Annotated in this window: 61 protein-coding genes (2 of these 61 only partly in view); 25 read left to right on the top strand and 36 right to left on the bottom strand. The window is 69.5% G+C overall.

The genetic code is table 11. The features are described 5' to 3' along the window. A protein-coding gene (locus tag MYK68_RS03135) for an acyltransferase (protein WP_247866273.1) crosses the window boundary here: on the top strand, positions 1–416 show its 3' portion. It extends 976 nt beyond the left edge of the window; the window shows 416 of its 1392 coding nt (coding positions 977–1392); the start codon falls outside the window, past its left edge; it ends in the stop codon at positions 414–416. Positions 417–522: 106 nt separating this feature from the next. Here MYK68_RS03135 and MYK68_RS03130 read toward each other — a convergent pair whose 3' ends face one another. The 5 genes from MYK68_RS03130 to MYK68_RS03110 all read right to left on the bottom strand — a co-directional run bounded on the left by MYK68_RS03130 (position 523) and on the right by MYK68_RS03110 (position 6023). Beyond that, positions 523–690 (bottom strand): hypothetical protein, encoded by a 168-nt coding sequence (locus tag MYK68_RS03130; RefSeq protein WP_247866272.1) that lies wholly within the window; start codon positions 688–690, stop codon positions 523–525. A 122-nt stretch (positions 691–812) separates the two neighbouring features. Next, positions 813–1718 carry an SGNH/GDSL hydrolase family protein gene (locus tag MYK68_RS03125; protein ID WP_247866271.1) on the bottom strand — a complete coding sequence of 302 codons (906 nt, stop codon included), beginning with the start codon at positions 1716–1718 and terminating at the stop codon, positions 813–815. Positions 1719–1757: 39 nt separating this feature from the next. Next, on the bottom strand, positions 1758–2246 hold the full coding sequence (locus tag MYK68_RS03120; RefSeq protein WP_247866270.1) for a hypothetical protein: 489 nt from the start codon (positions 2244–2246) through the stop codon (positions 1758–1760). Between the two features lie 26 nt (positions 2247–2272). Then, complete coding sequence (locus MYK68_RS03115; RefSeq protein ID WP_247866269.1) at positions 2273–3322, bottom strand: alpha/beta hydrolase; 1050 nt, start codon at positions 3320–3322, stop codon at positions 2273–2275. Between the two features lie 160 nt (positions 3323–3482). Next, entirely contained in the window at positions 3483–6023 is a 2541-nt protein-coding gene (locus tag MYK68_RS03110) for an ATP-dependent Clp protease ATP-binding subunit (RefSeq protein ID WP_247866268.1), read from the bottom strand. 166 nt (positions 6024–6189) lie between these two features. Here MYK68_RS03110 and MYK68_RS03105 point away from each other — a divergent pair, with 166 nt between their 5' ends. Next, positions 6190–7476, top strand: a complete 1287-nt coding sequence (locus tag MYK68_RS03105; protein WP_247866267.1) for an outer membrane protein assembly factor BamB family protein — start codon at positions 6190–6192, stop codon at positions 7474–7476. Positions 7477–7777: 301 nt separating this feature from the next. On the opposite strand, the gene MYK68_RS03100 is transcribed toward MYK68_RS03105, so the two are convergent. Genes MYK68_RS03100 through MYK68_RS03085 form a run of 4 tightly spaced genes read right to left on the bottom strand, consistent with a single transcriptional unit; the run spans position 7778 to position 10475 of the window. Next, complete coding sequence (locus MYK68_RS03100; protein ID WP_247866266.1) at positions 7778–9046, bottom strand: M18 family aminopeptidase; 1269 nt, start codon at positions 9044–9046, stop codon at positions 7778–7780. A gap of 4 nt (positions 9047–9050) precedes the next feature. Then, the gene (gene purQ, locus MYK68_RS03095) at positions 9051–9731 is read right to left on the bottom strand and encodes a phosphoribosylformylglycinamidine synthase subunit PurQ (protein WP_247866265.1); all 681 of its coding nucleotides are present in this window, start codon (positions 9729–9731) and stop codon (positions 9051–9053) included. Position 9732: 1 nt separating this feature from the next. After that, entirely contained in the window at positions 9733–9972 is a 240-nt protein-coding gene (purS, locus tag MYK68_RS03090; protein WP_024332555.1) for a phosphoribosylformylglycinamidine synthase subunit PurS, read from the bottom strand. Positions 9973–9977: 5 nt separating this feature from the next. Then, entirely contained in the window at positions 9978–10475 is a 498-nt protein-coding gene (locus MYK68_RS03085; RefSeq protein WP_247866264.1) for a glutathione peroxidase, read from the bottom strand. Between the two features lie 83 nt (positions 10476–10558). Between MYK68_RS03085 and MYK68_RS03080 the strand changes: the two genes are divergently transcribed. Both MYK68_RS03080 and MYK68_RS03075 read left to right on the top strand, forming a co-directional pair. Then, complete coding sequence (locus MYK68_RS03080; RefSeq protein WP_247866263.1) at positions 10559–11038, top strand: MarR family winged helix-turn-helix transcriptional regulator; 480 nt, start codon at positions 10559–10561, stop codon at positions 11036–11038. A gap of 40 nt (positions 11039–11078) precedes the next feature. Beyond that, entirely contained in the window at positions 11079–12623 is a 1545-nt protein-coding gene (locus tag MYK68_RS03075) for a DHA2 family efflux MFS transporter permease subunit (protein ID WP_247866262.1), read from the top strand. A gap of 13 nt (positions 12624–12636) precedes the next feature. Here the strand turns inward: MYK68_RS03075 and MYK68_RS03070 are convergent, their stop codons facing one another. Next, complete coding sequence (locus tag MYK68_RS03070) at positions 12637–13461, bottom strand: alpha/beta fold hydrolase (protein ID WP_502798297.1); 825 nt, start codon at positions 13459–13461, stop codon at positions 12637–12639. Positions 13462–13589: 128 nt separating this feature from the next. Here MYK68_RS03070 and MYK68_RS03065 point away from each other — a divergent pair, with 128 nt between their 5' ends. Then, positions 13590–13895 (top strand): antibiotic biosynthesis monooxygenase family protein, encoded by a 306-nt coding sequence (locus tag MYK68_RS03065; RefSeq protein ID WP_247866260.1) that lies wholly within the window; start codon positions 13590–13592, stop codon positions 13893–13895. 55 nt (positions 13896–13950) lie between these two features. Next, positions 13951–15411, top strand: coding sequence for an aldehyde dehydrogenase (locus MYK68_RS03060; protein WP_247866259.1), 1461 nt, complete (start codon positions 13951–13953; stop codon positions 15409–15411). Positions 15412–15567: 156 nt separating this feature from the next. Here MYK68_RS03060 and MYK68_RS03055 read toward each other — a convergent pair whose 3' ends face one another. From MYK68_RS03055 to MYK68_RS03000, 12 genes are all read right to left on the bottom strand, one after another. Further along, positions 15568–16215, bottom strand: coding sequence for a hypothetical protein (locus MYK68_RS03055; RefSeq protein ID WP_247866258.1), 648 nt, complete (start codon positions 16213–16215; stop codon positions 15568–15570). Continuing rightward, positions 16212–17180, bottom strand: a complete 969-nt coding sequence (locus MYK68_RS03050) for an Rv1363c family protein (protein ID WP_247866257.1) — start codon at positions 17178–17180, stop codon at positions 16212–16214. Before MYK68_RS03050 ends, MYK68_RS03055 begins: the two co-directional genes overlap by 4 nt. Then, a complete protein-coding gene (locus MYK68_RS03045; protein WP_247866256.1) occupies positions 17144–18571 on the bottom strand; it encodes an MCE family protein in 1428 nt (475 codons plus the stop codon). Before MYK68_RS03045 ends, MYK68_RS03050 begins: the two co-directional genes overlap by 37 nt. Then, positions 18568–19806, bottom strand: coding sequence for an MlaD family protein (locus tag MYK68_RS03040; protein WP_247866255.1), 1239 nt, complete (start codon positions 19804–19806; stop codon positions 18568–18570). The genes MYK68_RS03045 and MYK68_RS03040 overlap by 4 nt, the downstream gene beginning before the upstream one ends. Then, on the bottom strand, positions 19806–21107 hold the full coding sequence (locus MYK68_RS03035; RefSeq protein ID WP_247866254.1) for an MCE family protein: 1302 nt from the start codon (positions 21105–21107) through the stop codon (positions 19806–19808). Before MYK68_RS03035 ends, MYK68_RS03040 begins: the two co-directional genes overlap by 1 nt. Before the next feature lies 1 nt (position 21108). Further along, positions 21109–22350, bottom strand: a complete 1242-nt coding sequence (locus tag MYK68_RS03030; RefSeq protein WP_502798296.1) for an MCE family protein — start codon at positions 22348–22350, stop codon at positions 21109–21111. Continuing rightward, positions 22347–23405 carry an MCE family protein gene (locus MYK68_RS03025; RefSeq protein WP_247867908.1) on the bottom strand — a complete coding sequence of 353 codons (1059 nt, stop codon included), beginning with the start codon at positions 23403–23405 and terminating at the stop codon, positions 22347–22349. Before MYK68_RS03025 ends, MYK68_RS03030 begins: the two co-directional genes overlap by 4 nt. Positions 23406–23436: 31 nt before the next feature. Beyond that, a complete protein-coding gene (locus tag MYK68_RS03020; protein ID WP_247866253.1) occupies positions 23437–24609 on the bottom strand; it encodes an MCE family protein in 1173 nt (390 codons plus the stop codon). Between the two features lie 4 nt (positions 24610–24613). After that, entirely contained in the window at positions 24614–25465 is an 852-nt protein-coding gene (locus MYK68_RS03015) for an MlaE family ABC transporter permease (RefSeq protein WP_247866252.1), read from the bottom strand. Between the two features lies 1 nt (position 25466). Continuing rightward, positions 25467–26231, bottom strand: a complete 765-nt coding sequence (locus tag MYK68_RS03010; RefSeq protein ID WP_247866251.1) for an MlaE family ABC transporter permease — start codon at positions 26229–26231, stop codon at positions 25467–25469. A 77-nt stretch (positions 26232–26308) separates the two neighbouring features. Beyond that, positions 26309–27193 (bottom strand): 3-oxoacyl-ACP reductase, encoded by an 885-nt coding sequence (locus MYK68_RS03005; RefSeq protein ID WP_247866250.1) that lies wholly within the window; start codon positions 27191–27193, stop codon positions 26309–26311. 86 nt (positions 27194–27279) lie between these two features. Further along, on the bottom strand, positions 27280–27468 hold the full coding sequence (locus tag MYK68_RS03000; RefSeq protein ID WP_247866249.1) for a ferredoxin: 189 nt from the start codon (positions 27466–27468) through the stop codon (positions 27280–27282). A 92-nt stretch (positions 27469–27560) separates the two neighbouring features. Between MYK68_RS03000 and MYK68_RS02995 the strand changes: the two genes are divergently transcribed. Then, the gene (locus MYK68_RS02995; RefSeq protein WP_247866248.1) at positions 27561–28730 is read left to right on the top strand and encodes an acyl-CoA dehydrogenase family protein; all 1170 of its coding nucleotides are present in this window, start codon (positions 27561–27563) and stop codon (positions 28728–28730) included. 26 nt (positions 28731–28756) lie between these two features. Continuing rightward, positions 28757–29851, top strand: coding sequence for an acyl-CoA dehydrogenase family protein (locus MYK68_RS02990; RefSeq protein WP_247866247.1), 1095 nt, complete (start codon positions 28757–28759; stop codon positions 29849–29851). A 143-nt stretch (positions 29852–29994) separates the two neighbouring features. Here MYK68_RS02990 and rpsR read toward each other — a convergent pair whose 3' ends face one another. Genes rpsR through rpmB form a run of 4 tightly spaced genes read right to left on the bottom strand, consistent with a single transcriptional unit; the run spans position 29995 to position 30956 of the window. Continuing rightward, positions 29995–30234, bottom strand: coding sequence for a 30S ribosomal protein S18 (rpsR, locus tag MYK68_RS02985; RefSeq protein ID WP_247866246.1), 240 nt, complete (start codon positions 30232–30234; stop codon positions 29995–29997). Continuing rightward, the gene (gene rpsN, locus MYK68_RS02980) at positions 30234–30539 is read right to left on the bottom strand and encodes a 30S ribosomal protein S14 (RefSeq protein ID WP_247866245.1); all 306 of its coding nucleotides are present in this window, start codon (positions 30537–30539) and stop codon (positions 30234–30236) included. Before rpsN ends, rpsR begins: the two co-directional genes overlap by 1 nt. A gap of 10 nt (positions 30540–30549) precedes the next feature. After that, entirely contained in the window at positions 30550–30720 is a 171-nt protein-coding gene (gene rpmG, locus MYK68_RS02975) for a 50S ribosomal protein L33 (RefSeq protein ID WP_247866244.1), read from the bottom strand. Further along, positions 30720–30956: a 50S ribosomal protein L28 gene (gene rpmB, locus MYK68_RS02970; protein WP_247866243.1), complete on the bottom strand. Its 237-nt coding sequence runs from the start codon at positions 30954–30956 to the stop codon at positions 30720–30722. The genes rpmG and rpmB overlap by 1 nt, the downstream gene beginning before the upstream one ends. Positions 30957–31051: 95 nt before the next feature. Between rpmB and mrf the strand changes: the two genes are divergently transcribed. The 3 genes from mrf to MYK68_RS02955 all read left to right on the top strand — a co-directional run bounded on the left by mrf (position 31052) and on the right by MYK68_RS02955 (position 33976). Beyond that, the gene (gene mrf, locus MYK68_RS02965) at positions 31052–32329 is read left to right on the top strand and encodes a ribosome hibernation factor-recruiting GTPase MRF (protein WP_247866242.1); all 1278 of its coding nucleotides are present in this window, start codon (positions 31052–31054) and stop codon (positions 32327–32329) included. Then, positions 32326–32577: a type B 50S ribosomal protein L31 gene (locus MYK68_RS02960; RefSeq protein WP_247866241.1), complete on the top strand. Its 252-nt coding sequence runs from the start codon at positions 32326–32328 to the stop codon at positions 32575–32577. The genes mrf and MYK68_RS02960 overlap by 4 nt, the downstream gene beginning before the upstream one ends. Positions 32578–32641: 64 nt before the next feature. Next, positions 32642–33976: a hypothetical protein gene (locus MYK68_RS02955; RefSeq protein WP_247866240.1), complete on the top strand. Its 1335-nt coding sequence runs from the start codon at positions 32642–32644 to the stop codon at positions 33974–33976. A 14-nt stretch (positions 33977–33990) separates the two neighbouring features. On the opposite strand, the gene MYK68_RS02950 is transcribed toward MYK68_RS02955, so the two are convergent. Next, complete coding sequence (locus MYK68_RS02950; protein ID WP_247867907.1) at positions 33991–35124, bottom strand: NAD(P)H-dependent flavin oxidoreductase; 1134 nt, start codon at positions 35122–35124, stop codon at positions 33991–33993. Between the two features lie 73 nt (positions 35125–35197). Between MYK68_RS02950 and MYK68_RS02945 the strand changes: the two genes are divergently transcribed. From MYK68_RS02945 to MYK68_RS02935, 3 genes are all read left to right on the top strand, one after another. Further along, complete coding sequence (locus MYK68_RS02945) at positions 35198–35986, top strand: crotonase/enoyl-CoA hydratase family protein (protein WP_247866239.1); 789 nt, start codon at positions 35198–35200, stop codon at positions 35984–35986. 402 nt (positions 35987–36388) lie between these two features. Continuing rightward, on the top strand, positions 36389–36877 hold the full coding sequence (locus MYK68_RS02940; protein WP_247866238.1) for a hypothetical protein: 489 nt from the start codon (positions 36389–36391) through the stop codon (positions 36875–36877). 38 nt (positions 36878–36915) lie between these two features. After that, positions 36916–37365, top strand: a complete 450-nt coding sequence (locus MYK68_RS02935) for a nitroreductase/quinone reductase family protein (RefSeq protein WP_247866237.1) — start codon at positions 36916–36918, stop codon at positions 37363–37365. A gap of 4 nt (positions 37366–37369) precedes the next feature. On the opposite strand, the gene MYK68_RS02930 is transcribed toward MYK68_RS02935, so the two are convergent. Further along, positions 37370–38302 (bottom strand): LLM class flavin-dependent oxidoreductase, encoded by a 933-nt coding sequence (locus MYK68_RS02930; protein ID WP_247866236.1) that lies wholly within the window; start codon positions 38300–38302, stop codon positions 37370–37372. 59 nt (positions 38303–38361) lie between these two features. On the opposite strand from MYK68_RS02930, the gene MYK68_RS02925 reads away from it, so the two are divergent. The 3 genes from MYK68_RS02925 to MYK68_RS02915 are packed head-to-tail and all read left to right on the top strand — an operon-like array spanning position 38362 to position 41618. Then, the gene (locus MYK68_RS02925) at positions 38362–39396 is read left to right on the top strand and encodes a Zn-ribbon domain-containing OB-fold protein (RefSeq protein ID WP_247866235.1); all 1035 of its coding nucleotides are present in this window, start codon (positions 38362–38364) and stop codon (positions 39394–39396) included. Between the two features lie 12 nt (positions 39397–39408). After that, a complete protein-coding gene (locus MYK68_RS02920; RefSeq protein ID WP_247866234.1) occupies positions 39409–40449 on the top strand; it encodes a thiolase family protein in 1041 nt (346 codons plus the stop codon). Further along, on the top strand, positions 40449–41618 hold the full coding sequence (locus MYK68_RS02915; protein ID WP_247866233.1) for a thiolase family protein: 1170 nt from the start codon (positions 40449–40451) through the stop codon (positions 41616–41618). The genes MYK68_RS02920 and MYK68_RS02915 overlap by 1 nt, the downstream gene beginning before the upstream one ends. Positions 41619–41992: 374 nt before the next feature. Here MYK68_RS02915 and MYK68_RS02910 read toward each other — a convergent pair whose 3' ends face one another. Next, positions 41993–42628 (bottom strand): hypothetical protein, encoded by a 636-nt coding sequence (locus MYK68_RS02910; RefSeq protein ID WP_247866232.1) that lies wholly within the window; start codon positions 42626–42628, stop codon positions 41993–41995. A 155-nt stretch (positions 42629–42783) separates the two neighbouring features. On the opposite strand from MYK68_RS02910, the gene MYK68_RS02905 reads away from it, so the two are divergent. Beyond that, a complete protein-coding gene (locus MYK68_RS02905; protein ID WP_247866231.1) occupies positions 42784–43203 on the top strand; it encodes a DoxX family protein in 420 nt (139 codons plus the stop codon). Positions 43204–43305: 102 nt separating this feature from the next. Here the strand turns inward: MYK68_RS02905 and MYK68_RS02900 are convergent, their stop codons facing one another. Beyond that, positions 43306–43746 (bottom strand): nuclear transport factor 2 family protein, encoded by a 441-nt coding sequence (locus MYK68_RS02900; protein ID WP_247866230.1) that lies wholly within the window; start codon positions 43744–43746, stop codon positions 43306–43308. Then, positions 43746–45017, bottom strand: a complete 1272-nt coding sequence (locus tag MYK68_RS02895) for a cytochrome P450 (protein WP_247867906.1) — start codon at positions 45015–45017, stop codon at positions 43746–43748. Before MYK68_RS02895 ends, MYK68_RS02900 begins: the two co-directional genes overlap by 1 nt. Before the next feature lie 157 nt (positions 45018–45174). Between MYK68_RS02895 and MYK68_RS02890 the strand changes: the two genes are divergently transcribed. Beyond that, complete coding sequence (locus tag MYK68_RS02890) at positions 45175–46338, top strand: steroid 3-ketoacyl-CoA thiolase (RefSeq protein ID WP_247867905.1); 1164 nt, start codon at positions 45175–45177, stop codon at positions 46336–46338. 9 nt (positions 46339–46347) lie between these two features. Here the strand turns inward: MYK68_RS02890 and MYK68_RS02885 are convergent, their stop codons facing one another. Further along, positions 46348–46812 (bottom strand): SRPBCC family protein, encoded by a 465-nt coding sequence (locus MYK68_RS02885; protein WP_247866229.1) that lies wholly within the window; start codon positions 46810–46812, stop codon positions 46348–46350. Between the two features lie 96 nt (positions 46813–46908). Here MYK68_RS02885 and MYK68_RS02880 point away from each other — a divergent pair, with 96 nt between their 5' ends. Then, complete coding sequence (locus tag MYK68_RS02880; protein WP_247866228.1) at positions 46909–47373, top strand: group III truncated hemoglobin; 465 nt, start codon at positions 46909–46911, stop codon at positions 47371–47373. A 78-nt stretch (positions 47374–47451) separates the two neighbouring features. Here the strand turns inward: MYK68_RS02880 and fadD8 are convergent, their stop codons facing one another. After that, positions 47452–49041 carry a fatty-acid--CoA ligase FadD8 gene (gene fadD8, locus MYK68_RS02875; protein ID WP_247866227.1) on the bottom strand — a complete coding sequence of 530 codons (1590 nt, stop codon included), beginning with the start codon at positions 49039–49041 and terminating at the stop codon, positions 47452–47454. Positions 49042–49141: 100 nt separating this feature from the next. Here fadD8 and MYK68_RS02870 point away from each other — a divergent pair, with 100 nt between their 5' ends. Beyond that, the gene (locus MYK68_RS02870) at positions 49142–49798 is read left to right on the top strand and encodes a GNAT family N-acetyltransferase (RefSeq protein WP_247866226.1); all 657 of its coding nucleotides are present in this window, start codon (positions 49142–49144) and stop codon (positions 49796–49798) included. Positions 49799–49884: 86 nt separating this feature from the next. Here MYK68_RS02870 and MYK68_RS02865 read toward each other — a convergent pair whose 3' ends face one another. The 3 genes from MYK68_RS02865 to MYK68_RS02855 are packed head-to-tail and all read right to left on the bottom strand — an operon-like array spanning position 49885 to position 51941. Beyond that, the gene (locus MYK68_RS02865) at positions 49885–50250 is read right to left on the bottom strand and encodes a DUF8021 domain-containing protein (RefSeq protein WP_247866225.1); all 366 of its coding nucleotides are present in this window, start codon (positions 50248–50250) and stop codon (positions 49885–49887) included. Then, a complete protein-coding gene (locus MYK68_RS02860; protein ID WP_247866224.1) occupies positions 50237–51133 on the bottom strand; it encodes an SDR family oxidoreductase in 897 nt (298 codons plus the stop codon). The genes MYK68_RS02865 and MYK68_RS02860 overlap by 14 nt, the downstream gene beginning before the upstream one ends. Before the next feature lie 25 nt (positions 51134–51158). Further along, positions 51159–51941, bottom strand: coding sequence for an SDR family oxidoreductase (locus MYK68_RS02855; protein WP_247866223.1), 783 nt, complete (start codon positions 51939–51941; stop codon positions 51159–51161). A gap of 70 nt (positions 51942–52011) precedes the next feature. Between MYK68_RS02855 and MYK68_RS02850 the strand changes: the two genes are divergently transcribed. The 4 genes in view from MYK68_RS02850 to MYK68_RS02835 are tightly spaced (at most 2 nt apart) and all read left to right on the top strand, a layout consistent with a single transcriptional unit that may run on beyond the window. Then, positions 52012–52773 carry an enoyl-CoA hydratase family protein gene (locus MYK68_RS02850; RefSeq protein ID WP_247866222.1) on the top strand — a complete coding sequence of 254 codons (762 nt, stop codon included), beginning with the start codon at positions 52012–52014 and terminating at the stop codon, positions 52771–52773. A gap of 2 nt (positions 52774–52775) precedes the next feature. Next, entirely contained in the window at positions 52776–53657 is an 882-nt protein-coding gene (locus tag MYK68_RS02845) for a CoA transferase subunit A (RefSeq protein WP_247866221.1), read from the top strand. Continuing rightward, complete coding sequence (locus MYK68_RS02840) at positions 53654–54436, top strand: CoA-transferase subunit beta (protein WP_247866220.1); 783 nt, start codon at positions 53654–53656, stop codon at positions 54434–54436. Before MYK68_RS02845 ends, MYK68_RS02840 begins: the two co-directional genes overlap by 4 nt. Beyond that, positions 54433–54919: the 5' end (the start) of an NAD(P)H-dependent flavin oxidoreductase gene (locus tag MYK68_RS02835; protein ID WP_247866219.1), read on the top strand. Its footprint extends 629 nt past the window's final position; only the first 487 of its 1116 coding nucleotides appear in the window; the start codon lies at positions 54433–54435; the stop codon falls past the right edge of the window. The genes MYK68_RS02840 and MYK68_RS02835 overlap by 4 nt, the downstream gene beginning before the upstream one ends.

The following is a 54919-nucleotide window of genomic DNA, read 5'->3' as shown; positions in this document are numbered from 1 at the left end:
CCGCCGACAGCCTGATGGCCAAGGCCGCCGACCGTTCGTTCGCGATCTACCTGGCCCACGTGGTGGCGATCTTCGCGGTCACCCCGCAGTTCCTGAGCGCCAAGGTGGGGATCGGCTGGATGATCGTGCCGATGTACCTGGTGGTCTGTGCCCTGACGCTCTTCCTCGTCGAGGTGCTGCGTCTGAGCCCGATCAGCCTCATCACCACCGGCCGCAACCGGCTCGACTGGCGCAAGCAGAATCCGGGCAAGCAGCTGGTCGTGGCCTGCGCGTCGATCATCATCGGCGTCGTGATTCAGCAGACCCTCGGTTACGGCATCGGCACCTACCTCGCCGGGACCGGCATCCTGCTGCTGATCGGCGCTTCCGCGGTGCTCTACAAGCAGCGCACCTCGGGCATGGTCGACGCCGCCTGACCCGACCACGCTGGCGTCTCTCCACCGTCCCGCCGGAACGGGACGGCGCGGGCGATACCTGACCAGCACGGTCCAGGTCCGCCAGCCGGATGGAGGAACGCCCGCGTCATCCGGCCGCGACCGGGCGGGGCGACGCGCCGCGGAGGCCGAGCGCGTCGAGCCAGCCGATCAGCAGCGACACCACCTCGCCCCGTTCGAGCATGCCCCAGTTCCAGCGCACCACCGTCAGGCCCAGGCGCCGCAGCGCCAGTTCCCGGCGCTTTTCGGCGGCCATCGTCGTCTCGGCCGACTCGCCGGGCCGCAGCAGCTCGTCGTCCCGCCGAATCTGGACTCAGCTGGCCATACCTGACCAGCGGCGTCCAAGTCCGCCAGCGGGAGGGAAGAACACCAGCGCGTTCAGCGCAGGGCGCGGATCACTTCGTCGGCCATCGCCCGCTTGCCCGCGGCGTTCGGGTGGAACGGCATGGGCTGGCCGTAGCCGCGGACCCACGGGTCCGCGGAGCAGATCGTGTGCTTGGCCCCGTCGGCCTCGGTGCGGACCACCTGGGCGCCGGAGGCCTGCGCGGCCCGGGCGGTCGCGTCGGCCAGCCGGGTGCCGACGTCAGCGGTCTCGGCCACCTGCCACGGCTCCATCGGCAGCCGGTCGCACCAGCCCTCGTTCACCGAGACCACCGGCAGGTAGTCGACCAGCACCACGCGGGCCTCGGGGGCGCGGGTGTGAACCGCGCGCACCACATCGATCAGCGACCGCTCCACCGACTGGTACCGGTCGGGCATCGGGAAGGCCGACGGCCAGTTGATCGAGTTGCAGTACTTGCCGAGCGGCGGGAGGTACAGGCCGACCGCGAGGTTGGCGCACACCATGTTCGCGATCCGCCCGATGTAGCCGACGTCGTTCCCGCCGACGGTGACCGTCACCAGCGAGGTGTCCGGGGTCACCGCGTCGATCTGCGGGGCCCGATCGTGATGTTTGGGCGACGGCCGAAGAATGTCCTCGGTCACCGCGCCCGAGCAGGTCGCGTCGACCAGCTTCATGTTCAGTGCGCGCGCCACCTGCCGCGGGTAGTTGTCGGAGGTCTGCCCGCAGCGCCCGACCGGGTGCCCTTCACCGGGGCCGGCGGCGAACGAACTGCCGAGCGCGACGTACTTGGCCTTGACGTGCTTGGCCTTCGGCACCACCGGACCGGCCTCGGCGGACCCGGAATTGGATTCGGCCAGCATCACCCCGGCGATCACCACCGCGACCACTGCCAGAGCAGCGATCAGGGCGGCCGCCAGGCGGCCCGAGGGGATTGCACGCATGGGATCTAGTTTTCCACACTCAACCTGAGAATCACCGTTTCAGACGCTGGCGTGCTCCGCCGCTGTGGGCAGGTCCACACGCCGCGACGCGACGACCGCGGTCAGCGTCGCGATGACGCCCAGCAGCGCGAAGCCGAAGATGCACCAGAGCCCCCAGGCCGCCATCTCGAAGGCGTGCGGATACGGGAAGTCCGGCGCCGGATCGAAGGCGATCCTCGGGTTGGACAGGAAGAAGCAGACGCCGGCCAGCGCGATCACCGCCGCGGCCGCGCTGATCCCGGCGAACGGCTGCTCCATCACACCGAAGAACAGGGCGAGCCCGCTCACGACCAGCACTCCGCCGAGCACGATCGTCCACACCGAGAGATCGACACCGCTGTCGCGCAGACCCCAGCCGCTCTCGACCACCTGCGCCAGGCCCGGGGAGGTCGACGGCGGCAGGAACCGCAGCCACGGCAAGAAGGTGAAGACCACCATTCCCGCACCCGCGAGCACGGTCACGGCGGCAGCGAATCGGCGTTCAGACATGGTGTACAGAATAGGACAAACGCGCGTCAGCGCCGATTCAGGTCCCGCTCGATGGACGGCCACGTGGTGTACAGATCCTGCTCCCAGTACTGCCACGAGTGCGTGCCCGTCGGCCGGAGGATCACCGTGTCGTCGACCTTGGCGCGCGCCAGCGCGTCCGCCATCTGCACCGTGCAGCTGTGCACGCTCGCCTCGATGGCGCCGCCGGTCACGAGCTGATCGGCCAGCACCGCCGCGTCGCCGTTGATGAGCCGCGCACCGAGGGTGTCGAACTCGCCGGGCAGACCGGTTCCGCTGGCCAGATACACCTTGGTGCCGCGGAGCTTCGCCGCGTTCAGGTACGGGTCGTTGGCCTTCCAGCCGGGGCCGTCGAGCGGGCCCCACATGTTGGTGACGTCGCCGCGCCCGCGATCCTCGACGACCGTCCTGATGTACGCCTGCCCCAGCCCGTCGCTGGTCCGGCCGCAGCCGCTGTACGACGCCGCCGCGCGGTACAGCTTCGGCGCGGCGATCGCGAGGTTCAGCACCGAGGTGCCCGCCATCGAGATGCCGGCGATCGCGTTGGTCCCGGTGCTGCCCAGCTGCTTGTCGAGCAGCGGCGGCAACTCCTTGGTCAGGAAGGTCTGCCACTTGTTACGGCCGAGCACCGGATCGTCCTTGACCCAGTCGGTGTAGTAGCTGAACGCGCCGCCGATCGGGGTCACCACGTTGACGTGCTTGTCGGCGAAGAATTTGACGTAGTCGGTCTTGACCTGCCAGGTCGCGTCGTCCTCGCCGCCGCCGGCACCGTTCAGCAGATACAGGATCGGCGCCGGCTTCGATACGTCGCGCGGTCGCAGGACGGTCAGCGGGATGTTCCGGTCCATCGCCGCCGAGTAGACGACGATCGTCTCCTGCTGCGGGCCGGCCGGGCTCACCGCGACGATGTGCGACGACGCCGCGGAATCCTGCGGCGGGACGCTCGGAGCCGGGGCGGCCGGGGACGGCGCGGGCTGCGGATCCGCCGACGCGACACCCGGGGCCGCGAGCATCGCCGCCGCCGCTATCGCCAACGCCGTTCGGGTTGCCGCGCGCATAGAAGACTCCTGTCACACTAGTAACAACAATCACAAGCGTAACAGGAGCGAGGCCCCGACAGACATGCTGTCGGGGCCTCGCACTGGGGCTTCGACGGGCTCAGCCGTCGTCAGGACGGCTCAGCCGTCGTGGGACGACCTCAGCCGTCGTCGGGACGGCTCAGCCGGCTTCGCCCTCCACGGCCTTGGCCAGCTCGACCGGGTTGTCCGGCACCTCGCGCGGACGCTCGGTTCCGGTGAAGGTGAACTTGGCGTCCTCGCCGTCGTCCTCGCCGTCCCAGCCTTCGACGTCGACCAGGATGATCTGACCGGCGCCGATCTCGTTGAACAGGATCTTCTCGGACAGCTGGTCCTCGATCTCCCGCTGGATGGTGCGACGCAGCGGGCGCGCACCGAGCACCGGATCGAAACCGCGCTTGGCGAGGAGGTTCTTGGCCTTCTCGGTCAGCTCCAGCTCCATGTCCTTGGTCCGCAGCTGCTGCTCCACGCGGCCGATCATCAGGTCGACCATCGCGATGATCTCGTCCTGCGTCAGCTGGTGGAAGACGATGACGTCGTCGATGCGGTTCAGGAACTCCGGACGGAAGTGCTTCTTCAGCTCGTCGTTGACCTTCAGCTTCATCCGCTCGTAGTTGGAGCCGCTGCCGTCGTCCTTGCTGAAGCCCATGCCCACGGCCTTGGAGATGTCCCTGGTGCCGAGGTTCGAGGTGAAGATCAGCACGGTGTTCTTGAAGTCGACCGTGCGGCCCTGGCCGTCGGTGAGACGGCCGTCCTCGAGCACCTGCAACAGGGTGTTATAGATCTCCGGGTGGGCCTTCTCGATCTCGTCGAACAGGACCACCGAGAACGGCTTGCGGCGCACCTTCTCGGTTAGCTGACCGCCCTCGTCGTAGCCGACGTACCCGGGAGGGGCACCGAACAGCCGCGACGCGGTGAAGCGGTCGTGGAACTCGCCCATGTCGATCTGGATGAGCGCGTCGTCCTCGCCGAACAGGAAGTTCGCCAGGGCCTTGGACAGCTCGGTCTTACCCACACCGGACGGGCCGGCGAAGATGAATGAGCCGGACGGGCGCTTGGGGTCCTTCAGACCGGCGCGGGTGCGACGGATCGCCCGCGAGACCGCCTTGACGGCGTCCTCCTGGCCGATGATCCGCTTGTGCAGCTCGTCCTCCATGCGGAGCAGACGGGTGGTCTCCTCCTCGGTGAGCTTGAACACCGGGATGCCGGTCCAGTTGCCCAGCACCTCGGCGATCTCCTCGTCGTCCACCTCGGCGACGACGTCGAGGTCACCGGCACGCCACTGCTTCTCGCGCTCGGAGCGCTCGGAGATGAGCTGCTTCTCCTTGTCGCGGAGGCTGGCGGCCTTCTCGAAGTCCTGCGCGTCGATCGCGGACTCCTTCTCCTTGCGGGCGTCGGCGATCCGGTCGTCGAACTCGCGCAGGTCCGGCGGCGCGGTCATCCGGCGGATGCGCATGCGCGCGCCCGCCTCGTCGATGAGGTCGATCGCCTTGTCCGGCAGGAAGCGGTCGTTGATGTAACGGTCGGCCAGGGTGGCCGCGGCAACCAGGGCCGCGTCGCTGATCGACACCTTGTGGTGCTGCTCGTAACGATCGCGCAGGCCCTTGAGGATCTCGATGGTGTGCTCCACCGAGGGCTCGCCCACCTGGACCGGCTGGAAACGACGCTCCAGCGCGGCGTCCTTCTCGATGTACTTGCGGTACTCGTCGAGCGTGGTGGCGCCGATGGTCTGCAGCTCACCGCGGGCCAACTTCGGCTTCAGGATCGACGCGGCGTCGATCGCACCCTCCGCGGCACCGGCCCCGACCAGCTGGTGCAGCTCGTCGATGAACAGGATGATGTCGCCGCGGGTGTTGATCTCCTTGAGCACCTTCTTCAGGCGCTCCTCGAAGTCACCGCGGTAGCGGCTGCCGGCCACCAGCGAACCGAGGTCCAGGGTGTACAGCTGCTTGTCCTTGAGCGTCTCCGGGACGTTGCCGGAGACGATCGCCTGCGCCAGGCCCTCGACGACGGCGGTCTTGCCGACGCCGGGCTCGCCGATCAGCACGGGGTTGTTCTTGGTGCGGCGGCTCAGCACCTGCATGACCCGCTCGATCTCTTTCTCGCGCCCGATGACCGGGTCGAGTTTGCCCTCACCGGCGGCCGCGGTCAGGTTGCGGCCGAACTGGTCGAGGACGAGCGAGGTCGACGGGGTGCCCGAATCGGACGACCGCCCGCCGGTGCCCGCGGCCTCCGGCTCCTTGCCCTGGTAGCCGGACAGCAGCTGGATCACCTGCTGGCGCACGCTGTTGAGGTCGGCGCCCAGCTTCACCAGAACCTGGGCGGCGACGCCCTCGCCCTCGCGGATCAGGCCGAGCAGGATGTGCTCGGTGCCGATGTAGTTGTGGCCGAGCTGCAGCGCCTCGCGGAGGCTCAGCTCGAGCACCTTCTTGGCGCGCGGGGTGAAGGGGATGTGCCCGGACGGCGCCTGCTGCCCCTGGCCGATGATCTCCTCGACCTGGCTGCGGACGGCCTCCAGCGAGATGCCCAGCGACTCCAGCGCCTTGGCGGCGACACCCTCACCCTCGTGGATCAGGCCCAGGAGGATGTGCTCGGTGCCGATGTAGTTGTGATTGAGCATCCGCGCTTCTTCCTGCGCCAGGACGACAACCCGGCGTGCGCGGTCGGTGAACCGTTCGAACATTGTTCTCCCTATGTATTGCTGGCTCCGGTGTTGCATGCCCCGGATGAGAAAGCACGGCAGCGAGCCCTTGCTTCCACTGTAGTGTCTGCTGGACTCAACGCCTCGTGCCGGAGCGATGTTCCCGGGCGGGTACGCCACAAGCGAACGCCGTGACAGACTGTTCGCCATGTCACGCGCGGAACTCAACCGGGGCCGGTTCGGCGGGATGGCGGCGCTCGGCGTCGTCGGCGCGTTCGCGCTGGTGGCCGCCGCCGGGGTGGTCATGTCCGGTTCCCCGCCCCCCGGATACACCGGTGGCGACGGCGTGCTCCGCGCTTACCCGCACGCCCCGGCCGCGTCGTGGACCATCGACGACTCCGGGATGCCCGGGTACGGCGGCACCGGCCAGGTCGCCGTCGCCGGAACCGCCGGGGACGACTGGCTGATCTCCTATCCGTCCGATCTCGGCCGGTCGTTCCTGCTGGTCGACGCCACCACCGGGAAGCCGCGCTGGCCCGGCCCGGTGAACGCCGGTCTCGGCGACTGCGCCGTCAACGACGCGCAGCAGGTCGGCTGCGCCGTCCGCCTCGGCGGGGTTCCCGACGGCTTCTATCTGGTCGACGACGACGGCCACCCGCAGCGGACCGGCCCCCTCGACGGGACCGCGACGGTCACCGCCGTCGGCGACGACTTCCTCCGCGTCGACCAGCTCGGCTACCGCGCGAGCCTGCGCACCGCCGACGGCACCCTTCGCTGGCGCCGCGACTTCAGCGGCACGCCCAAGCCGCGGATGGCCGACGGTCTGCTGGTGGTGGACACCACCGACGGCCGGTCGGCGGTGCTCGACGCCACGACCGGCGCCGTCGAACTCGACTGCGCCGACTGCTCGTTCGACGTCTACCCGCGGGGCGTGCTCGCCGAGGTCACCGCGCCCGGCCACGAATCGGTGTCGGTGTACCCGCGCGACGAGAACGGGCCGGCCCGCACGCCGGTGCGCACGGCGCAGGGCATGCGGGTGGTGCCCGGACCGTCGACGCTGCCGGTACTCACTGGGGCCGGATCGAGTCAGGTACTCGCCTCGTCGGGCTACTACGAGGTGATCGACCCGCACACCGGCACGGGCTGGCACATCGCCGACCCGGAGCTGTCCAAGACCACCCAGCCGTGCGGACCGCTGGTCGCCATGCGCAAGAAGGACCACTCGCGGGTCTTCTACACGCTCGCCGACGGCGACGCCCTGGGCGTCGTGCCGCCGCCGGACTACCTGGACCCGTCCCGCAACCTCGACTACCTGTCGTGCGTGGGCGCCGACCACGCCACCGCGGTGTTCGCCGCCCCGGACGCCCTCACCGCGTACGACGCCGCCACCGGCCGGGTCGCCTGGCAGCGCGACATCAACGGCCAGGCGAGCGTGGTCGACGGCTACCTGGTGCTGGTCGAGGGCACCGAGATCACCAAGCTCGCCCCGAACTGATTCCGGAGTACGAGAGTCATCCCTGGTCAAGGGGGTCGTTTCGACACGGACTCGGCTAGCGCCTCGCCCGGCTCAACGGGCTGTCATGGGGGCCGCGCCGGCAGGGCGGCCTGTCATGGGTGCCGCGCCGGCAGGGCGGGCTGTCGTGAGTGCCGCGCCGGCAGGGCGGGCTGTCGTGAGTGCCGCGCCGGCAGGGCGGGCTGTCGTGAGTGCCGCGCCGGCAGGGCGGGTTGTCGTGGGTGCCGCGCCGGGGGCGGGCTGTTACAGCCGGCTGCCGTGGGTTCGGCGCCGGAAGGAGTCCCTAGCGCGCGAGGAAGGCCTGCAGCGCCGCGGAGTACATCGGGACGTCGGCGGCGGCCATCAGTTCACGACACGAATGCATCGCCAGTTGCGGGGCGCCGACGTCGACGGTGCGCAGACCCGTGCGGGTGGCGGTGAGCGGGCCGATCGTGGAGCCGCACGGCAGGTCGGCGCGGTGCACATACCGCTGCAGCGGCACGCCCGCGGTACGACACGCCAGCGCGAACTCGGCCTCGCCGATCGCGTCGGAGGCGTAGCGGAGGTTCTGGTTCACCTTGAGCACCGGGCCGCCGCCGAGGTCGATCCGGTGGCCGGGTTCGTGCCGCTCGGGATAGTTGGGGTGGGTGCCGTGCGCCATGTCGCCAGAGACGTGCAGGCTCGACGCCATCACCCGCAGGAAGTCGTCGCGGGTGCCGCCCAGCGCGCCGACCAGCCGCTCGCACACGGTCACCAGGAAGTCCGAGGCCGCACCGCGTTCGGAACCCGAACCGACCTCCTCATGGTCGAACAGCGCCAGCATCGGGATGCCCGAGCCCGGCGCCGCGGCGAGCAGCGCCCGCAGACCCGCGTAGCAGGTGGTCTGATTGTCCAGCCGCGGTGCGCTGAGCAGTTCGCGGTCGGTGCCGATCAGCCGCGAGGGCGTCACGTCGTGCGTCATCAGTTCCCAGCCCAGGACGCTGCCGGGCACCAGGCCGGCACGCTCGGCCACCCACTCGACGATCGGCCGCGAGTCGGCGATGCCGCGCACCGCGTCGACGTGCCGCTGCGGGTCGAGCTGCACGCCCTTGCGGTCCTCGGACAGGTGGATCGCCAGTTGCGGCACCCGCAGGATCGGCTCGTCGATGGTCACCAGGGCGTGTCTCACCGCGCCGCCGTCGTCGTAGGCGAGACGGCCGGAGAGTCCGAGGTCGCGGTCGAGCCACGAATTCAGCCACGCGCCGCCGTACGGTTCGAGCGCGACGGTCGCAAGAGACTCGCTGCGCCGGTCCGGGTGCTGCTTGAGCCGCAGGTTCGGGCTGTCGGTGTGGCCGCCGACGATCCACAGCGGCGCGTCGTGCCCGGCAACGCCGTCGGCGTTCCACGCGATCAGCGACCCGCCGCGGATCACGTACCGGCGTCCCGCCGCTTCGTCGAACGCCTCCGTCTCGTACAACCGGCGGTATCCGGCGGTCTCCAGTTCCGCGGCGACGCTCGCGCAGACCGCGAACGGGGAGGGCGAGGCGTCGATGAAGGCGCCCAGCCCCTCGGCGGTGGCGGAGGTGGCGATCATCGCGTCAGACCGCGGCGAGCACCGAATCGATGGCCGAGTAGAACAGGCCGAGGCCGTCGTCGCTGGGGCCGGTCAGCGCCTCGACGGAGTGCTCCGGGTGCGGCATGAGACCCACCACGCGGCCGTTCTCGCTGGCCACGCCCGCGATGTCGAGCTGGCTGCCGTTCGGATTGTCCCCGGCGTAGGTGAAGACGATGCGACCCTCGCCTTTGAGTTCTTCGAGCTTGCGCTCGGAGGCGACGTAACGGCCCTCCCCCGACTTGAGCGGGATCAGGATCTCCGCGCCCTCGTCGTAGCGGGTGGTCCACGCGGTCTGGTTGTTCTCCACGCGCAGCCACTGGTCGCGGCAGATGAAGTGCAGGCCCTCGTTGCGGGTCAGCGCGCCCGGGAGCAGCCCGGCCTCGCAGAGGATCTGGAAGCCGTTGCAGATGCCGAGTACCGGCAGGCCGCGCTGCGCCGCCGCGATCACCTCGCCCATCACCGGGGCGAACTTGGCGATCGCGCCGCAGCGCAGGTAGTCGCCGTAGGAGAAGCCGCCGGGGACGACCACGGCGTCGACGCCCTTCAGGTCGGCGTCGCCGTGCCAGAGGCTGACCGCTTCGGCACCGGCCAGCTTCGCGGCGCGAGCCGCGTCGACGTCGTCGAGCGTGCCCGGGAAGGTGATGACTCCGATACGCGCGCTCATGTCAGTCCGCCACGCGGTGAACGGCGAAGTTCTCGATCACCGTGTTGGTGAGCAGTTCCTCGGCGATGCGCTCCAGAGCGGCGTCGTCGACGGTGTCGTCGACCTCCAGCTCGAACCGCTTGCCCTGCCGGACATCGGCGACCCCGGCGAAGCCGAGGCGCCCGAGCGCTCCGACGATCGCCTGCCCCTGCGGGTCCAGGATCTCGGCCTTGGGCATCACATCGACAACTACACGCGCCATGCCGCCTACTTTAGGGCATCCTCGATGGCCGCGATCACCTCGGGCGCCTCCGGCTCGGTCCGCGGGCGGAACCGCGCGAGCACCTCGCCGTCGGCACCGACCAGGAACTTCTCGAAGTTCCATTGAATGTCGCCCGCCTCGCCTTCCGCGTCGGTCGCCTGGGTCAGCGCCGCGTACAGCGGATGGCGGCCGTCGCCGTTCACCTCGGTCTTGGCGAGCAGCGGGAAGGTGACGCCGTAGGTGACCGAGCAGAAGGTCGCGATCTCCTCCGGCGAACCGGGCTCCTGCCCCATGAACTGGTTGCATGGCACGCCGACGACGGTCAGGCCACGATCGCCGTAGTTCTTCGCGAGCGTCTCCAGTCCCTCGTACTGCGGGGTGAGACCGCACTTGGACGCCACGTTCACGATCAGCAGCGGACCGGGCAGATCCGCGAGCGAGAAGGGCGATCCGTCGAGCGCCTCCACCGAGATGTCCTTGATACCGCCGGGATTCTGAGCCATGCCTCTCAGCCTAATCAGCCCGGTGAGGAAGGTCACCCTTTATTGTGTTGCAGCAATAGTTGCGTCTGCGTAACCATTGTCGGGTGCCTTCCCCCGTGCCTGCCCTGGATACGACCGTCGCCTGCGTCGGCGACTTCGTCGGCCGCATGCTGGCGTGTTCCCGGGCGAGCACGGCGGAGACCCTCGCGACCACCGATCTGACCCTGTCGCAGGTGCGCACCCTGTTCGTGCTGATGCACGCCGACGGGGCCGTACCGATCCACGAGGTCGCCGAGCGGCTCGGGCTGTCGCTCGCGGCCACCGGCCGCGCGGCCGACCGCCTGGTCGCCGCGAATCTCATCGACCGTCGCGAGGATCCCCGCGACCGGCGCGTCAAGCGTCTGTCACTGACCAGCGCCGGCACCGATCTGCTCGCGGAGCACTTCGCACTGCGCGACGCGGATGTGCGCGACATCCTGGCACCGATGCCCGACGACCTGCGCGGTCGGCTGACCGCCGTGCTGTCCGAGGCCGTTCGGTATCTGCCCGCCCCGACGTGCACGCGGGATCCCGCGGCGCGCTGACCATCGACCATCACCGACCCTCCCACCGGTAAGGAACCTCATGTCCCAGGCCACTCCGGCCGCCGCGGCCCCCGACAAACTCGGACGCGACGTCTTCGTCGTCGCCGGTGTCGTGGTCCTCGGCGCCATCATGTCCATCCTGGACGTCACCGTCGTCTCGGTGGCCCAGCCGACCTTCATCAAGGATTTCCACACCACGCCGGCCGGCGCCGCGTGGTCGATGACCGGATACACCCTGGCGCTGGCCGCGGTGATCCCGATCGCCAGCTGGGCGGTCGGCCGGTTCGGCGCCAAACGGGTCTACATGACCTCGCTGGTGCTGTTCGTGCTCGGCTCCATCCTGTGCGCGACCGCGGTCGGGATCGGCCAGCTCGTCGCCTACCGGATGATTCAGGGCCTCGGCGGCGGTCTGCTGATGCCTGTCGGCATGATGATCATGACCAAGGCCGCCGGCCCGGCGCGCGTCGGTTCGGTGATGGCCGTGCTCGGTATCCCGATGCTGCTCGGCCCGATCGCCGGCCCGATCCTCGGCGGCTGGCTGATCGAGGTCGCCAGCTGGCACTGGGTCTTCCTGATCAACATCCCGATCGGCGTCGTCGCCCTGGTCTACGCCTTCTTCGCTCTCAAGGACGACGACGAGAAGTCGAAGTCGAGCATCGACTTCCTCGGCCTGATCCTGCTCTCGCCCGGCCTGGCGCTGTTCCTGTACGGCGTCTCGTCCAGCGCCGAGCACCACACGTTCAACAACCCCGGCGTCTACCTCCCGATGATCATCGGCGGCCTGCTCATCATCGGGTTCATCGCCCACGCACTGCGCAGCAAGAACCCGCTGCTCGACCTGCGGCTGTTCAAGAACCGGACCCTGACGATCTCCATCCTCACGATGGTGACCTTCATGATCGCGTTCTTCGGCGCCTCGCTGCTCTACCCGCAGTACTTCATCACCGTGCGCGGCGAGTCGACCCTGGTCGCCGGCCTGCTGCTGGCCCCGCAGGGCGTCGGCGCCATGCTGACCATGCCGATCGCCGGCCGGATGACCGACAAGATCGGCCCCGGCAAGTTCGTCCTCGGCGGCCTGGTGCTGATCCTGATCGGCGTCACCACCTTCACGCAGATCGGCACCGACACCTCCTACTGGCTGCTCTGCGGCGCGCTGTTCGTCCAGGGTCTGGGCATGGGTATGACGATGATGCCGATCATGTCGTCGGCGCTGGCGTCGCTGCGCGGCCCGCAGGTCCCGGACGGCTCGACGCTGGTGAACGTGATCCAGCAGACGTCGTCGTCGATCGGCACCGCGGTGATCACCGTGATCTACACCGGCCTGCTGTCCGCGACCACCCTGCAGATCGTCAACTCCGGCGGCTCCCCCGAGGTGCTGAAGAAGCTCGGTCCGGAGGGCATCGCCCACGCGCTGACCGATTCGGCGAACGCCTACGGCACCACGTTCATCGTGGCCGCGGTGCTGGTGGCCGTCACCTTCATCCCGGCGTTCTTCCTGCCGCGCAAGAAGATCGCCGCGTCGATCCCGGAAGAGGTCATGCTGGAGGGCACCGACAGCCCGGCCCCGCCGACGCTGATGCACTGATCGGTCGGACGATCTAGCGATTCCTCGACAGGAACGCCTCGACGGCGCCCCGGAACACTTCCGGGGCGTCGTCGTGTATCAGGTGCCCGGCGCCGGGCACCCGCAGACGGGTCGACGCCGGATTCCGCCGCGCCATCTCCGCCATCTGCCCGGGCGGGGTCACCGAGTATTCGGCTTCCAGCAGCAACGACGGCGCCCGGACCGCCTCCCACTGCGCCCAGAAGTCGCGGCCGCCCCACTCCTCGGCGAGCGCCGCCCAGACCGGGATGCTGCCGTGCAGCCGGCCGTCGTCGAAGGCCTCGTAGAAGTAGCGACCGGCGACCGGCCCGAAAAGGGCGACGGCCTCGTCCAGGCTCGCGAACCGCTCCGGCCAGGACTCGAACCACGGCGCCCAGGTGCCGGTGGTCTGCCCGCGGAAGTCCGGCGCCATGTCCTCGACCACCAGCCCGGAGACCAGTTCGGGGTAGGCCGCGGCGGTGCACCACGCGTGCAGGCCGCCCATCGAGTGCCCGATCAGCACCACCGGCCCCCGGTCGATCCAGGTCAGGATCTCGGCGACGTCGGCGACGAAGCGCTCGGTGGACAGATCGGCGGCCGACGGCTCACCCACCAGCGCGGCCCCCTGGTGGAACGCCGCGTCGAAGGTGAAGACCCGCCCGTACCGGCGCAGCCACGGGATCTGCCTGCGCCAGGTGCGTCCGCGCCCCATCAGTCCGTGCAGCAGCACGATCGGCGGACGCCCGGCGGAGTCGTCGCCCCCGTAGTCGAGCAGCCCCACCGTCGCCTCCACGGCTACCGACCTTAGCGGTCGCGGCGTACGGCGAGTGCGAGTCACCATCCGAACCGACGAAGGAGGTTCGACATCCGAAGCGACGAAGGAGCTTCGGATGTGGCCGAAGGCCGGCCTGAAGACAAGGACAGCCTTCAGTCCTTCTTCGTCGCGCTTGCGCGACTAGGCTGAAAGCCATGGCTGTCGTCAAGATCAATGCGATTCACGTTCCCGAGGGACAGGGTCCCGAGCTGGAGAAGCGGTTCGCGGCGCGCGCCGGCGTCGTCGAACAGGCCCCCGGTTTCCTCGGATTTCAGCTGCTGCGTCCCACCAAGGGCGACGACCGCTACTTCGTGGTGACCCAGTGGGAAGACGAGGCGAGCTTCGATGCGTGGGCGGGCGGCGACGCCCGCGCGGCCAACAAGAGCGACCGCAAGCCGGTGGCCACCGGGGCGGACCTGCTGGAGTTCGACGTCGTTCTCGACGTCAAGCCCTCGGCGTAAGACTAGAACGTGTTCTAGTATCGGTGGGAGACCTTCCCCGATACCAGGAGCACGCATGTCCGTCACCACCCCTATCGCGACCGATCAGCTGTACCTCGGCGGACGCTGGACGGCGCCGCACTCCACCACGCGCCTCGACGTCCACTCCCCCGCCACCGGCGAGCTGATCGGTTCAGTACCCGAAGCGGACGCCGACGACGTCGACGCCGCCGTGCGTGCGGCCCGCGCCGCCTTCGACGCCGGTGTCTGGCGGCTGACGCCGCCGTCCGAGCGCGCCGCGGTGCTGCGCCGGGCCGCCGCCCTCATCAACGAGCGTTCCGCCGACATCTGCGCGCTGGTCTCAGCGGAGATGGGCGCCACGCCGGCCGATGTCGCCACCCTGCAACAGCTCGCCGGCACCGGCGTGCTGGCCGGGTACGCCGACGCCGCCGAGGCGTACGAGTGGTCGGAGAAGCGCACCGGCATGTTCGGCGAGACGCTGGTGGTGCGCGAGCCGGTCGGCGTGGTCGGCGCGATCATCGCCTGGAACGTGCCGCTGTTCCTGCTGTGCAACAAGTTCGGTCCGGCACTCGCGGCCGGCTGCTCGATCGTCCTCAAACCCGCCCCGGAGACGCCGCTCAACGCCAACCTGCTGGCCGAACTGTTCACCGAGGCCGGCGTCCCCGAGGGCGTGATCTCGGTGGTTCCGGGCGGCGTGGCGACCGGCCGGGCCCTCGTCGACCATCCCGGCGTCGACAAAATCACCTTCACCGGGTCCACCGCGGCCGGCCGGTCGATCGCCGCGCGCTGCGGCGAGACGCTCAAGCGCTGCTCGCTCGAACTCGGCGGCAAGTCGGCGGCCATCGTGCTCGACGACGTGGACCTCCCGGCGGCCGCGCCGATGCTGGTGTTCTCCGGCATCCTCAACGCGGGCCAGGCGTGCGTTGCGCAGACCCGCGTCCTGGTGCCGCGCTCCCGGCACGACGAGATCGTGGCGGCCATGGTCGACGTCGCCGCCGGCTTCACCCCCGGCCTGCCGGACGATCCGGAGACCAAGATCGGCCCGCTCATCAACGACAAGCAGTTCGAGAAGGTCACCGGCTACATCGCACGAGGCAAGGCCGACGGCGCCACCGCCGTGCTCGAGGTCCCCGGCCCGGCGATCGGCACCGAGAACTGGGTCGGCCCCACCATCTTCACCGGTGTCACCAACGACATGGCGATCGCCCGCGAAGAGATCTTCGGCCCGGTGATCAGCGTGATCGCCTACGACGACGTCGACGAGGCCGTCGCCATCGCCAACGACTCCGACTACGGTCTGGCCGGTTCGGTGTGGAGCGCCGACATCGACCGCGCCGTCGAGATCGCCAAGCGCGTGCGCACCGGCACACTGGGGATCAACTGGTACGCGATCGACCCGGCGTCGCCCTTCGGCGGCTACAAGAGCTCCGGGATCGGCCGGGAGAACGGGCGCGAGGGCCTGGAGTCGTACCTGGAGCACAAGTCGATCCTCATGCCGCTGGGCTACACCTCGTAGTCCCGGCTATCCGGGCGCGCCACCGGCCGAGTCACCCCTTCCCCTCCGTGTCGCGGGTCCATCTTCGTGTCGCGGGTCCTGCACGACCCGCGACACGCAAGTAGACCCGCGACACGCGCTGCGGGCGGGCGGCCGCGTGGGCGACGCGGTCGCAGATCAGCCGGCGGGGACCGGCTCCGACGACGGCGCGGGGGTCACCTCGCTCGGCGCGGGAGCGCCGGACGACGGCGCACCCGGGCTCGGCGCGGGCACCGAGATGGCACCGCTCGGCGGGGTGGTGCCGCCCTGCTTGTCCACCATGTCTTCCAGCGTCTGATCGGTGATCAGCTGCGCGTCGTTGATCAGCCAGCGCCCGCCCCGCCGCTCCATCGTGTAGACCACGCGCGCCGGGTTGGTCTGCACTTCCTCGTTCGCGGCACGACTGGCCGACTGGTTGATGAACAGCAGCACGGTGGCCGTGTTCCGGGTGTTCTCGACGACGCCGGAGCCCTGGTCGGTGACCTGCGCGACCACCTGCTGCTGCTTCACCTGCTCGGCGATCCGGTTGCCGACGACGTGGCTCTCGTAGTCCTTCTTCGCCGGGCCGATCAACACGCCCATCATGAAGTTGATGTGGTCGGAGATGTTCTGCGGCGTCCAGGCGTACATCTTCTGGACGTACTCCCGCGCGGCGGTGAGGGCGCTGTTGCGGGCGTTCTCCTCAGCCCGGGCCCGCCCGTACTGCACGCCGAAGAACACGGTGCACACCACGGCCGCGACCGTCAGCAGGCCGATGACGACGGTGACGATTCTGCGCGCGCTCACCAGACGAACTCCAGGTCGGTCACTTTCAGGTCGCCGTTGATCCGGGTCATGCCGACCTGATAGCGGAAGGTCTGGAACAGCGGCTGCGTCTTGCCGTCCTTGGTCTTGCTGGTCCAGCCGACGACCATCAGCACCGTGCCCTCCTTGTCGGTGGCCTCGCTGACCGCCTCGCTGAGCACGTTCGTCTGGGTCACCGCGTCCGCTTTGCGGATCATGTCGGTGACCTGCTTCATGTTGTCCCGGAACACCTGCTGCGCGCGGCCGCTGGTCTTGTTCATCGCGAGCTTGTACATCGCGTCGGCGTTGTCGGAGTTGAGGGTGGTCATGTCGACCACCACCTGCCGCGCGAACGTCGCGTACTGGGCGCGCAGTTCACGCTGGTGGGCGATGGTCTGGTAGCGCATCCCGAACACGATCGACAGCACCGTGCCGGTGACGATGATGATCACCGCGAGGATCAGGGCCACCGCCCGCCGGGCCGCGCCGCCGGAGACCCGGCTCGTCCGCGATGCACCCGCCGCCTCCCGCGCGGAACGACGACGCTGCGCCGCGACCCGCCGGTCGCGGTATCCGACGCGGTCGGCCGCGGCGATCCCGCTCGCTCCGGTCTCGATCTCCGCCGTGTCCGGCGTCTCGGTCGTGTCCGGCGTCTCGGCAGTGTCCGGCGTCTCGGCCGTGTCCGTCGTCTCGGCGGTCTCGGCGGTGTCCGTCGTCTCGGCCGCGGAGGTCAGAACCTCCGCGGTCTCCTCCCCGTCGGCCGCGGTCTCGGCATCGTCGGCGCCGGACGTCGCGGCACCCGGGATCGGGGCGGCCTTGCCCACCTCGTACCCGGGGATCGCCGAGGCGGCCGGTTTCTTCGTTTTGCGCCCGAGCGGGCTGGTCTTGCGAACGACCGGGCCGGCCGGCTTCGGGATCTCGTCGTCGGAACTCAGGACTCCACCGTCTTCGTGATCAGGTCGTACCATTGCGTCTTCGCGCCCGGCTGCTCACCGAGCCCGGCGTTATAGATCTTGCCATCCGGTCCGATGAACTGCCCCGTCACCGGATCGTAGGTGGTCGCGTAGGTGGCCGGCGTCGGGTCGTAGCTCTGCGGCGTGCCGGGCACCAGATAGCCGGCCGGCTGCTTCGGGAGGTTGGTGAACGGCAGCCCGTTGGGGAAGGCGACGTTGTCGCGGGCCGACGGCTTGTAGCCGGTGCGGCATTCGGCGGGGGTCGGGGCGCGACGGCCCGGGAACTCCGCGCACGGGAAGTTGCGGGCGCCGCGCACCGCGGCCTGTGCGTTCTGCGGCAGCCGGCAGAGGGTGCCGGCGGGCACCTGCTGCGGGGTCTGCGCACTCGGGAAGCGCCAGTCGGCCGGCGGAATGAAGCCGACCGTGCAGGTCGGCGGATCCTGGAAGCCGAGCGTGAAGTTCACGTTCGGGCCGCGGTCGCTGTTGCCGGTGTTGATCGCGGTGATCAGCGCCGAGAGGACGCGCGGATACAGCACGATCGTCTGCCGCAGATTCGGCAGGTAGATCGCCATGGTGCGCGCATCGACCGACAGATTCGAGATGGCCGTCGGGAACGACTGGCTGATGTCGCCGAACAGTTTCTGCGCGGCGGTGGCCGTACCGGGGCCCTTCTGCAGAATCCCGGTGATGTCGGTCTTGTGGGCGCGCAGGGTGTCGGTCACCGTCGTCATGTCGCGGGTCCACGACCGGATGTCGTCGGCGGTCCGGTTCTGGGTCGCCAGGATCGGCCCGGCCTGATCGATCAGGTCGTTGACGGCGTCGACGTTCTTGTTCGCCGCCCCGACGAACAGGATCATCGAGTCGAGCAGCCGTTGCAGCGCCGGGCCGGTGCCGTTGAAGGCGAGGAAGGCCTCGTCGAGCACTTGACGCAGCTGGGTGTTCCCGACCGCGACCAGCAGGGCATCGGCCTGGTCGAGCATGGACGAGATCTGCACGGGCAGCTGCTCGTCGGTCATCGTCACCTTGGCGCCGTCGCCGAGGGTGCCGTCGGCCGGCCGCGTCGGCGGCAGGAACTCGACGAACTGCTCGCCGACCGCGGACACGCTGCGCACGGTGGCGCTCGAGTTCGCCGGGATCTTGGTGCCCGAGTCGATGCTCAGCTCGGCCTGCACCCGGTTCTCGGTGAGCCACATCTTGGTGACCTTCCCGACGTCGACGCCGCGGAAGCTCACATTCGCGTTCTGATACAGGCCGCCGGACGACGGCATGTCGAGCGTCACCCGGTACGCGCCGATCCCGACCATCTGCGGGATACGGATGTAGAACACCGCCATCGAGACGACGGCGACCACGGTCACCAGTGCGAAGATGATGAGCTGGCCGCGGACGAAGGACGTGATCTTCATCGGTGACCGCCCTTCTGCTTCGGCTTAGGGCTGGGGTCGGGCTGCGCCGGGCGCTGGGCCCACGGCCCGGTGAACGGTTCCGTCAGCGGATCGGCCGACTTGCGCGCGTTGGCGCCGGCCGCGCCCAGCAGCCCCTCCGGACCGGTCAGCCCGATCGATGCGCCCATCGACTCGCTGAGCCGGCCCACCGTCAGGTCGAGGACCAGGTCGGAGTTGACGTAGTCGCCCTTGACGACGGTGTCGATCTTGTCCTCGATGAACGGGAACGTGAGCAGCATCCGCAGCGAGTTGGTCAGCGCCGGCCCGGTGGTCGCGAGCTGCGACAGCAGGGCGCGCATGTTCGGCAAGATCACCTTGATGTCGTCGCCGTTCTTGGCGAGGATCTCGTTGGCCGTCTTCGACAGGTCGCCGACCGCACCGAGCGCGGTGATCAGGTTCTGCCGCTGGTCCACCAGCAGTTGCAGGATCCGCGGCCCCGACGCCAGCGCCCGCTGCACGGTGGCTTCCTGCCCGTTGATCTCCGCGGTCAGCCGATCCAGGCCCTCGGTCGCCGCGATGATGTTCGTGGTCTGCGAGTCTAGGTCACTGACCAGGGTGTTCAGCCTGGGAATCAGATTCTGCAGGGTCTCGCCGCGCCCGCCGAAGGCATCCGACAGCTCGTGCACGATCTCGCCCATCTGCGACAGACCACCGCCGTTGAGCACCACCGACAGTGAACTGAGCACCTGCTCGGTGGTCGGATACCGGCACGGGTCGACGGTCTGCGCCTCGGTGATGTCCGGGATCTTCCTGCCCGACGCCGGGGCGACGTTCGACGGCGGCGGACAGTTCGGCAGCGAGAGGCTGCCGCCGGCCGGCACGTACTTCCCGTTCGGCTGGTCCGGCGGCACGATCGCCAGGTGCGAGGACCCGAGCACGCTGGTCATACCGATCATCGCGTGCGAGCCGTCGGGCACCTTGACTCCCGGGTCCAGCCGCAGCGTGATCTTGGCGTTCCAGTGGTCCACCTCGATGTTGCCGATACTGCCGACGGTGCTGTCGGTCATCATCACCGGGGCGTTGCGGACCAGGCCGGCGGCCGACGGAATCATCGCGGTGATCTGGTACGACCCCTTGCCGGTCCCCTGGGCGCCGATCGACGACACCCCCGAGCCCAGGTCGGTGCCGCACGCGGTGAGCGGCACCAGCAGTGCGGCGGCCGCGGCGACGGCGACGATTCGGCGGGCGGTGCGCATCAGTTACCCCCGAACGGCAGGAGCATCTTGAGCATGGGATCGGCCGGTTGCGGCTTGGTGCTGGCGACATCGCGGTCGGCCACCCCGGCCTGTGCCCGGGCCTTCACGCTCGGATTCTGGTACTGGATCTGGTCCTGCGTCGCCGCGCGGCCGATCAGCGGATTGGCGACGAACGGCGGGAAGTTGACGGCGACATCCTTGAGGATCGGTGCCAGCAGGTCGACGCACTTCTCCACGCCGGCCTCGTCGTCCATCGGGCGGGCGGTCGATGCCATCGAGCCGCACAGCAGCGTGATGAGGTTGTTGCCCATGCCGAGACCGAATACGCCGTCCAGCGACCCGGTCAGCGGGTTGTACATGTTCATGAAGTTGGCCAGCTGGTTGGGCGCCGAGTGCAGCAGCCCGCGCAGTCCCTCGTCGTTCCGCTTGAGGGTGTCGGTGAACGGCACCATCTTCTGCATGGTCGCGGCCACCGCCGCGGTGTTGTGGTCGAGGAATCCGCGGAGTTCGCCGAGCGCCTCGTCGAGGTTGTCCATCGCGTCGCCGAGCGACTCGTTCGAATCGGCCAGCACGCTGCTCACCGAGGCCATCCGGCCGTTGAACTGGACCAGTTCCTGGTGATTCTGCGACAGCAGGTCGGTCAGCTTCTGCAGGCTCTTCACCGTCGCGAACAGGTCGTCGCGGTTCTCGGCGAGGGTGCCCATCACGGTGGACATCTCCTTGAGCGACGTCGCCATGGCCGCGCCGTTCCCGTCGAGGTTCGCCGCCAGGGTGTCGATCGTCTTGACCGCGGTGCCGTGGTCGACGGTCCCGTTCTCGCCCGACTTCGGGCCGAGGACCTCGCTCAGCTCGTTGAGCTGCTTCTTGACGTCGTCCCACTCCATCGGCACGGCCGTCCGGTCCATCGGGATGTCGTTGGCGTCGCCGCCGAGCTTGGGCCCGGTCGTGTACGACGGCGTCAGCTGGACGAACCGGCCGGAGACCAGTGACTGCGCGACGATCACCGCGCGCACGTCGGTGGGGATCGGCACGTCCTTGTCGATGCGCATCACGACCTTGACGTCGCCCTTGCGCGGCGTGATCGACGAGACCTTGCCGACCGGCACCCCGATCACCCGGACCGGGTCTCCGCTGTACAGCCCGGTGACCGACGGGAAGTAGGCGGTGATGGTCCGCGTGGTGACCCGCTGGTAGCCGAACCACGACAGCATCACGACCAGCACGGCGATCAGCAGCACGGCGATGATCGCGATCACCCGCTTGGGGAAGGAGAGCCCGGCGATCCGGTCGGTGGCGCCCATGTCAGCGTCCTCCCGTCGGGGTCGTCGTCTTCTTCGTGGTGGTCGGCGGCACCGTCGGCGGCTTGCTGCTCGGCACCGGCCGCTTGGGGCCGGGGGCACCGAGCTTGGGCCCCTCGGACCAGTTGTTCGGCAGCAGCGGGAAGCCGGAGTACTTGGCGAAGTACTGGGCGGCCTCCGGGTACTTGCCCGCGAGGATGCGCAGGAAGGTGCCCATGTAGTCGCCCCAGGTCGGCAGGCCGACGAGCGAGGAGAAGTACGGGCCGGAACTGACCGCCTCACCCATGATGTTGGCGTACGGCCCGAGATTGTCGATGGCGGCGGAGAAGTTGTCGGCGTTGTCGTTCAGGATGTCGAGCACCCGGTTGAACTTCTCCAGGACCGGCGTCAGCTGCGCCTCGTTGTCCTTCACGAATCCGGTGAGCTGCGCGGACAGGTTCTCGGTGCCGGAGATGATCTGCCGGATCGCATCGCGCCGCATGTTCAGCTCGCCGAGCAGGGCGTTGGCGTCGATCAGCAGCTGCTGGATCTGGTCGCTGCGCTTGCCGATGATGTCGGTGACGCCGCGGGCGCGGCCGAGCAGTTCGTTGAGGGCGTTGTCCCGGTCGGCGATGGTCTTGGACAGGCGTCCGACGCCCTCGACCGCACCCTTCATCTCGGCCGGGGTGTCGGCGAAGGCCTCGTTCATGGTGTTCAGGGCGCGGTTGAGCTGATCGGTGTCGGTCTCGGTCAGGGTCGACACCGAATCGTCCAGCGCGTCGGTCAGCGAGTACGGGGCGACGGTGGCCTCGACCGGGATGGTCTGGCCGGGTCGCAGGCGGCCGTCGCCGAGCGAGTCGATGGTGAGGTTGCGGCGGCCGAGCACCGTCTCGGTCTTGATGGCCGCCCGCGTCCGGTCGCCGAGCACGATGGTGTCGTCGAGCCGGAAGGTGACCTTGGCCAGCATGTGACCGCCGGTGCGGTCCAGCGAGATGTCCTTGACGGTGCCGACGTTCACCCCGGCGACGGTGACGGTGTCACCGGTCACCAGTCCGCCGGAGTCCTCGAAGAGCGCGCTGTAGGTGCTGATCTGGCTCAGGAACGGCAGCTTGTCCAGTTGCAGGGCGCTCAGCACCACGGCCGCGGTCAGCGCTACGCCGATGATGCCCATCGACACGCGGGACCGGCGTCCCTCGCGGCGCGGCGGCGCCGGAGCCGGAAGGTCGTCGGCGGTCGTCTCGTTCTCCGCCGTGGCGTCGTCGTTCATCGGGTCGAGCACCTCCCCCCGTCTTTGGTCTTGTCGCCCATCGCGTCGATCGCGGTGAAGAAGTACTGGGTGTCGCCCGGACCGGGCAGCAGCAGCCGGATGCGGCAGAAGTAGATCTGCAGCCAGGCGCCGTAGCTGCCGAGATTGGAGAGGGTCTTGAAGTCGCCGGGCAGTTTGGCCAGCAGATTCCTCAGGAACGGCTCGGCGGCCAGGGCGTTGTCGGAGATCTGGCCGAGCGAGGTCAGCGAGCCCTTGATGTCCGGCCGGGTCACGGCCAGCAGGTCACCCATGTCGGTCGACGCGTCCGCGGCCTGGCTGAGGAAGTTCCCGATCACGTCGCGGTCGCCGGAGAGCCCGGTGATCAGCTGCTGGAGCCGGTCGACGCTCTGGTCCAGCCCCCGGTGATCGGCTTCGAGGATGCCGAGCGTGGTGTTCAGGTTGTCGATCACCGAGCCGATCAGCTTGTCCCGGTCGGCGAGGGTGTTGGTGAACGAATCGGTGGCCGCCAGCAGTTGCTGCAGCGCCGGGCCCTGGCCCTGGAACACCGCGATCAGCGCCGCCGACAGCTGGTTCACCTGCTCGCCGTTGAGCGTGCGGAACAGCGGCTTGAAACCGCCGAGCAGATTGTCCAGGTCGAGCGCGGGCTCGGTCTGATCGATCGGGATCTGCGCCCCGGACTTGAGGTACTCACCCGGCGCGGCGGTCCCGGGCTGCAGTTCCAGGTACCGGTCGCCGGTGAGGTTCTGGTACCGGATCAGCGCACGCACGGTGGTCGGCAGCTTGTAGTCGGAGTTGACCGAGAAGCTGACCTTCGCGTCGTTCCCGCGGGTCACCTGGATCTTGTTCACCACGCCGACGTCGACGCCGGCGATCTGCACGTCGCTGCCGGGCTTGATCTGCGAGGCGCTGGTGAACAGCGCCGTGTAGCTGTCGGTGCTGCCGGGCTGGTAGCGGCTGAACACCATCACCAGGCCGGCCATGACCAGCACCATCACCACCACGAAGGTGGTGAGCTTGATGACCGTCGCCCGGAAGGCGCGGGCCCGCTTGTCGATGTGCTTCTCGCCGCTCGTCACGAGTTCTCCGTCAGCCAACTGCCGGCCCTCCGAACAGCAGGTTGAACAGCTTGAACGGCTGCACCTTCGGCGTGGTCCGCGGCTGGTAGGGCTGCGGGGCGTTGTCGCTCACGTAGAACGGCACGTGCTCTTTCGTGGTGATGTCGCTCAGGCCGCCCTGGCAGGTGGGCGGGCCGTCGCCGTGCACCTCGGGGAGGTCCTGCGGCCAGCGGTACGGGTCCTGCCCGGGGATCAGGCCGGCGTCGAGCAGCAGCATGCCGTTCTTCCCGCCGAGCAGCGGTGTGGCGACGTCGACCGCGTTCGACGATCCGATGATGAAGCACCGCAGGCCGGGGGCCTGCCTGCCCAGCAGCGTCATCAGCGGGTTGAGGTCGGTGAGGGTGGCCATCAGGTCCTTCTTGGACGTGGTGAGCACCCCGTTCGCGGTGTTCGCCATGCCGGTCACGTTGATCAGCAGGGCGTCGAGGTTGGCCGTGTTGTCCACCAGGATGTTGCCGAGGACCGTCGCGTTGTCGACGGTGCGCAGCAGGTCCGGCGCCGCGTCGGCGTACACGCCGGTGAAGCCTGCGGTCTGCTCGATGAGGTCGTTCAGCTCGGGCAGGTGCTTGTTGGTCTTGCCGAGGACGTCGGTGAGCTCCTGCAGGGCGACGCCGAGCTGCTCGCCCTTACCGGACAGGGCACCGTCGATCGCCCCCATGGTGACGTTGATCTTGTCGGGCTCGATCTGTGCCAGCACGTTCACCAGCTGCTGGTACAGCGTGTTCAGTTCGACGACGACGTGGTCGGCGGCGATCACGTCGCCGCCGCGGAGCCGGCCCTTACCACCCGAGTCCGGGATCACCAGGTTGACGTCCTTGGCACCGAAGATGGTGTTCGACTTGATGTCGGCCGTCACGTTCGCCGGGACCAGGTGCAGCTGCGAGCTGTCCATGTCGAGGGTGAGCCGGGCCCGGTTGCCGTCGTTGTTCACGGTGGCCACCCGGCCGACCTCGACGCCGCGCAGTTTCACCTTGGCGGCCGGATTCATCACCAGTCCGGCGCGCGGGGCGTACAGCGTGACCGTCTGCGTGCTGGTGAACCAGCCGAGGAACTGTCCGGCGGCCAGGGCGATGATCGCGGCCAGCCCGCCGACCAGGATGACGGCGGCGAGCTTGCGGACGCGGTCCGAGCGACGTGTGTGCATCCGCTCAGCCCGCCAGGTTGAAGTTGCCGTCGGTGCCGTAGATCGCGAGCGAGGTCAGCAGGGTGATCACGACCACCACGACCAGCGAGGCACGCACCGCGTTGCCGACCGCCACCCCCACGCCCACCGGACCTCCGGAGGCGTTGAAACCGTAGTAGGTGTGGATCAGCATCACCGCGATGGCCATGCAGATGGCCTGGACGAACGACCACAGGATGTCGGACGGGATCAGAAAGGTGGAGAAGTAGTGGTCGTAGACGCCGGACGACTGCCCGTACAGGACCACCGTCGCGAACCGGCTGGCCAGGAACGACGCGAGCGCGGCGAGCGAATACAGCGGGATGATCGCGATCATCCCGGCGACGATGCGCGTGCTGACCAGGAAGGGTACCGAGGCGATAGCCATCACCTCGAGCGCGTCGATCTCCTCACTCACCCGCATCGAACCCAGCTGCGCCGTCGCGCCGGCGCCGATGGTCGCGGCCAGGGCGATGCCTGCGATCACCGGAACCGCGATGCGCACGTTGATGAAGGCGGAGAAGAAGCCGGTCAGGGCCTCGACGCCGATGTTCGCGAGGGAACTGTAACCCTGGACGGCGATGGTGCCGCCGGTGAAGAGCGTCAGGAAGCCGACCACGACCACGGTGCCGCCGATCATCGCCAGCGCGCCGGTGCCCATGGAGATCTCCGCGATCAGCCGCAGCGTCTCCTTCTTATACAGCCGCAGCGCACGCGGGATCGAGATGATCGAGTCCCAGTAGAAGAGGGCCTGGTCGCCGATCTTGTTCCAGTCCTCGCCGGCCCGCTTCAGCGCGACGCGGGCGGTCAGGAATCTGGTTGCCTCGGGAATCACCATGTCAGTTCATCGTCGCTCTCAGGCCGACCGCGGTGACCACCACGTTCACCACGAACAGCGCCATGAAGGAGTACACGACGGTCTCGTTCACCGCGTCGCCGACACCCTTGGCGCCGCCCTTGACGTGCAGCCCGCGATAACAGGCGACGAGTCCGGCGAACAGTCCAAAGAGGGCCGCCTTCACCATCGAGATGATCAGTTCCGGCAGGCCGGTGAGCAGGGTCAGGTTGGCGATGAACGCGCCCGGATTCACGTCTTGCAGATAGACGGAGAAGACGAAGCCGCCCGCGATGCCGATCGTGCAGACCAGGCTGTTGAGCAGCAGCGCCACCCCGGTCGATGCGATCACGCGGGGCACCACCAGCCGGTGGATCGGATTGATGCCGAGCACCCGCATGGCGTCGATCTCTTCGCGGATGGTGCGGGCGCCCAGGTCAGCGCAGATCGCCGTCGCGCCGGCACCGGCGACGATCAGCACCGTGACGATGGGACCGATCTGGGTGATGGTGCCCAGCGCCGCACCGGCACCGGAGAGGTCTTGCGCGCCGATCTCCCGCAGCAGGATGTTGAGGGTGAAGCTCACCAGCACGGTGAAGGGGATCGCCACGAGGAGGGTGGGTACCAGCGAGACGCGGGCGATCGCCCACGACTGTTCGACGGTTTCCCGCGCCTGGAACGGCCGGCGGAACAGTTCACGGGATGTCTCGACCGCGAGTGCTACGAAGTCCCCCACCCCGGCCATCGGGGCAGCAAGCCGGTTCGGCAAGTCCCCTCCTTGTGCCTGCGTGGACGTGAACCTATCACGCGCCTGTTCGCGGCTCGTGATCCGCGAGGTCCTGAGAATCAAATGAGATTTTGCGCGGAAAATGTCGCACTGTCAGCGTGTTCGAAGAACGACGACAGCCGGTCACTCAGCGCCGCGGGGTCCCATTCGTCGCCGTCGGCGGTGAAGGTCTCCCGGATCGTGGGCGCCGCCATGAGCATCACGGTCGGGCCGTAGACGACGAAGACCTGCCCGCTCACCTGCCCCGCGGCCGGCCCGGCGAGGTAGCGGACCAGGGTCACCACGTGGTCGGGAGACAGCGGATCCACCCGACCGGCCGGCGCCTCGCCGAAGACCTGCGCGGTCATCGCGGTCCGGGCGCGCGGGCAGATCGCATTCGCGGTGATCCCGTAGTTCGCGAGCGCCCGGGACGCCGACAGGGTCAGCGCGGTGATCCCGGCCTTCGCCGCACCGTAGTTGGCCTGACCGGCCGGACCCAGCAGTCCCGCCTCCGAGGCGGTGTTGATCAGGCGCCCGTAGACCGGGCCGCCGGCCTGCTTGGACTGCGCCCGCCAATACGCGGCGGCGTTCCGGTTGAGCAGGAAGTGGCCGCGCAGGTGGACGCGCACCACCGCATCCCACTGGTCGTCGGTCATGTTGAACAGCATCGCGTCGCGAGTGATGCCCGCATTGCTGACGACGATGTGCAGGCCGCCGAGTTCCTCGGTCGCCACCCGCATGATCTCCGCGGCGGTGGCCGCGTCAGCGATGTCGCCGGTCACCGGGACCGCGCGGCCGCCGGCGGCGGCGATCTCGTCGACCACGTCGCTCGCCTCGAGGGCGGCGGCCAGGTCGTTGACGATCACGGTGGCGCCATCGGCGGCCAGGCCCAGGGCCTCGGCCCGGCCGAGGCCGGCACCGGCTCCGGTGACGACGGCGATACGACCGCTCAGCGGCTCACTCATGCAGACTCCCCTTCGAGGTAAGTAGAACCTGTTCTAACACATGACCCCGTCGTTCGGGCGAATCGGGCGTCACCGACGACCGTCGCTCACCCCAGACTCAGCGCCGAGCGCGGACAGCTCGCCACCACCTGACGCAACTCCTCCTCGCGCTCCGGCGGCACCTCGTCCTCCAGAATCACCAGGTAGTCATTGTCGTCGAGCTCGAAGACGTCCGGGGCCATGCCGACGCAGACGGCATTGGACTCGCACAGGTCGAAATCGCACGTGACGCGCATCAGTTCCTCATCTCCTCGATCGGCCGGATGTTGACGGACCGATGATTACACGTTAGAACGTGTTTCAGAACTAGCCAAGCAGGAGAGCGTAGATGCGCATCGCGTACACCCCCGAGCAGGACGAACTCCGCCGCGAATTGCGCGCCTATTTCGCCGCGCTGATGACGCCGGAACGTCGTGCGGCACTGACCGGCGGCGACGGCGAACTCGGCGCGGGCGATGCCTACCGCGACGTCGTGAAGCAGATGGGCGCCGACGGCTGGCTCGCCCTGGGCTGGCCCACCGAGTACGGCGGTGCCGACCGCTCGATGATGGATCAGCTGATCTTCACCGACGAGGCCGCGATCGCCGGTGCACCGGTCCCGTTCCTGACCATCAACTCGGTGGCGCCGACGCTCATGGCCTACGGTACCGACGAGCAGAGGTCGTTCTTCCTGCCCCGTATCGCGGCCGGTGACCTGCACTTCTCCATCGGCTACTCCGAACCGGGCGCCGGTACCGATCTGGCCGCGCTGCGCACCAGCGCGGTGCGCGACGGCGACGACTACGTGATCAACGGCCAGAAGATGTGGACCAGTCTCATCCCCTACGCCGACTACGTGTGGCTGGCCTGCCGGACCGATCCGGACGCGGCCAAGCACAAGGGCATCTCGATGCTGATCGTGCCGACCACCGCGGAGGGCTTCTCGTACACGCCGGTGCACACCATGTCCGGCGTCGACACCTCGGCGACCTACTACTCAGACGTGCGGGTGCCGACGACGGCGCTGGTGGGCACCGAGGGCGGCGGCTGGCCGCTGGTGACCAACCAGCTCAACCACGAGCGGGTCGCGCTGTGCAGCGCCGCACCCATCATGACCGCGCTGCGCGAGACCGTCGAGTTCGCCGAGGCCACCTCGCGGCTGGAGATCGGCTGGGTGCGCGCCAATCTGGCGCGGGTGCGGGCGAAGGTCGAGTTCCTGAAGCTGATCAACTGGAAGATCGCCTCGATCGCGGCGCAGGGCGGCTCGCCGTCGCCCGCGGATGCGTCGGCCACCAAGGTCTTCGGCACCGAGTTCGCCACCGAGGCGTACCGGCTGCTGATGGAGGTGGTGGGCCCGGCCGCGACACTGCGGGCCGGCAGCCCCGGCGCGCACCTGGCGGGCCGACTCGAACGGTTCGCGCGCACCTCGCTGATCCTGACCTTCGGCGGCGGCACCAACGAGATCCAGCGCGACATCATCGGGATGCTCGCGCTGCAACTGCCGCCCGCCCGGCGCTGACCATCCCCGCAGGCAGGAGAGATCCCATGGACTTCACCCCCACCGAGGCCGCCGCCGAACTCGGCGCCCTGGCCGGCGAGATCGCCGCGGCGATCAGCACCCCCGAGCGCGTCGCGGAATTGGAGAGCGCCGCCGCCCCGATCGACGCGCGGCTGTGGCGCGAGCTGGGCGGCGCCGGCCTGCTGGGCGACGTGTCGTTCGGGCCGCAAGAGACCACCGCGGTCGCGACGGCCCTGGGCCGCCGTCTCGCGCGGGTCCCGTTCGGGCCGCACGCAGTGGCCGCGCTGCCGCTGGTGCGCGCGTACGGGTCGGCGTCACTGACCGACGAGCTGGTGGCACCCGCGTACACCGGATCGACGGTGCTGAGCGCCGCCGTCGAGGAGGATCTGGCCCGGCCCGCACCGGAACCGCGGACCCGCCTGACCGACGGCCGGCTCACCGGCGCGAAGGTCAACGTCCCCTACGCCGGGGCGGCGGATGCGCTGCTGGTCAGCGCCACCGGCGACGACGGTCCGGTGGTGGCGGTCGTGCGCACCGGCGCCCCCGGGGTCACGGTGACCACCGCCCCCGCCACCGGCCTGGTCCCCGTCTACACGGTCGAGTTCGACGGCGTCGTCGTGTCCGGCGCCGAGGTGCTGACCGGCGGAGTGGCGACGGTCACGCGGCTGTCCGACCTGCTCCGGCTGGCCGTGTGCGCCGAGCAGGCCGGCGTGCTGGCCGCGGCCCTCGACGCGACGGCGGCCTATGCCCGCGAACGCGAACAGTTCGGGCGGCCGATCGGGTCGTTCCAGGCCGTCGCCCAGCGTCTGGCCGACGCGTACATCGACGTGCAGGGACTCGCCCTGACCACGGCGCAGGCCGCGTGGCTGCTCTCCCCCGAGGCGGACGCCGGCGCCGCCGAGATCACCGCCGCGACCCTGACCGCCAAGTTCTGGGCCGACGACGCCGGACACCGGGTGGCCCACACCGCGGTGCACGTGCACGGCGGCGTCGGGCTGGACACCTCGTATCCGGCCCACCGCTACTTCCTGCGCGCCAAGCAGAACGAGTTCACCCTGGGCACCGCCCCCGCGGTCCTCGACGAACTGGGCGGTCTGATCGGCACCGGCGCACTCGAGTAGCCGTGCGACGCCGTCTCGCGCCACGTCCTGCGCCATCGGCGATCACGACGAACGCGGCAGCCGCACACATCCGAGTCGATCGCGACCGACTCGGACGTGCACGACTGCCGCGGAACTGTTGCCGCTTGCCGCGGATCCGCGCGCTACGACGGCCCATACGGCAGCAGCGCCATCTCCCGCGCGTTGCGCACCGCGGTCGCCAGCTGCCGCTGCTGCTGCGGCGACAGGCCGGTGACCTGCCGGGATCGGATGCGGCCCTTATCGCTGAGGAATCGCCGCAGCGAGGCGGTGTCCTTGTAGTCGAAGACCAGCGCGGGATCGGCCTTCTTCGGGGGCCGCTTGCGCGCGGCCGACTTGCTCCCCGCCGGTTTGCGCCGCGCCATCACCAGCTCGCTTTCGAGATGCCGGGCAGTTCGCCGCGGTGCGCCATCTCCCGGAACCGGATTCGCGAGACGCCCGCCTTTCGCAGGTAGCCGCGCGGGCGGCCGTCGACGGCATCGCGATTGCGCAGCCGCACCGGGCTGGCATCCCGCGGCTGCCGCGCCAGCTCTCGCTGTGCCGCATCGCGCTCGGCGACCGAGCGCGCCGGGTCGACGATGATCTTCTTCAGTTCGCGGCGTCGTTCCGCGTAGCGCGCGACGGTCTCGCGCCGTCGCGCGTCGGCGACGATCTTCGATTTCTTGGCCATGCCTTCTTCCTCAGCGTTCTTCGCGGAACTCGACGTGCTTGCGCACGATCGGGTCGTATTTCCGCAGCGTCATGCGGTCCGGATCGTTGCGCCGGTTCTTGCGCGTCACGTACGTGTATCCGGTTCCGGCGGTCGATTTCAGTTTCACGATCGGCCGCACATCGGTGCCCTTGCCGGCCATCAGACCTTCTCTCCCGCGGCGCGCAGTCGTGCGATCACCGCGTCGATTCCGTCGCGGTCGATGATCTTGATCCCGTCGGTCGAGACCCGCAGGGTCACCCGGCGGCCCTCACTGGGCACCCAGTAGTGGCGGCGCTGCAGGTTCGGCCGCCACTGCCGGTTGGTGCGGCGGTGCGAATGGGAGACCTGCTTGCCGAAGCCGGGAACCTTGCCGGTCACTTGGCAGCGAGCGGACATCATTCCTCCTTATTGATAGCGATTGGCATTAAGACGGAGGCGACGGTACCGTACGTCTCAACAAGATGGCAATCGTTACCAACAAGGAGGCACGTGTGCCCACCGCATCCGGCAAGACCCCGGTCACCCTGGTCACCGGCCTGAACCGCGAGGCCACCGCCCGCATCGCCAACACCCTCGCCGTCTCCGGCACCGCGCTCATCTCGCACGACCTGCGCGCCTTGCCCCTCGGCTACGTGGTCCGGCAGACCCGCAACGTGATCGGCGACGCCGACCTGTTCGCCATCGAGGGCGTCCAGCTGGAACACGGCTGCGCCACCTGCACCCTCCGGCACGACCTGCTGCCGATGCTGCGCACCCTGCACCGGACGCCCGGTGTCGAGCGGATCGTCGTCGTGCTCGACCCGGCGTTCGAACCCGAGCCGGTGGTCGACGAGATCGCGCACACGCTGGTCGAGTCCGAAGACCTTCCCGAGGGCACGGCCGGCGACGACGTCGAGGTGATCAGCTGCGTCACCGCGGTCGCCGCGGACAGCTGGCTGAACGACGCGACCGGCGACCTCACCGTCTGCGAGGCCGGGATCTCCGAGGTCGAGGACGAGCGCACCCTCGCCCAGATCGCGATCGCCCAGGTGCGGTTCGGCGACGTGCTGGTGATCACCGGAGCCCCGTCGCCCGATCACTACGAGGAGGCGCGGCTCTCCGCCGCGCTGCGCCGGATCAACCCCGCCGCGATCCAGCATCCGGTCGCCCACGGCGGCGCCTTCGGCATCGCGGACATGCTGATCTCGCTCGCCGCCGTCCGGCCGGAATCCCGGCGGGGCCGCGTCTCGACCATCTTCGACCCACTGCTCGACGGCTGCCCACCGCTCGACGCGGACTGCGGGATCGAGATCGTCGTCTTCGAGGCCGCCCGCCCGTTCCATCCCGGGCGCCTGCACGACGCTCTCGACGTGCTGCTCGACGGCGTGATCTGTTCCCGCGGCCGCGTCTGGCTCACGTCGAGCAACGACGACGTCCTCTGGCTGGAGAGCGCGGGCGAGTCCCTCGGCATCGCCAAGGCCGGCCGCTGGCTGGCGGCGCGGGACGAGACCGAGCTCGACGACATCGCGCCTCAGGTACGGGCGATGGCCGCCCTCCGGTGGGACGCCCGGCACGGCGATCGGCACTCGTCGATCGTCGCCGTGACCCACCGCGCCGACGCCGCCGAGATCGAGCGCGCGCTCACCGGTGCCCTCGTCACCGACGACGAGCTCGCCCGGGGCAGCGACTACCTCGCCGCCCTGGAATCACCCTTCGGCGACGACCACCACGACCCGTGCGATCCCGACCGCACCCCGACCCCCATCGACTCCGAGGAGACCACCCGATGAAATCCGGCATCCACCCCGCCTACGCCCCCGTCGTGTTCCGCGATGCGACCACGGGAACGCAGTTCCTCACCCGCTCCACCGCCACCTCCGAGACGACGATCGAGTGGGCGGACGGCAACGTCTATCCGCTGATCACCGTCGAGGTCAGCAGTGATTCGCACCCGTTCTGGACGGGCAATCAGCGCGTTATGGACACCGCTGGGCGAGTTGAGAAGTTCCACCGCAAGTACGGCCGGCGTTCTGTTTAAGTACCCCTGCGTGTAATCGCCGGTCCGGTCCGGCGCCCCAGTAGTGTGCAGGCCGGAGGTCGTCGTGACAAAGCTGAACAACTACATCGAACGCATCCGCCGGATGGACCTGAGCATCGGGGACATCAAGCGCGAGCTCCGGGAATTCCGGGACGAGACCGCACGATCGCTGGATCACACGGAGACCGCTGCCGCGATCGCCGCCCGTCGCGCGAGCCTGCGCCGGGCCGCCGCCCGCGTCGTCGTGCTGGTGCACAACCCGACCGTGTGGTCGAGTCTCGACGAGTTGGTCCGGCTGATGGACGACGCACCCGATTTCGAGCCGATCGTCGTGTCGATCCCGCATCACTACTCCGGCCTCGGGCCCAATCACGGCGAAGCCGAGGTGCACGACGTGCTCGAGGCCGCCGGCGTGGAGCACGTCCGGCTGCCCGACGCGGCCATCGGCTCCGCGACGGCGCTGCTGCGGGCGCTCGATCCCGACATCGTCATCCGGCAGAGTCAATGGGATCAGGACGTCGACGACGCGTTCAGCACCGATGCGCTCGCCTGGGCCCGCACCATCCTGGTGCCCTACGGCACGCTGAACGTGATCCAGAACGTGCCGTGGGGCGACCCGCCGGTCAACAGCGCCGTCGACACCGCCTGGCATCGCGCGTGCTGGCTGGTGTTCGTCGCGAACGAGACCGTCCTGCGGATCGCCCGCCGCGACAGCCTGACCGGCGGCCGGCAGTTCCGCGCGCTCGGCCACCCGAAGGCCGATGCGGTCCGCGAGGTGGAGCCCGTGTGGCCGGTCCCCGAACGTGACGGTGCACGACGGCCCCGGGTGGCGTGGTCGGCCCACCATTCCATCCTCAGCGGCTGGAACGACTTCGGCGTGTTCCCTGAGATGCGGGAGGGGATGCTCGAGTGGGCGGCGGACACCCCGGACGTCGAGTTCGCGTTCTTCCATCACCCGCTGCTCATCGACACCATCGAGCGGCCGAAGAGCCCGGTCAGTCCCGCCGAGTTCCAGGACTGGCTGGCCCGGTGGAACGCGCTGCCGAACACCGCGTACTGGACGGGCCTCTACGCCTCGGCGGCCGCCGCCGCGGACGTCGTGGTCACCGACGGTCCGAGCATGCTGTCCGAGAGCCAGATCCTCGGCAAGCCGGTCCTCTTCGTCGAGCGGCCGGGCCACGTGCCCTTCAACGAGATCGGCGAGATCCTCGCCCAGGGGGTGCACCTGGTGTCGTCGGCGGAGGAGGCCCGGGCGCGGTTCGGCGACATCCTCGACGACGACCCGCTCGCCGAGGTGCAGCGGCGCAATGTGCGGCAGTTGTTCGGCGAGCCGGGTGCGGCCGGGCGGATCCTGGACGAGATCCGCGCGCAGATCGCCGTCGAGCGCGGCGAGGCCTAGTTCCGAGTCCAGGTTCAGCTCAGCGTCGCCCCGAGCCGTGCGACGGCCGATTCGTACTCGGCGATCAGGCCGTCGATCAGCTGCGCCACCGGCACGATCTCGTTGCAGCGGCCGACGATCTGACCGGCCGGCATCGCGACCACCTCGGCGTCGTCGCTGGCCGAGATCCGGGCGTGCGCCTCGCCGACCAGGAGATTCTGCAGCGGCATCGGGAGCGGTTCGGGCGCCCCGGGCGCGTCCCACGCGTCGGTCCATCGGGTCTTGAGCAGACGCGCGGGTTTCCCCGAGTAGATACGACGGCGGACCGTGTCGCGCGAGGTGGCTTTGAGCAGGGCGCGCTGCACGGTCGACGGGCCGTCGCCGGTGCTGCCGAGCCGGTACTCCGCGGCGGTGAGCCAGGCGGTGCCCATCCAGACGCCCTGGGCGCCGAGCGCGATCGCGGCCGCCATCTGCCTGCCGCTGCCGACACCTCCGGCCGCGAGGACCGGCGCGCGGTCGCCGACGGCGTCGACGATCTCCGGCCACAGCACCATGGAGGTCACCTCGCCGGTGTGCCCGCCGCCCTCGTAGCCCTGGGCGATGACGATGTCGACGCCCGCGTCGAGGTGATGCAGCGCGTGTTCGGCGGTGCCGGCCAGTGCCGCCACGGCGAGCCCGCTGTCGTGCGCCTGCGCGATCACGTCGTCCGGCGGCGAGCCGAGCGCGTTCGCGATGAGCTTGATCTGCCCGTACTTGCGGGTGTGCTCGATCGCGACGTCGACGTGCGACCGCGCCACCGAGTGCAGCCAGCCCAGGACACCGGTGTTGACCCGGTCCTGGCCGGCGGGCAGCGGCGGGACCCCGAGGTCGTCGAGCGTGCGTTCCACGAAGGCCCGGTGCTCGGGCGGGATCAGCGAGTCGAGGTCGGTCTTGGAGCCCTCGGTCGGGATCTTCGCCGGCATCACGACGTCGACGCCGAACGGCTTGCCGTCGGTGTTCTCGTGCATCCATTCGAGGACCTCGTCGAGTTCGCCGGGGTCGTTGAACCGGACACAGCCGAGGACGCCGAGGCCGCCGGCCCGGCTGATCGCCGCCGCCACGTCCTGACTCGGTGTGAAGCCGAAGATCGGATAGTCGATGCCGAAGCGCTCGGCGAGGCCGGTGTGAATTCCCGTCATGCATCAAAACTAGAACGTGTTACTGTTCTGCGGCAAGACCCGGCTGTGTTCTAGGAGGATCGCCATGTCCGAGCCCGAGTGCCTCGTCGAGCAGCGCGGCCACGTCCTGATCGTGACCATGAACCGGCCGGAGGCACGAAACGCCCTGTCCGGGGACATGATGGCGATCATGGAGGAGGCGTGGGACCGGGTCGACGACGACCCCGAGATCCGCGTCGCGATCCTCACCGGAGCCGGCGGCTATTTCTGCGCCGGGGCCGACCTGAAGGCGATGAACCGCTCCGCCCCCGGCGATGCCTTCGCCAAGGGCGGCTGGGACCTCACGCGTCTGCCCGCCCTGCTGAAGGGGCGGCGGCTGACCAAACCGCTGATCGCCGCGGTCGAGGGCCCGGCCATCGCGGGCGGCACGGAGATTCTGCAAGGTACGGATATCCGCGTGGCCGGCGAGAGTGCGAGGTTCGGGGTGTCCGAGGCGAGGTGGGGTCTGTTCCCGCTCGGTGGCAGCGCGGTCCGCCTGGTCCGGCAGATCCCTTACACCGTCGCCTGCGACGTCCTCCTGACCGGCCGCCACATCACCGCGGCCGAGGCGAAGGAGTACGGGCTGATCGGGCATGTCGTGCCCGACGGCGCCGCGCTGGACAAGGCCCTGGCGATCGCCGACCAGATCGCCGCCAACGGCCCCCTCGCCGTCCAGGCCATCTTGAAGACGATCCGCGATTCGGAGGGCCTGCACGAGGAGGAGGCTTTCAAGATCGACGCCGAACTGGGCGCGAAGGTCTTCCAGTCCGCCGACGCGAAGATCGGCCCCCGGGCCTTCGCGAACAAGGAGAAGCCGGTCTTCACGGGCGAGTGAGTGAGCCTCCGACCCGGCCCGCTCACCGGCGGCGCAGATCCTCCAAGAGCCGCCGTTCAACGGTGGACCTGCTCACCATTGAGCGACGCCGAAGCACCTGAGCGGCCATCCGCCGAACGAGCCCACCATAGTCCGAGCAACTCCACATCGCTCGGCCGGAAAGTGCCGGATCGGGGTTCGCAGTGAGCACTGAATCGGCATTCTGGCGACCGGCACGACCAGCACCCGAGCACAAGCAACCACGCACGCGTTGGCGCAACCGGAGGACCGCTCGTCAAGAAGCCGCGCCTGAGACGCATCCCCGAGTACGTCCCATTCCTCCGATCCGACTAACACCGACCACGACCAAACCGACATACGAGACAGGACGCACCCGCAACACCGCACTCAAGGAGGAGTCTCATGTCGGACCGATCAACTCGCCTGCCCGTTCGGACCCGGATCGCGGCAGCCGCGGTAACAGCGGCCACAGCTGCGGTAGCAGTCGTCGCCGGGACCGGGACGGCCGAGGCGGCCACCAAGGAGTATCCGCTCCACGACTGCATCAACGTCAGCCCGAACATCGTCGACATGCCGTACATGCCCTCGCGCGTGATCATCTCCGAGTACGCGGGCACCACCTACATGCAGGTCGACTACAGCAGCCTCTGGATCGGCGCCGGGTACGACTCCGTCGCCCGACTCGACTGGCACAACCTCAAGACCAACAAGCGCGGCACCCTGGTCGACCACAGCGTGGTCCGCCCGCCCAACACCGGCGTCCACAACTTCACCATCAAGCGCAGCACGTTCGGCCCGGGCAAGGTCAACGTCACGCTGAGCACCGTGAACCGCAATGCTCTCTGGGCGATCCCCGCGCGCAGTTGCAGCGGCACCGTCGTCGCGCCGTGAGACTGGACCCCGGGGCGGCCCACCGATAGCGTCGGGGCATGCGTAAGCCCGACCGACTCGTCGCCGCCGGTGCCTGGCTATTGGAGAACGGACACCGCACTCTCCTGGCCCTCACCGGCGGCCGCTTCCCGAAAACCGTCGCCGGAATGCTCCCGATCGAGTTGCACACGGTCGGCCGCAAGTCGGGCAAGCCGTACTCCACCCTGCTGACGTCGCCGGTACAGGACGCCGACCGGATCGTGGTCGTCGCCTCCAAGGGCGGGCACAGCGACCACCCCGACTGGTACAAGAACGCGATCGCGACGCCGGACATCACGGTGACGGTCGACGGCACGACCCAGGCGGTGCGCGCCCACACCGCCACCGCGGCCGAACGCGCCGAGCTGTGGCCCCGCGCCGTCAAGGTGTACCGCGGATACGAGGGCTATCAGCGCAACACCGACCGCGAGATCCCGCTGCTGATCCTGGAGCCGCGACCCGCGGACTGACGCCTCACAGCAGAGCCCCCAGTTCAGCGATCGTGCCGGCGTCGCGCGCGGTGACCATCAGAGTCGTCACCCCCGCCGACGACCAGTCCGCCAACTGCGCTCGCACCTCCTCGGCCGCGCCCACCAGCATCGTCTCGCGCACCATCTCGTCGGGTACCGCCGCGATGGCCTCCGCCTTGCGGCCGGACAGGAACAGCCGCGTCACGTCGTCGACGACGGCGCCGTACCCCATCCGCCGGTACAGATCGGCGTGGAAGTTGCGCTCCTTCGTACCCATGCCGCCCACGTACAGCGCCGTCGACGGCCGATAGCGATCGAGGGCGGCGGGCACATCGTCGGTGACGACGCACTGCGCGGTCGCCGCGATCTCGAAATCGTCCCGCCCACGGCGCGCCCCCGGCCGCGCAAAGCCCTCGTCGAGCCACTCGCCGAACATCGGCGCCATCCGCGGCGAAAAGAAGATCGCGAGCCAGCCGTCGGCGATCTCCGCGGTCTGCGCGACGTTCCGCGGCCCCTCCGCCCCGAGCCAGATCGGGATGTCCGCCCCCTCCCGGGCCAGCACCTCGCGCACGACCCGTACGTACTCCCGAGTCCGCGCCAACGGCCGCGCGAACGACTGCCCGTACCACCCCTCGACCACCTGCGGCCCGGAGACGCCGAGGCCGATGATGTGCCGTCCGCCGGTCAGCCGGTCGAGGGTCAGCGCGGCCGTCGCCAACGACTCCGCCGGTCGCGCCGACAACTGGGCGACGGCGGTGCCCAGCCGCACGGTCGACGTCGCCGCACCCCACCACGCCAGCGGCGTGTAGGCGTCGCTCCCCCACGACTCGGCGGTGAACACCGCATCGAAACCGGCCTCCTCGGCCGCACGGATCAGCTCCGGTGCACCGGCGATCGGTCCCGCGCCCCAATAGCCCAGTTGCAGACCCAGTTTCATCGACATCCTCCACCGCACAATGGTTGCGCCCAATACTAGAACCTGTTCTACTTTTCAGTGTGACCATCAGCCCAGAAGTCGAGGTTCCCGTACCGGAGACGGCGATCCTGGAAGCCGATCTCGCCATCTCGTTCGACTACACGCGCTCACTCGGACCCGTACTCTCGCCGTTCGCGCTGGCCCTGCGCGACGGCCGGATCCTCGGCGGCCGCACCAGCGACGGACGCGTCCTGGTGCCGCCCGTCGAGTTCGACCCGGTGACCGGCGCACCGACCACCGAACTGATCGAGGTGTCCACCGACGGCATCGTGACGACCTGGTCGTGGCAGCCCGAACCCCTTGCCGGACAACCACTCTCACAGCCCTTCGCCTGGGCCCTGATCCGGCTCGACGGTGCCGATAGCGCGCTGTTGCACGCCGTCGCGGTCGACGGCCCGGAGCAGATGTCGACCGGCATGCGGGTACGCGCCACTTGGCGAGCCGCCCAGACCGGGCGCATCGACGACATCGAGTGCTTCGTCCCCTTCGACGGAGCTCAGGGGGCGGACGACGGAGCTCAGGGGCCGGACGACGAGACCCGCACCACCGAGATCATCCATCCCGCCGCGGACGACGGCGAGTTCGTCACCCTCACCACCCCGGTCGCCCTGAACATCCGGCACTGCGCCACCGAGGAGGAGTCCTGGTACCTCGACGGACTCAAGAACGGCCGGCTCATCGGCGGCCGAGTCGCCACCGGCGAGGTGTACTTCCCACCCCGCCAGGCCAGCCCCGCGGACGGGTCACGCACGGCGTCGCGCGTGGAACTCCCGGACACCGGCATCATCACGACCTTCTGCATCGTCAACGTCCCGTTCCTCGGTCAGCAGATCGCCCCGCCCTACGTGGCGGCCTACGTGCTGCTCGACGGCGCCGACATCCCGTTCCTGCACCTGATCCTCGACTGCCCGGCCGATGAGGTCCGCATGGGCATGCGCGTGCGGGCCGTCTGGCGGCCCGAAAGCGAGTGGGGCCACACGCTCCGCAACATCAGCCACTTCGCGCCGACCGGCGAGCCGGACGCCCCGTTCGAGTCGTACCGGAACCACCTGTAGAGAGAACGCACCATGACACAGTCGCCACCGCGCGTCGCCATCGTGGGCTTCGCCCACAGCCGCAACGTCCCGGCCACCACCGGCACCACCAACGGCGTCGAGATGCTGATCCCCTGCTTCGACCGCCTCTACAACCAACTCGGCATCACGCGCTCCGACATCGGGTTCTGGTGCAGCGGATCGTCGGATTACCTTGCCGGACGGGCCTTTTCCTTCATCTCCGCGATCGACGCGATCGGCGCCGTGCCACCGATCAACGAGTCGCACGTCGAGATGGACGGGGCCTGGGCGCTCTACGAGGCCTGGGTCAAGATCCTCACCGGCGAGGTCGACATGGCCCTCGCCTACGGGTTCGGCAAGGCCTCCGCGGGCAACGCCGACGCCACTCTCGCCCTGCAGACCGACCCGTACACCGTCGCCCCGCTCCTGCCCGACGCCCGTTCCCTCGCCGGGCTGCAGGCCCGCGCCGGACTCGACGCCGGCGCATGGACCGAGCGCGACATGGCCGAGGTCGCCGCACGTACCACGGGCGACGACCCCGACGACCTGCTCGCCGCCGACTACGTCGCCGATCCCCTGCGCGCGCACGACATCGCCCCATACGCCGACGCCGCCGCCGCGGTCGTGATCGCCACCGAGGAACGCGCCCGGGAACTCACCGAGAACCCGGCCTTCGTCACCGGGTGGGATCACCGGATCGACTCGCCGAATTTCGGCGCCCGCGATCTGACCGAATCCCCGTCGACCGTCCTCGCCGGCGACACCGCGTTCGGGTCGCGAAGCCGCATGGTCGACGTCGCCGAGCTCCAGGCGCCGTACACGCACCAGGAACTGATCCTCCGGAAGGCTCTCCGGCTGCCGGACACGACACGTATCAATCCGTCGGGTGGCGCTCTGACCGGCAACGCCCTGTTCTCCGGCGGACTCCAGCGGATCGGCTACGCCGCCCACGCGATCCTCACCCGGCAAGCGGGCACCGCGGTGGCGCACGCGACCAGCGGACCGCTGCTCCAACAGAACATGGTCGTGACCCTCGCAGGAGGTGAGAACTGATGGGCCACAACAGATCCGCGGTGCTCGGCACCGGGCAGACCAAGTACGTCGCCAAGCGCACCGATGTCACGATGGCCGGGATGGTCCGCGAGGCGATCGACCGGGCCCTCGCCGACGCTCAGGTGGAGATGGCCGAGATCGACGCCATCGTGATCGGCAAGGCACCCGATCTCTTCGAGGGATCGATGATGCCGGAGCTCGCGATGGCCGAAGCGATCGGCGCGGTGGGCAAGCGGCTGATCCGTGTCCACACGGCCGGATCGGTCGGCGGCTCCACCGCCATCGTCGGTTCGTCGCTGGTGTCGTCCGGGGTGCACCGCCGGGTGCTCGCGGTCGCCTGGGAGAAGCAGTCCGAGTCCAACGCCATGTGGGCGCTCTCGATCCCGGTCCCGTTCACCATGCCCGTCGGCGCGGGTGCGGGCGGTTACTTCGCCCCGCACGTCCGCGCCTACATCCACAACTCCGGGGCCCCCGCCCACATCGGCGCGATGGTCGCCGCCAAGGACCGCCGCAACGGCGCCCGCAATCCCCTCGCCCACCTCCACCAGCCCGACCAGACGGTCGAGAAGGTGATGAGCTCGCAGATGCTGTGGGACCCGATCCGCTTCGACGAGACGTGCCCGTCGTCCGACGGCGCCTGCGCGGTGGTGATCGGCGACGAGGCCGCGGCCGACGCGGCGGTCGCCGACGGCCGGCCGGTGGCCTGGATTCATGCGACCGCGATGCGCACCGAGCCGCTCGCCTACAGCCACCGCAATGTCGTCAGCCCGCAGGCCGGGCGCGACGCCGCCGCGGCGCTCTGGCGCGACGCCGGGATCACCGATCCGCTCACCGAGGTCGACGCCGCCGAGATCTACGTGCCCTTCTCCTGGTTCGAGCCGATGTGGCTGGAGAACCTGGGCTTCGCGAAGCAGCACGAGGGTTGGAAACTCACCGAGGCCGGGGAGACGGAGATCGGCGGAAAGCTCCCGGTCAACGCCTCCGGCGGGGTGCTCAGCTCCAATCCGATCGGCGCCTCCGGGATGATCCGCTGCGCCGAGGCCGCCATCCAGGTGATGGGCAAAGCCGGCGACCACCAGGTCGCGGGCGCCCGCAAGGCCCTCGGCCACGCCTACGGCGGCGGTTCGCAGTACTTCTCGATGTGGCTCGTCGGAGCGGACCGGCCGTAGCTCGAGGTGCGGTTTCGAGACGCCCCCAGGGGCCTCGAAGCTCCCCAGCCGGCGGGCACGAGTCCGGTCGTGCAACCCGACCGAAGGAACCTCGGCGGGCGGACACCGGGCCGGACGGAAGCCGCCCCGCCGACGGGCAGGTGCGCCCGGCACCCCGCCGACACCTACCGCCGGCCCGCCCGGTTCCAGCCGGCCCACTCGCCTGCTGTCCCGTGGCTGCCCGACCACCACGAGACAGCAGTCGACGGCACAGACCCGACCGGAGCACACCACCGGCGCGCCCGATTCTCATTCCCGGCTGCTCGCCTGCTGTTCCACGGTCGCTGGACCACCACGGAACAGCAGCCGACCGGCGAGACTGGGAGGAGCAGGCGCTACCAGCGGGTGGTGGAGGTCGCGGTCAGCTTGAATCCGTGCGCGGCGGACGGGGTTTCGCACTGCACACCGCCCGCGAAGGCCGCGCACACGAAGACCCCGTTGGGCAGCGAGCGGCCGGTCGGCAGTTCCTTCGGGCGCGCGGGCCCGTGCTTGTCTCCCGGCGCCGACGAACCCGGGAAGGTCACGGCACCGGCGGCGGTCAGCTCCACCGAACCGGCACCCTTCGGCTGCGTGCCCGGTGCGAGTTCGCCGGAACAGACGACCGTCGCCCGGGTCATGTCGCACACCCACCGGCCGCCACCCGCGGCGAAACGGTAGTCGACATCGCTCCCCGTCCGCAGGAATCCCTCGCCGGAGACCACCTCGCCCGGCACCACCCGGTCGGCCGGCGGCTTCCCGGCGGCCGGACTCGGGGTCGTCGGACTCGTCACGACGCTCGAGGCCACGACGCTCGAAGCCGCGCGACCCGGTGCCGAGCGCGTCGTCGACGACGGGGTCCGTGCCGCCGTCGCGCTCTCCGATCCGGCCAGGGAGACCGAGGCACTGGAGGCTTCCGACGAGTCACCGCCGCAGGCGGTCAGAGTGGACGCGAGGGCCGCGGCGGAGACGGCCGCCAGGAAGAGTCGTCGCATACGCCCAGCGTAACGGCAGCAATGGGCCGGACCGCCAAGCGACGTGCCGCACACCATTCCTAAGGCCCACCTAAGAATAGCGAGGTCTAGCTTTTCATTCGGACCATGGTCCGGTTAGTCTCGCAACGTCCGATTCGCGAACCAGGAGGAACTCCATGACCCGCGCCCAGCAAGGCCAGTCCGTCGCCACCACCATCGCCCGGGTGATTCTCGGCATCATCTTCTTCGCCCACGGCTGGCAGAAGTTCGTCACCAACGGCATCGGGAATGTCGCCGACGGTTTCCAGGCGATGGGCGTGCCCGCACCGACCTTCTCCGCATGGTTCGCCGGGATCGTCGAACTCGTCGGCGGCGCCGCGCTGATCGTCGGGCTCGCGGTCCCGCTGGTCGCCCTGCTGCTGATCATCGACATGATCGGCGCGATCTTCACCGCGCACATCGACCAGGGCTTCTGGGCGTCGAACGGCGGCTACGAACTGCCGCTCGCCCTCATCGCCGGCCTGATCGGCATCGCCGTCGCGAACCAGGGAATCCTGTCCGTCGACGGCAATCTGCTGGCACGCCGACGCCGCTGACCCGGTGGTCTCGACCGCGATGCCGGTCGAGCGGAGCATCCACGGCGGCCGAGCGGAGCGCATGGCGGTCGAGGTCTCGGCTCCGCTCGACCAGCGTCCGGATCAGGCCGGGCGCAACGACTTCATCGTCGCCTCGATCTCCCAGAAGGCCCGCAGAGCGACGAGATCCCCGTCCGCGTCCGCCTTGTACGTGAAGACCCCCTCGGCTTCGGAGACGTACCCGCCGATGTGCGTGACGATCTTCCCGATGTAGGCCACCTCGTCACCGCAGATGATCTCCCTTTCGAAGACGAAGTCGATCCGCTCGGTGGTGCCGATGGTCTTGTCCCAGAACTCCGAGAGCTGCCCCGCCCCGCGGTGTCCGGCACCGGCCTCGTCGAACATCGACGGCCCGACGGGATCCTCGACGATCCCGTCGGCCGCGAAGTTCGCGAGCCACGCCTCCTTGTCGCGGGCCATCACCGCGTCGCGGGAACGACGTCCCGCCAGCACCGCGGGATGGTGCTCCCGGTCGATGTTCAGGTAGGGCGGCGACTCGCCCACTACGCGGTCCCGTAGTCGACCTGGAGTTCCTTGATGCCGTTGATCCAGCCGTGCCGGAGCCGGCGCGGCTGCTCCAGCTTGGTGATGTCCGGAACCATGTCGGCCAGCGCGTTGAACATCAGGTTGATCTCCATGCGGGCGAGGTTGGCACCGATGCAGAAGTGCGTGCCGTTCCCGCCGAAGCCGACGTGCGGGTTCGGGTCGCGGGTGATGTCGAAGGTGAACGGGTCGTCGAACACGTCCTCGTCGAAGTTGGCCGAACCGTAGAACATGCCGACGCGCTCGCCCTTCTTGATCTTCTGCCCGCCGACCTCGGTGTCGTTCTTCGCGGTCCGCTGGAAGCAGTTGACCGGGGTGGCCCAGCGGACGATCTCGTCGACCGCGGTCGCCGGACGCTCCTTCTTGAACAGTTCCCACTGCTCAGGATTGTCGAGGAAGGCGTTCATCCCGTGGGTGATCGCGTTGCGGGTGGTCTCGTTGCCGGCGACGGTGAGCAGGATGAAGAAGAACCCGAACTCGGCCTCGTCGAGCGAATGACCGTCGATGTCGGCGTGGACCAGCGTGGTCACGATGTCCTCGGCCGGGCACTTCCGGCGGGCGTCGGCCATGTTGTAGCCGTAGCCGAGGATCTCCGCGGACGCGACCTGCGGGTCCGCCGAGAATTCCGGATCGTCGGCGTTCATCATCGAGTTGGACCAGTTGAAGAGCTTCATCCGGTCTTCCTCGGGCACGCCGAGCAGGTCGGCGATGGCCAGCAGCGGCAGGTCCACGGCCACCTGGTGGACGAAGTCCCCGCGCCCTTCGGCGGCCGCCTTCGCGACGATCGCGCGCGCGGCGTCGTCGAGCTTGGACTCCAGCGCGTGCACGGCCTTCGGGGTGAACGCCCGCGAGACCACCTTGCGCATCCGGGTGTGCTCGGGCGGGTCGTGGTTGATCAGCAGCGCCTTGGTGACGTCGATCTGCTCCTGCGTCATCTCGTCGTCGAAGCGCATGATGACGCCGTTGTCCGCGGCCGACCAGTCCTCGGCGTTCTTCGAGATCTCGCGGATGTCGGAGTGTTTGGAGATGACCCAGTAGCCGCCGTCGTGGAAGCCTCCACCCTTGCCGGGTAGCTGCGCATTCCACCACACGGGCGCCGTCTGGCGGAGTTCGGCGAACTCCTTGACGGGGATGCCCTTCTCCAGCAGGTCCGGGCTCGTGAAGTCCCAGCCCTCCTGGTGCATGAACGGGCACTTGCCCGTCGAATCGGATGCCGCGGCATTCTGCATCATCTGCGTCACGCCTCCACCTCTTCTTCGCGATTCCAGCGGCTCACGGAAAATGAGAACCGGTTACAGTTTTGGTACTTCCCACTGTGCCACACTGGTGAGACGCAAACAAGAACTCGTTTCAGTTTGCTGGTGAGATGTCGTGACGAAAGGCAGATACATGGGCGACCCGGTGATCGTCGAAGCGGCCCGAACTCCAATCGGCAAGCGCAACGGATGGCTCTCCGGCCTCCACGCCGCCGAAATCCTCGGCGCCGCGCAAGTCGGCGTGATCGAGCGCGCGGGCATCGACCCCGCACTCGTGGAGCAGGTGATCGGCGGCTGCGTGATGCAGGTCGGTGAGCAGGGCAACAACGTAACCCGCACGGCCTGGCTGCACGCCGGCCTGCCCTGGCAGACGGGTGCCACCACCGTGGACTGCCAGTGCGGCTCCGCGCAGCAGGCGAGCCATCTGATCGCCGGGCTGATCGCCACCGGCGCGATCGACGTCGGTATGGCGTGCGGCGTCGAGTGCATGTCGCACGTGCCGCTGGGCGCCAACGTCGGCACCGACGCCGGACCGCGGCGCCCGGCGTCGTGGGACATCGACATGCCCAACCAGTTCGAGGCGGCCGAGCGGATCGCACGGCGGCGCGGCATCACGCGCGACGACGTCGACGCACTCGGCCTCCGCTCGCAGACCCATGCACGACGCGCCTGGGACGAGGGACGATTCGACCGCGAGGTCCTGCCGGTGACCGCCCCCGAGCGCACCCGCGACGGGGAACTCACCGGCGAGACGCTGACCGTGACCCGCGACCAGGGGCTGCGTGACACCACCGCCGAGTCGCTGGCCGGCCTGAAGCCCGTGCTGGGCGACGGCATCCACACCGCGGGCAACTCGTCCCAGATCTCCGACGGCGCCGCGGCCGTACTCCTGATGGACGCCGCGCGCGCCCGCGATCTGGGGCTGCGCCCCCGTGCCCGGATCCGCGCGCAGGCGCTGGTCGGCGCCGAGCCGTACTACCACCTGGACGGTCCGGTTCAGGCCACCGAGACCGTGCTCGCCAAGGCCGGGATGACCATGGCCGACATCGACCTGGTCGAGATCAACGAGGCCTTCGCGTCGGTCGTGCTGTCGTGGGCGCGCGTCCACGACGCGGACCTGGACATCGTGAACGTCAACGGCGGCGCGATCGCCCTCGGCCATCCCGTCGGCAGCACCGGCGCCCGGCTGATCACCACCGCACTCCACGAACTGGAGCGCAGCGATCGGCAGACCGCACTGGTGACCATGTGTGCCGGCGGCGCCCTCGCCACCGCCACGATCCTGGAGCGGATCTGACGGGCGGACTCACCCCTCGGCGCGGGCCTTCAGCCGAGCGAGCGTCTCCCGGATGTGCTCGGCGTTCGCCGCGGTGCGGTCGCCGACACCGGTGGCCAGCTTGGCGACCGGAAGGAACCAGCCGGGACGCGCGTCCCAGGTGCTCTCCGTGACGCGGCACCCGCCGTCGACCGGCTCCAGGTCGTACCGCCATCGCGCGATGGGGATCGCCATGCTCGTGACCGTGAACTCGAAGGTCCGGTCGGGCTCGGCCGCGGTGACCGTGCAGGCGGTGGACCAGGTCTTGCCGCCGTTGCGGTTGCTGCCCTTGAACCGGGCACCCACACGGGCGGCGTCACCCTTGGTCCATCGCATCGCCGTGGTCTCTGCGGCGAGCCCGGCCAGCACATCGAGGTCGGTGATCAGCGCGTAGACGGCGTCGGCGCCGGCGTCGATGGTGATGTCGGCCGAGACGGTCGGCTCCGGATTCGTCATGAGTTCACTGTGTCACGACCGCGCCGTCGTCGCACCGGCGGGAACCGGGCCCAAGGCCCGTCGCCGGTCCCCCTGTGCCGCCGGTAGATTCGAGGCATGAGCGGACCGGAACTCCCGGACCTCGCCGGCCGGAACGACGTCGCCGAGGTGCTCGACGACTTCTACCACCGCGCGTTCGCCGACCCCCTGCTGCGACCCGTCTTCGTCGACATCGCACACATGGACCTCGCCGTACATCTGCCGAGGATCACCGACTTCTGGTGCAAGGCGGTCCTCAAGGAGGGCGAGTACCGACGCAACGTGTTCGCCCCGCACCGCGACCTCCACGAGATCGCCGGTCTACAGCCGCAGCACTTCGAGCGGTGGCTCGGGTTGTGGCACACTACGATCGACGACCGTTTCGCCGGGCCGCACGCCGACCTCGCCAAGCTGCAGGGTGCGCGGATCGCGTATTCGATGTGCCGGATGCTCACCGGAGAACTGGTCGAGTCCATCGCCGACTGGCTGGAAGCGAACGGCAATCCGCTCGGCGTCAACAGTCCGCGCGCCCAGCACGCGTAGCGCCGCGGCGCAGACCGTCGCGGATGCGGTCACTATTCCCACTTCTGCGACGGTCTGACGGACGGCCGGCCGCATCCGTCACGCGAACTGCGCCCGCAGGGCCTTCTTGTCCGGCTTCCCCAGCGCGGTGAGCGGCAGCGACTCGGCGAAGATCACCGTCTTCGGGGCCTGCACCGCCCCCTTGGCCTCCTTCACGGCGGCCTGGATCTCGGCGGTGACCACCGCCCTCTCCGACTCCGCGGCACCGGCGCCCTCCCGCAGCACGACGACCGCGGTGACCGCCTCGCCCCACTTCTCGTCGGGCACGCCGATCACGCCGACCTGCGCGACCGCCGGATGCCCGGCGATCACGTCCTCCACCTCCCGCGGGAAGACATTGAAACCACCGGTCACGATCATGTCCTTGGTGCGGTCGACGATGTACCAGAAACCGTCGGCGTCCGCCCGGGCGACGTCGCCGGTGTGCAGCCAGCCGTCGCGGAAGGCCTCGGCCGTCTGGTCCGGGAGGCCGAGGTAGCCACCGGCCAGCAGCGGACCGGACACGCAGATCTCACCGGGCTCGCCCGAGACGACCGGCGCGCCGTCGGCGCCGAGCAACGCGGTGCGCAGGAACGCCGACGGCCGGCCGCAGCTGGTCAGCCGCTCCGGGGTGTGATCGCCCTTGGCGAGGTAGCTGATCACCATCGGCGCCTCGGACTGTCCGTAGTACTGCGCGAAGATCGACCCGAAGCGCTCGATCGCCTCCGCCAGCCGCACCGGATTGATCGCCGAGGCACCGTAGTAGACGGTCTGCAGGGACGACAGGTCGCGCGTGCGGGAGTCGGGATGGTCGAGCAGCGCGTACAGCATCGACGGCACCAGCATGGTGGCCGTGATGCGTTCGCGCTCGATGGTTTCCAGCACCTGAGCCGGGTCGAACCGGCCGAGGACCACCATCGACCCGCCCTTCATCAGGGTGGGCACGAAGAACGCGGCACCCGCGTGTGACAGCGGTGTGCACATCAGGAAGCGCGGCCGCTCGGGCCATTCCCACTCCGCCAGCTGGATCGAGGTCATCGTCGCCATCGCCTGCGCCGTGCCGATCACACCCTTCGGCTTGCCGGTGGTGCCACCGGTGTAGGTCACCGACACCACGTGATCGGGGTCGAGGATCTTCGCGGTCAGCGGCCGCGCCTCGCGGGCGGCGGCCTCGGCGACGATGTCGATCCCCACCTCCCGCAGTTCCTCCGGTACCGGCCCCAGTGTGAGGATCCGGGTCAGCCCGGGCACTTTCGACAACAGGCCGAGCGCCCGCTCGACGAACATCGGCACCGGGTCGATCACCAGTGTCGCGACGCCGGCGTCGTTCAGGACATAGGCGTGGTCGTCGAGCGATCCGAGCGGGTGCAGGGCGGTGCGCCGCCAGCCCTGTGTCTGGCCCGCACCGATCACCAGCAGCACCTCGGGACGGTTCAGGGCGAGGAGCCCGACCGCGGTCCCGGTGCCCGCCCCGACGGCTTCGAAGGCCTGCACGTACCGGCTGATCTCGTCGGCCATAGCGCGCCCGGTGAGTTCGACGTCGCCGATCCGCAGCACGGGTCGGTCCGCGTGGCGTGTCAGCGCCGCCACCATCAGATCGCCGAGATGCACACCGGTCCGGAGATGTTCGTCCGTCACTGTTTCCGCCATGCATCCAGACTAGAACGTGTTTCAGTTGTGAGACAGTCCAATACGAATCATCTCGCGACAAGACCGGCGCGACAAACGATTCCGTCCTACCATCGACACCATGACTGATGTGGACAAGGCCGCCGCCCGCCGTGAGATCACCGAAGCACTGCTCGTCGCTCTGGAGCGGCGGCACGAGGTTCTCGACGCCATCGTCGAGTCCGAGGACCGCGCCGCCGCGGTGACCGCGGTCGCCGACCTACTCGGCGCCTCGCCCCTCGGCGTCGAGGCCATCCTGAACATGTCGTTCCATCAGCTCACCAAGGCCGAGCGCCGACGCAACCAGGCCGAACTCGACGACCTCAACGCCGCGATCACCTTCACCGCCGCCGATCGCCCGGCCGCCGCGGGCGACAGCGTCGGCCTCCGACCGTTCTCCCCCGACGAGGACACCGACCTGATCTCCGAGCGCACCGAAGAGCTCGGCCTCGCGGCCGACGGCTCCGGCGAGCAGGCCGGCGCCCTGAACGACGAGATCGCCAAGGGCCTGGCGCGCGTCGACGACGAGGACGCCGTCTGGCTGGTCGCCGTCGAGGGCGACGCCAAGGTCGGCCTGGTCTTCGGCGAACTGAACGGCAGCGAGGTGGACGTCCGCATCTGGATCCGTCCGGAGAAGCGCAAGCACGGCTACGGCACCGCGGCGCTGCGCAAGTCACGCTCGGAGATGGCGATCGCCTTCCCCGGCGTCCCGATGGTCGTGCGCGCGCCCAGCTCGTAGGCCCGTTCGACACCGCCTCGCCCGCAGCCCCGCAGCCCGTTGAGCCCGGCGAGGCGCCGGCCGAGCCGGTGTCGAAACGCCGCTGATCAGACGCGATGCGGCAGTGAGAAGCCGGCCACGATCTTCGTGATGCGGCCGGCGTCGTCGACCGTGAAGGTCTCCGTCACCCGTGCGGCCAGGCGCAGGAACCGCGGCTGCACGTGCACCAGGTACGACGTCCGCACGGCATGGCCGTCGACGACGGTGGTGAAGTCGCTGACCGTGTGGATCAGCCGGAACTGCGGGCCCCAGGTGAGGCTGCGCGCGATGTGCCCGCCGTTGCGCCCGGTCTTCACACCGAGTTCGGTGCGCGTGCACTCCGGATGCAGGGGTACCACGGTCGCATCGTGGCTGACCAGGGCGTCGACGTAGGTCTTCGCCGCGGCGACCATCGCGGATTCATCGAGCGCCATAGGGCGTCACCTGCTTCGGGGATCGGTCGATCAGATCGGCGACGACCGGCCCCAGCTCGGCCGGATTCCACCGCTCGCCCTTGTCGGCGGTGGCGGCGCGCTGCCAGCCGTCGAGCACCGTGATCCGGCCGCCCTCGACCTCGAAGACGCGGCCGGAGACCGCGGCGGACGCGGGCGAGCCGAGCCAGACCACGAGCGGCGAGATGTTCGCCGGGTCCATCGCGTCGAAGGAGCCGTCGTCGGGCGCGGCCATCTGCGCGGCCATCGCCTCACCGGCACCCATCGTCATCCGGGTGCGTGCGGCCGGCGCGATCGCGTTCACCGTCACACCGTAACCCCCGAGCTCGGCGGCGGCCTGAATGGTGAGTTCGGCGATCGCCGCTTTCGCCGCCGAGTAGTTCCCCTGGCCGACCGACCCGAACAGTCCCGCCCCCGACGAGGTGTTGACGATCCGGGCCCGCGGCACGGTCCCCGCCTTCGCCCTCGCGCGCCAGTGCGCGCCCGCGTGGCGCAGCATCACGAAGTGCCCCTTCAGATGCACGCGGACCACCGCATCCCATTCGTCCTCGGACAGCGAGACCAGCATCCGGTCCCGCACGAAGCCGGCGTTGTTGACGAGCACGTCCAGGTGCCCGAACTCGTCGACCGCCATCCGCACGATCGCCTCGCCGGTCGCCCAGTCGGCCACATCACCGGGTGCGGCGACGGCCTCCCCGCCGGCGTCCCGGATCTCGCCGGCCACCGTGGCCGCCGCGGCCGCGTCGTAGTCGTTGACCACCACGCGGGCCCCGTCTGCCGCGAAGGCGTGTGCATGCGCGCGCCCGATACCCTGCCCGGCCCCGGTCACGATGACGACGCGTCCGTCATTTCCCTTATCGCTCAACGCTTTTCACTCTCTTCGTCGGAGGTCACAGTTCATTGCCCGCGGTGGCGGCATCGAGAAAGGCAGGCTTCTCACCGCCGCCGTGCACGGCGAGGACCGCACCGGTGACGTACGACGCCAGTGGCGACAGCAGGAAGGCGACGGCGTTCCCGATGTCGGTGGGCGACGCCAGGCGGCCCATCGGGATGGTGCGCCCGACCGCGGCGATGCCCTCGTCGTCGCCGTAGTGGAGGTGCGATGCCTCGGTGTGCACCGGACCGGCGACCACCGAGTTGACCCGCACCGCGGGCGCCCACTCGACGGCGAGCGACGCGGTCAGGCTGTCGAGGCCCGCCTTCGCCGCCCCGTAGGCCGCGGTGCCCGGCGACGGCCGGTGCCCGCTCACACTCGACACGTTGACGATCGCGCCGCCGCCGGGCTGACTCACCATCACCGCGTGCACGGCGTGCGCGACGGTGAGCGGCGCCAGCAGGTTGAGCCCGACGATCTTCGCCGAGAAGTTGTCCGACGCGTCCGCGGCGAGGGCGAACGGCGAGCCCCCGGCGTTGTTGACCACCCCGTCGAGCCGCCCGTGCCGGTCGACGATCCGCGCCACGAGTCGTTCGACGGCGTCGGGGTCGCGGACGTCGCACGGGAGGAATTCGGGACCGTCGTCGCGCTCGCCGGGACGACGCGCGCAGACCACCGGGTGCGCGCCGAGACCGGCCAGCACCCCGGCGATGCCCGCTCCCACACCGCGCACACCACCCGTGACCAGGATGATCTTGCCGGCGAGGCCCAGCCCGGACGCATGCGCGGGTTCCGTCATGATGCTACCCTACCAAACAACCAAGCATTTGCTTGGGCAAGTAGGAAGTGCTTCGGAAGGAGCCCGGAACGTGCCCATCAGCACCGCACGACCGCGGGACGGCGTCGTCGTCGTCACGGTCGACTACCCGCCGGTCAACGCACTGCCCAGCGCCGCCTGGTTCGAGCTGGCCCGGACGATCCTCGCGGCGGGCGACGACCCGGCCACCCGCGCCGTGGTCCTCACCGCCGCCGGGCGTGGCTTCAACGCGGGCGTGGACATCAAGGAGATGCAGGCGACCGCCGGTTTCAACGCGCTGGTCGATGCGAATCTGGGCTGCGCGGCGGCGTTCTCCGCCGTGTACGACTGCGCCGTCCCGGTGATCGCCGCGGTCCACGGCTTCTGCGTCGGCGGCGGCATCGGGCTGGTCGGCAACGCCGACGTGATCGTCGCCTCGGACGACGCCGTCTTCGGGCTGCCGGAGGTGGACCGCGGCGCGCTCGGCGCGGCGACCCACCTGGCCCGGCTGGTCCCGCCCCATCTGATGCGCGCGCTGTACTACACGGCGCAGAACATCACCGCCGGCGAGCTTCAGCGGTTCGGCTCGGTCTACCGGGTGGTGCCGCGCGAGGACGTGCTCGACGCCGCCCTGGACGTGGCCGACCGGATCGCCGCCAAGGACACCCGGGTGATCCGCGCGGCCAAACAGGCCATCAACACCATCGACCCGGTCGACGTGAAGAAGAGCTACCTGCTGGAACAGCGATACACCTACGAGCTGAACCTGGCGGGCGTCGCCGACGAGCATCGCGACGCCTTCGTCGCCGGGAGCGGCAGCGAGCGGGAGCACTGAGCATGGCGACCGACAAGACCAGCACCCTCGACGAGGTCATCGGCGAACTCGCCGACGGCATGACCATCGGTATCGGCGGCTGGGGCGGACGGCGCAAGCCGATGGCCCTGGTCCGCGCCCTCGCCCGGTCGTCACTGACCGGCCTCACGATCGTCACCTACGGCGGCGCCGACCTCGGACTGCTCTGTGCCGCAGGCAAAGTGAAGCGCGCGTACTACGGCTTCGTCTCGCTCGACTCGCCGCCGTTCTACGACCCGTGGTTCGCCCGCGCCCGCACCAGCGGCGCGATCGAGGCCCGCGAGATGGACGAGGGCATGGTCAAGTGCGGTTTGGAGGCCGCCGCCGCGCGCCTGCCGTTCCTCCCCATCCGGGCCGGACTCGGCTCCTCGGTGCCGGACTTCTGGGACGGCGAGCTGAAGACCGTCGTCTCCCCCTACCCGGACGGCGACGGGCGGACTCAGACGCTCATCGCCATGCCCGCGCTGACGCTCGACGCGGCGTTCGTGCACCTCGATCTGGCCGATGTCCACGGCAACGCGGCCTACACCGGGATCGACCCGTACTTCGACGACCTGTTCTTCGCCGCCGCCGACCGCCGCTATCTGGAGACCGACCGCCTGGTCACCACCGAAGAACTCGCCGATGCCGTGGTCCCCCAACGTCTTCTGCTCAACCGGATGAACGTCGACCGCGTGGTCCACACCCCGAACGGCGCGCACTTCACCTTCTCCGGGAGCTATCCCCGAGACGAGGCCTTCCAGCGGTTCTACGTCGAGTCCGCGGGCGACGAGGAGAAGTGGGCCGCGTTCCGCACGCGGTTCCTGGACGTCGACGAGGAGACCTATCAGGCCGAAGTGACCGCATGGAACGGAGAGACCCGATGAGCACCGCTCGCCGCCCCCTGAGCTCCGTCGAAGGGACCCCGACCCGCGCCGAATACTGCGTCACCGCCTGCGCCGACATCTTCACCGGCGCCGGCGAGATCATGGCCTCCCCGATGGCCCCGATACCGCTGCTCGGCGCGCGACTGGCCCGCCTCACCACCGAACCCGACCTGCTGATCACCGATGGGGAGGCCCAGATCCTGGCCGGCACCCCGCCGATCGGCCAGACGGGACCGATCGAGGGCTGGCTGCCGTTCCGCCAGGTGTTCGACGTCGTCGCCTCCGGTCGCCGGCACGTGGTGATGGGCGCCAACCAGCTCGACCGGCACGGTAACCAGAACCTCTCCGCATTCGGCCCGCTCCAGCACCCGGCGCGGCAGATGTTCGGCTCGCGCGGGTCACCCGGCAACACGATCAACCACCCGACCAGTTACTGGGTCGGCAGGCATTCGGCACGCGTCTTCGTCGAGAAGGTCGACATCGTCTGCGGCATCGGCACCGACGCCGTCGACGCGTCGAACCCGGCCTTCGACGACGTCCACATCCACCGGGTGGTGACCGACCTCGGCGTGTTCGACTTCGGCGGTCGCGGCGGGACCATGCGCGCGCTCTCGCTGCATCCCGGGGTGACGCCCGGGCAGGTCGCCGAGAACACCGGATTCCCCGTCGCCGGCCTCGACGACGCTCCGACGACCGCGGCACCCACCGCCGAGCAGCTAGCCCTGATCCGGGATGTACTGGACCCCAAGGGAATTCGCGATCGCGAGGTTCGCGCGTGACCGCCGCACCGCTGTCCACCCGGTTCACCGAGCTGGTCGGGATCGACTATCCGATCGTCCAGACCGGCATGGGATGGGTGTCCGGCCCGTCACTCACCGCCGCGACCGCGAACGCCGGTGGCCTGGGCATCCTCGCGTCGGCGACCATGACCTACGACGAACTCGAAGCGGCGATCGCCAAGACCAAGGCGCTCACCGACAAGCCGTTCGGGGTCAACCTGCGGGCCGATGCCACCGACGCGGCGCAGCGCGTCGATCTGATGATCCGCGAAGGCGTGAAGGTCGCGTCGTTCGCGCTCGCCCCGAAGGCCGAGCTGATCGCGCGTCTGAAAGATGCCGGGGCCGTGGTGATTCCGTCGATCGGTGCGGCCCGGCACGCGGTGAAGGTCGCCTCGTGGGGCGCCGACGCGGTGATCGTGCAGGGCGGCGAGGGCGGCGGACACACCGGGCCGGTCGCCACCTCGCTGCTGCTGCCGTCGGTGA

This window comes from Gordonia sp. PP30 (genome assembly GCF_023100845.1).
In the GTDB taxonomy this organism is placed as follows: Bacteria; Actinomycetota; Actinomycetes; order Mycobacteriales; family Mycobacteriaceae; genus Gordonia.
This window is presented reverse-complemented; position numbering and strand designations above follow the sequence as displayed.

Coding starts and splice junctions, on each gene's coding strand:
- MYK68_RS02905 (WP_247866231.1), top strand. CDS start 42,784: ATGACCCGCGCCCAGCAAGGCCAGTCCGTCGCCACCACCATCGCCCGG.
- MYK68_RS03060 (WP_247866259.1), top strand. CDS start 13,951: ATGTCCGTCACCACCCCTATCGCGACCGATCAGCTGTACCTCGGCGGA.
- rpmB (WP_247866243.1), bottom strand. CDS start 30,956: ATGTCCGCTCGCTGCCAAGTGACCGGCAAGGTTCCCGGCTTCGGCAAG.
- MYK68_RS03120 (WP_247866270.1), bottom strand. CDS start 2,246: ATGTCTGAACGCCGATTCGCTGCCGCCGTGACCGTGCTCGCGGGTGCG.
- MYK68_RS02960 (WP_247866241.1), top strand. CDS start 32,326: ATGAAATCCGGCATCCACCCCGCCTACGCCCCCGTCGTGTTCCGCGAT.
- MYK68_RS03015 (WP_247866252.1), bottom strand. CDS start 25,465: ATGGTGATTCCCGAGGCAACCAGATTCCTGACCGCCCGCGTCGCGCTG.
- MYK68_RS02915 (WP_247866233.1), top strand. CDS start 40,449: ATGGGCCACAACAGATCCGCGGTGCTCGGCACCGGGCAGACCAAGTAC.
- MYK68_RS03030 (WP_502798296.1), bottom strand. CDS start 22,350: ATGAACGACGACGCCACGGCGGAGAACGAGACGACCGCCGACGACCTT.
- purQ (WP_247866265.1), bottom strand. CDS start 9,731: ATGAGCGCGCGTATCGGAGTCATCACCTTCCCGGGCACGCTCGACGAC.
- rpmG (WP_247866244.1), bottom strand. CDS start 30,720: ATGGCCGGCAAGGGCACCGATGTGCGGCCGATCGTGAAACTGAAATCG.
- fadD8 (WP_247866227.1), bottom strand. CDS start 49,041: ATGGCGGAAACAGTGACGGACGAACATCTCCGGACCGGTGTGCATCTC.
- MYK68_RS03075 (WP_247866262.1), top strand. CDS start 11,079: ATGTCCCAGGCCACTCCGGCCGCCGCGGCCCCCGACAAACTCGGACGC.
- MYK68_RS03110 (WP_247866268.1), bottom strand. CDS start 6,023: ATGTTCGAACGGTTCACCGACCGCGCACGCCGGGTTGTCGTCCTGGCG.
- MYK68_RS03130 (WP_247866272.1), bottom strand. CDS start 690: ATGGCCGCCGAAAAGCGCCGGGAACTGGCGCTGCGGCGCCTGGGCCTG.
- MYK68_RS03105 (WP_247866267.1), top strand. CDS start 6,190: ATGTCACGCGCGGAACTCAACCGGGGCCGGTTCGGCGGGATGGCGGCG.
- MYK68_RS03100 (WP_247866266.1), bottom strand. CDS start 9,046: ATGATCGCCACCTCCGCCACCGCCGAGGGGCTGGGCGCCTTCATCGAC.
- MYK68_RS03005 (WP_247866250.1), bottom strand. CDS start 27,193: ATGAGTGAGCCGCTGAGCGGTCGTATCGCCGTCGTCACCGGAGCCGGT.
- MYK68_RS03035 (WP_247866254.1), bottom strand. CDS start 21,107: ATGGGCGCCACCGACCGGATCGCCGGGCTCTCCTTCCCCAAGCGGGTG.
- MYK68_RS02910 (WP_247866232.1), bottom strand. CDS start 42,628: ATGCGACGACTCTTCCTGGCGGCCGTCTCCGCCGCGGCCCTCGCGTCC.
- MYK68_RS02990 (WP_247866247.1), top strand. CDS start 28,757: ATGGACTTCACCCCCACCGAGGCCGCCGCCGAACTCGGCGCCCTGGCC.
- MYK68_RS02845 (WP_247866221.1), top strand. CDS start 52,776: ATGGCGACCGACAAGACCAGCACCCTCGACGAGGTCATCGGCGAACTC.
- rpsN (WP_247866245.1), bottom strand. CDS start 30,539: ATGGCCAAGAAATCGAAGATCGTCGCCGACGCGCGACGGCGCGAGACC.
- rpsR (WP_247866246.1), bottom strand. CDS start 30,234: ATGGCGCGGCGCAAACCGGCGGGGAGCAAGTCGGCCGCGCGCAAGCGG.
- MYK68_RS03070 (WP_502798297.1), bottom strand. CDS start 13,461: ATGGTGACTCGCACTCGCCGTACGCCGCGACCGCTAAGGTCGGTAGCC.
- MYK68_RS03000 (WP_247866249.1), bottom strand. CDS start 27,468: ATGCGCGTCACGTGCGATTTCGACCTGTGCGAGTCCAATGCCGTCTGC.
- MYK68_RS02940 (WP_247866238.1), top strand. CDS start 36,389: ATGTCGGACCGATCAACTCGCCTGCCCGTTCGGACCCGGATCGCGGCA.
- MYK68_RS03050 (WP_247866257.1), bottom strand. CDS start 17,180: ATGGTACGACCTGATCACGAAGACGGTGGAGTCCTGAGTTCCGACGAC.
- MYK68_RS02995 (WP_247866248.1), top strand. CDS start 27,561: ATGCGCATCGCGTACACCCCCGAGCAGGACGAACTCCGCCGCGAATTG.
- MYK68_RS02935 (WP_247866237.1), top strand. CDS start 36,916: ATGCGTAAGCCCGACCGACTCGTCGCCGCCGGTGCCTGGCTATTGGAG.
- MYK68_RS02920 (WP_247866234.1), top strand. CDS start 39,409: ATGACACAGTCGCCACCGCGCGTCGCCATCGTGGGCTTCGCCCACAGC.
- MYK68_RS02840 (WP_247866220.1), top strand. CDS start 53,654: ATGAGCACCGCTCGCCGCCCCCTGAGCTCCGTCGAAGGGACCCCGACC.
- MYK68_RS02885 (WP_247866229.1), bottom strand. CDS start 46,812: ATGACGAATCCGGAGCCGACCGTCTCGGCCGACATCACCATCGACGCC.
- MYK68_RS02855 (WP_247866223.1), bottom strand. CDS start 51,941: ATGACGGAACCCGCGCATGCGTCCGGGCTGGGCCTCGCCGGCAAGATC.
- MYK68_RS02870 (WP_247866226.1), top strand. CDS start 49,142: ATGACTGATGTGGACAAGGCCGCCGCCCGCCGTGAGATCACCGAAGCA.
- MYK68_RS03085 (WP_247866264.1), bottom strand. CDS start 10,475: ATGGCTCAGAATCCCGGCGGTATCAAGGACATCTCGGTGGAGGCGCTC.
- purS (WP_024332555.1), bottom strand. CDS start 9,972: ATGGCGCGTGTAGTTGTCGATGTGATGCCCAAGGCCGAGATCCTGGAC.
- MYK68_RS02930 (WP_247866236.1), bottom strand. CDS start 38,302: ATGAAACTGGGTCTGCAACTGGGCTATTGGGGCGCGGGACCGATCGCC.
- MYK68_RS02945 (WP_247866239.1), top strand. CDS start 35,198: ATGTCCGAGCCCGAGTGCCTCGTCGAGCAGCGCGGCCACGTCCTGATC.
- MYK68_RS03040 (WP_247866255.1), bottom strand. CDS start 19,806: ATGCGCACCGCCCGCCGAATCGTCGCCGTCGCCGCGGCCGCCGCACTG.
- MYK68_RS03115 (WP_247866269.1), bottom strand. CDS start 3,322: ATGCGCGCGGCAACCCGAACGGCGTTGGCGATAGCGGCGGCGGCGATG.
- MYK68_RS03065 (WP_247866260.1), top strand. CDS start 13,590: ATGGCTGTCGTCAAGATCAATGCGATTCACGTTCCCGAGGGACAGGGT.
- MYK68_RS03125 (WP_247866271.1), bottom strand. CDS start 1,718: ATGCGTGCAATCCCCTCGGGCCGCCTGGCGGCCGCCCTGATCGCTGCT.
- MYK68_RS02880 (WP_247866228.1), top strand. CDS start 46,909: ATGAGCGGACCGGAACTCCCGGACCTCGCCGGCCGGAACGACGTCGCC.
- MYK68_RS02890 (WP_247867905.1), top strand. CDS start 45,175: ATGGGCGACCCGGTGATCGTCGAAGCGGCCCGAACTCCAATCGGCAAG.
- MYK68_RS02865 (WP_247866225.1), bottom strand. CDS start 50,250: ATGGCGCTCGATGAATCCGCGATGGTCGCCGCGGCGAAGACCTACGTC.
- MYK68_RS03020 (WP_247866253.1), bottom strand. CDS start 24,609: ATGCACACACGTCGCTCGGACCGCGTCCGCAAGCTCGCCGCCGTCATC.
- MYK68_RS03045 (WP_247866256.1), bottom strand. CDS start 18,571: ATGAAGATCACGTCCTTCGTCCGCGGCCAGCTCATCATCTTCGCACTG.
- MYK68_RS02895 (WP_247867906.1), bottom strand. CDS start 45,017: ATGATGCAGAATGCCGCGGCATCCGATTCGACGGGCAAGTGCCCGTTC.